The sequence below is a fragment of the Pedobacter ghigonis genome (genome assembly GCF_903166585.1).
Classification (GTDB): Bacteria; Bacteroidota; Bacteroidia; order Sphingobacteriales; family Sphingobacteriaceae; genus Pedobacter; species Pedobacter ghigonis.
Genome location: NZ_CAESCM010000007.1, coordinates 230685 through 288355, shown reverse-complemented (window position 1 = coordinate 288355; position 57671 = coordinate 230685). Strand labels below are relative to the sequence as shown.

The window sequence follows — 57671 nt, the reverse complement described above, 5'->3', positions numbered from 1 at the left end:
GTAGAAACCCTAAGCCGCATCAGGTGTAAAATGGCCGCTATATCCTGTTTTAATTTGTTATTGATACTTCCCGGAGTGTAAGCGTCTTTTAGTCAGTTATGCTCAATTTTAGTATTATTTTAAAGTAAAAAAAATGTAAAGAAAACATGTCGAAATTTTAACGCGTTTTTTAGTTGTAACGCTATATTTCTTTATTTCGACTAATTTGTAATACACATTTTTTGAATATGGTGTCTTAAGTTGGCGATTTTTAGGCTTAAAAATGATTTTTGTGTATTTTTTTTGAAAATTATTGTATTAGTAATCAGTGTGTTATATTTTATTTTCGATTAAAAAACGTCATTTATACGATTTAACATTTCTTGCTTACATTTTTTTAAAAATTTATATATATTTGTTCTTACCCTTTCGAGGGTATGTTTTTCATAGGTAGATGTAGGGTCAGAACATTGTTCTGGCCCTTTTTTGTTTTTATAACTTCAGAAAGCCTACTTTTGTTTTTATGGTTAAAAAGAAAGTGATTGTGGCAGTTACAGGTGCCAGCGGTTCAGTTTATGCAAAAGTACTGCTTAGCCAGTTATCGAAACTAAAAGATCAGATCGAAGCAGTAGGGGTGGTGATGAGTGATAACGCCAAAGAAGTGTGGCAATTCGAACTGGGGAACCAGGACTACAATCATTTTACCGAATTTAAATTTTACAGTAAAAACGATTTTAATGCACCCTTTGCTTCAGGTTCGGCAAAGTACGATACCATGATTATTGTGCCCTGCTCAATGGGGACACTGGGGCGCATTGCACATGGTATTTCTAATGATTTAATTACCAGAGCTGCCGATGTAATCCTGAAAGAACGCAGGAAACTGATTGCAGTAGTACGCGATACACCTTTTAGTTTAATCCACATCAACAACATGAAAACCGTTACCGAGGCAGGTGGTATTATTTGCCCCGCAAACCCATCGTTCTACAGTTTACCCAAAACAATTGAAGAAGTTGCCGGTACAGTAATTAGCCGGGTTTTGGATTTGGCTGGCTTCGAGCAGGAAAGCTACCGTTGGCAGGAAAAGTAGTTTCTGTTTAGCAATTGGCCTTTTGCAGCAGGCAATGGCCTGCCAGTGAAAATCGCTGGATGTATTGTTATCTCACTGTAATTTGTATGCTAAAGCCATTCTAAAAGCCTAATTCCGAACAAATTTCTTATCTTTGCACCCTCAATGAAAAAGGTCGCATTTTATACATTAGGTTGTAAACTCAATTTCTCTGAAACCTCTACCATCGGTCGTTTATTTACCGATGCAGGTTATGCTGTTGTAGAATTTCAGGATCAGGCCGATGTTTATGTGATCAATACCTGCTCTGTTACCGACCATGCGGACAAAAAATGCCGTAAAGTGGTTAAAGAGGCTTTAAAATATTCTCCAAATGCTTTTGTAACCATTGTAGGTTGCTACGCGCAGTTAAAACCACAAGAAATTGCCGAAATAGAAGGCGTTGATATGGTTTTGGGGGCAGCCGAAAAATTCAGGATTGTTGAGTATATCAGCGATTTAACCAAACAGCCTAAAGCGGTGGTGCACCAGCAGAATATCGAAAAGGTAAACCACAATTTTATTGCTTCTTATTCGATTGGAGATAGGACCCGTACTTTTTTAAAAGTGCAGGACGGTTGCGATTATCCTTGTACTTATTGCACCATTCCTTTGGCCCGTGGAGCAAGCCGTAGCGATACCATTGAAAATGTGGTTAACCGCGCCAAAATGATTGCCGAAAGCGGTGTGAAAGAAATTGTGCTAACAGGGGTAAACCTTGGCGATTTTGGAATCCGCAATGGGGAACGCGAAGATAAATTCTTTGATCTGGTAAAGGCCCTTGATGAAGTTGAAGGCATTGAAAGGATTCGGATTTCATCCATTGAACCCAATTTGTTAAGCAACGAAATTATTGAGTTTGTGGCTACATCGAAAAGATTTGTGCCGCATTTTCATATTCCTTTGCAATCGGGTTCTGATAAAATCCTCGGCTTAATGCGCCGGCGTTACCGCAGGGATTTATATGTGGAACGTGTAGCTAAAATTAAAGAAGTAATGCCACATTGCTGTATAGGTGTTGATGTGATTGTGGGCTTCCCTGGCGAAACCAAAGAAGATTTCTTAGATACTTACCAGTTTTTAAACGGATTGGATATTTCTTATCTACACGTATTTACCTATTCGGAGCGAGAACTAACTGCTGCTGCCGAAATGAAAGGTGTGGTGGCAGGTAGCGAGCGAAACGAACGTAGTAAAATGCTTCATATCCTGTCTGATAAAAAGCGGAGGGCTTTCTACGAATCGCAGATTGGCAGCGATGCCGAGGTACTTTTCGAAGCCGATCAAAAATCGGGCTACATGCATGGTTTTACCAAAAACTATGTAAAAGTACGTGCCAAATACGATCCTGTAATGGTTAATGAGCTAAAAGCAGTTAAACTTGTAGCCATTACTGCCGACGGGGAAGTGGAAGTAGCCGAACTGGAAACCACCTACGCGCATCATTAAGAAAGTCAGAAGTCGCGCGTTCTATCTCCGATGCTTGGTTTCATATGCATTTCATACCTTTCAGAGTTTGTAGTTTAGTTTCTTCATTCACCATGATCGTCATTTCGAGTGGAAGCGCAGTGTAGCCGAGAAATCTTTTAGTTTTCCGCTTTAGTCTTTAAGCTTTGATCTTCAGATCTCCGACTTCCGGAATTTCGGTCTTTTAACCACCTCAGACACCTAAGCACATCTAAGCTTTCCACTTTAGTTTTTCTACTTTCACCTTTAGCCTTTTGGCTTTGGTCTTTACTCTTTCTTTCCTATCTTCGCAACAAATAATTTGTATGTTTCCTACCGTTTCACATTTCTTAGAGTATTTATTCGGAATTAACCTGCCGCTTCCCTTTAACACTTTTGGTGTTTTTGTAGCACTAGCATTTGTAGCTGGCTATTGGGCATTTACAAAAGAGCTTAAACGCAAAGAAGCATTAGGCATTCTTCAGCCGATTAAAAAAACGATTGTTATAGGCAAACCTGCCACAACTACAGAGCTGATTATGAATGGTCTTTTTGGCTTTGTGATTGGCTATAAGCTGGTTTATGCATTTTTAAACTATAAGCTTTTTGTAAACGATGCACAGTCGGTTTTAATGTCGGCTAAAGGAAATATTATTGGCGGATTATTTTTTGCCGGTTTATTTGCTTATTGGGATTATACCGAGAAAAACAAGCACAAGTTAGATAAACCCAAAGAAACCCAGGTTACCGTTCACCCATACCAAATAATGAGCAACCTGATAGTTTGGGCAGCCATTTGGGGCTTTTTAGGCGCTAAATTCTTTGATAATTTAGAATATTGGGATGATTTTGTGCAACATCCTATCGAAAGGCTTTTATCATTTAGTGGTTTAACCTTTTACGGAGGCTTAATTTGTGGCGGTGCTGCAGTATTAATCATTGCCAGAAAAAACGGCATTAAACCTTTGCATATGCTCGATGTGGGCGGGCCGGGAATGATGCTGGCTTATGCTGTAGGTCGTATTGGCTGCCACATGGCTGGCGATGGCGACTGGGGGATTGTTAATGCTAATCCAAAACCATTTTCATGGCTGCCAGATTGGTTATGGTCTTACAAATACCCCAATAATGTGGTAGGAGAGGGCATTCCGATTCCGGGTTGTAGCGGTAAATTTTGCAACGAACTGGCCCAGGGCGTATATCCAACGCCAATTTACGAAGTGATTATCTGTTTAATACTTTTTGCTTTTCTATGGAGCATCAGAGATAAAATAAAAGCACCGGGTTTAATGTTTGGGATCTACATGATTTTAAACGGTCTTGAACGCTTCTGTGTTGAATTAATCCGTGTAAACTCAAAATACCATGTGTTCGGTTTATCTTTTACCCAGGCAGAAATGATTTCAACTTTTCTGGTTGTAGGTGGTATAGCTTTAAGCGCTTATGCCTTAAGAAACAAGAATAAACTGGCTTAAATTACTTTCTTTTAAATTCATTTTATACCCAACAACCCATTGCGGTTTTTGTTCAACAGTTATGAATTACGAATTAATATGCAATAAGGTGATTGCTATTGTAAGGCTTACCGGAAATTTTATCCGTAAAGAAGCCATGCAGTTCGATGCACAAAAAATTGAATACAAAGGTTTGAACGATATGGTTTCTTATGTAGATAAAACTGCAGAACAGAAACTGGTTCAGAACCTCGAAAAACTGATTCCTGATGCCGGTTTTATCACCGAAGAAAAAACGATTAGCAGGGTAGGTAAAACCTATACCTGGATTATCGATCCGTTGGATGGAACCACTAATTTTATTCACGGCATTCCAGCTTATGGGATTAGTGTAGCGTTGTACGAAGATGGTTTACCTGTTGTTGGAGTCGTTTACGAACTGAACAGAGCCGAAATGTTCTATTCTTTTAAAGGTGGTAATGCATTTTTAAATAAGAAAGAAATTAAAGTGTCTGTTAATCCCGATTTGAAATCGAGTTTGCTAGCCACAGGCTTCCCTTATTACCAGTTCGATAACCAGGATAAATATTTAAAGTTATTGGCCGAAATGATGCAGAAAAGCCATGGTGTTCGCCGAATTGGTGCCGCTGCAATCGATTTGGTGTATACCGCTTGTGGGCGCTTTGATGCCTTTTTCGAATACAACCTGCAACAATGGGATTTTGCAGCTGGCTGTTTCATTGTGCAACAGGCAGGTGGCGAAGTTTTCGACTTCTCGGGTGGTAACAATTACTTCGAAAAAAGGGAAATTCTGGCAACCAATGGCAAATTAACAGCAGAAATGCTGGAGGCCATTAAAAGACATTTTTAGTAATTTACTCGCCATCGTCACCCTGAATTTATTTCAGGGTCTCATACGAATTAAAGAGATGCTAAAATAAATCTTATAGCTACCAGATCAGCAAAACCTGAAATTTTAAATCTGCGACTGAATCTGCGCTATCTGCGGGAAATAATTGATTTCTTTAAAACAGCTTAAAAACAAAAGAGGGTTTACTAATTAGCAAACCCTCTTTCTTTATGTATAATGAAAAATGCGCAATTATAAAGCTTCCGAAACTACCTCGGTTACTTCCGGTACCATTCTTTGTAACAAATTCTGAATACCCGATTTAAGCGTAATGGTAGACGACGGACAACCGCTGCAAGAGCCACGTAATTCTACGGTAACCACACCCTCATCAAATGATTTGTAAGTAATGGCACCGCCATCCTGCTCAACCGCCGGACGAACGTAGTCATGTAAAATTTGCTGGATTTTAATTTCAGTTTCTGTACCCTCAAAAGTTGGTACTTCATCTGCAGTTGCTTCTTTAATTTTTAATTCAGATTCAACAGCTCCTTTAACAAACTCCTTTAAAATGGCTTCAATGTCAGCCCACTCAGCGTCGTCTGTTTTGGTAATGGTAACAAAGTTACTGGCGAAGAAAACACCAGAAACAAAACTAAATTTAAATAACTCCTTGGCAAATGGCGAGTGTTCTGCACTTTCTTTAGTCGCAAAATCTTCGCTACCATTTATCAACAGCTTATTTACCATGAATTTCATGGTAGCCGGGTTTGGAGTTTGTTCTGTATATACGTTAATGGTCATGTCCTAATCAATTTGAATAAACAAAATTAACAATTCATGTTTAATAAAACGTGGCGCGGCTGTCTGCTTAGCGTCAATTTAATTTGATTAGAAAATACCAGTATAATTAAACGGCGTAATCGTTCTTAACTGTGCTTTTACTGCTTGTGTTACCGCCAAGCCCTCAATAAATTCGGCAATGCTTGCTGCATTAATTTTTGAGTTTGTACGCGTTAGTTCTTTTAGAGCCTCGTAAGGGTTAGGGAAATTTTCCCTGCGCAATACCGTTTGTATAGCTTCTGCAACAACTGCCCAGTTTTCGTCTAAATCGGCGTGTAAAGCTGCTTCGTTAAGTAAAATTTTGTTAAGGCCCCTTAATGTAGCATTGATGGCTATTAAAGTATGTCCAAAAGGAACACCCACATTTCTTAAAACGGTCGAGTCGGTCAAATCCCTTTGTAAACGCGAAATAGGTAGTTTAGCTGCAAAAAACTCGAATAAAGCATTTGCGATACCAGCATTACCTTCGGCATTTTCAAAATCGATTGGGTTAACCTTATGTGGCATGGCCGATGAACCGATTTCTCCTGCTTTTATTTTTTGTTTGAAATAGTTTTTAGAGATATAGGTCCAGATATCGCGGTCTAAATCGATGATGATGTTGTTAATGCGTTTTAAAGCATCGCACTGTGCTGCAAACTGATCGTAGTGTTCAATTTGTGTGGTGTGCTGCGCGCGACTTAAGCCTAAAGTTTCGTTTACAAACTGGTTCGAGAAATCAACCCAGTTCACATCAGGGTAAGCAATGTGGTGTGCGTTAAAGTTTCCGGTAGCGCCACCAAATTTGGCACTGTTCGGGATAGCTTTTAAATTTTCTACCTGAATGCTCAAACGCTCGGCAAATACCAAAAACTCTTTACCCAGTTTGGTTGGAGAGGCCGGCTGACCATGCGTGTGTGCCAACATCGGAACTTCTTTCCATTCGGTAGCCAGCGCGTTTATTTTGGCAATCAGTTCGGCAATTGCAGGGTAATAACTTTCGTTCAAAGCCAGCTTAATTGAATAAGGAATGGCTGTGTTGTTAATGTCTTGTGAGGTTAAGCCAAAATGGATAAACTCTTTATAATTTTGAAGCGATAAGCCATCAAATTTACTTTTGATGAAATACTCAACCGCTTTAACGTCGTGATTGGTAACTTTTTCAGTTTCTTTAATTTCTAAAGCATCAGCTTCTGAGAAATTTTCGTGTATTTTACGCAATTCGGCATAAAGATTTTTATCAAAGTTCTGCAAGCCAGGCAGGTTGATGTCGCAAAGGGCGATAAAATATTCGATTTCTACAAAAACACGGTATTTAATCAGCGCTTCTTCTGAAAAGTAAGCAGCTAAATTTTCGGTAGTTTTTCTGTAACGACCATCAACAGGTGAAATAGCTTGTAGTGATGTTAAATTCATTATGCGGATTATATTTTTGCCGCAAATTTACTACAATTGATGGATTTTAAGAGATTTAAAAGCTAAAGAATTCAGATTAAAAACAAAAAAGGCTTCAGTTTTACCTGAAGCCTTTTTATTAGGTTAACCGAAGCTACTATTTTTTAGTAGTATCTGTTGCTAAAGTATCTTTTACTGTTGAATCTTTCACAGTAGTATCTTTTACAGTGGTATCAACTACTGTAGAGTCTACTTTAGAAGAATCTACTGCGCCATCCTTCTTTTCTGATTTACAGGCAACAACTGATAGAGATAAAGCAAGCGCTAGAAAGCCTAATTTGAATGCATTTTTCATGTTTTTTAATTTGTAGTGGTTTTTTTAAATTAATTACTTACTAATTTATACAAAAAACTTAAAAAAAGTAACCCGCTATAAATAAAAAAAAAGCTTTGATTGTGAAATCAAAGCTTTTTTCGGTGTTATTTTAGAAATATACTAGTGTTTTACTTCTGTTGTGGTGGTTGTGGTTTTAACAGCAGTGTCTTTTACTGTAGAATCTTTCACTGTAGTGTCTTTTGCTGTAGTATCAGTTATAATTGTTGATGAATCTGTAACGGTAGTATCGCCTGTACCTTCTGCTTTTTTTCCTGATCCGCCACAAGCTGCAATGGTAAGTGATAAAGCAAGGGCTAAAAAGCCAAATTTGAATGCATTTTTCATGTTGATTTTGTTTTAGGGTTAAAATATACTTTTAATGCCCCGAATTGGAAAAGGTAACCCGTAAGATAAAAAAAAGCCCTTGAAAGTTAATTCAAGGGCTTTTGTATGCTTAAAGTTAAGACTAGTGTTTAACTTCAGTTGTAGTTGTAGTCGTTTTTACAGCAGTATCTTTAACTGTAGAATCTTTAACTGTAGTATCTTTTGCAGTAGTATCAGTAACGATAGTTGAAGAATCAGTTAAAGTAGTATCAGCGCCTTCAGCTTTTTTTTCTGAGTTACAAGCAACAACTGATAAAGATAAAGCTAAAGCTAAAAAGCCTAATTTGAATGCATTTTTCATTTTTGAAGTTTTTTTAAGTAATTAATTAATTCGTACTTAATACGCGAAATCGGAAAAGGTAACCCGGTAAACTGAAAAAAAATTAAATAAAATAAAAAATGGCCTTAAAAATTAATTTAAGGCCATTTTTTGTATGTTAAAGTTAAGACTAGTGTTTAACTTCAGTTGTAGTAGTTGTAGTTTTTACAGCTGTATCTTTAACTGTAGAATCTTTAACTGTAGTATCTTTTGCAGTAGTATCAGTAACGATAGTTGAAGAATCAGTTACAGTAGTATCAGCGCCTTCAGCTTTTTTTTCTGAGTTACAAGCAACAACTGATAAAGATAAAGCTAAAGCTAAAAAGCCTAATTTGAATGCATTTTTCATTTTTGAAGTTTTTTTTAAGTAATTAATTAATTTACACTCTTAATACGGGTAAATGAAAAAGGTAACCCGGTAAATTGAAAAAAAAATAAATAAAAATAAAAAAGGCCTTGAAAATTAATTCAAGGCCTTTTTTTATGGTAAAGTTAAGACTAGTGTTTAACTTCAGTTGTAGTAGTAGTAGTTTTTACAGCTGTATCTTTAACTGTAGAATCTTTAACTGTAGTATCTTTTGCAGTAGTATCAGTAACGATAGTAGAAGAATCAGTTAAAGTAGTATCAGCACCTTCAGCTTTTTTTTCTGAGTTACAAGCAACAACTGATAAAGATAAAGCTAAAGCTAAAAAGCCTAATTTGAATGCATTTTTCATTTTTTGAATTTTTTAAGTAATTAATTTCCTGTTAATGCCGCAAAGGTAAAAAGGTAACCCGATAATTTGAAAAAAAGTTAAAATATTTTTTTTCGCAGGCTTTGGGTTACCCCGGGTATCAAGATTGTATTAAGCAGCATAGTAGCTATAAATATTTTTTTGTCTAATATTGGGTTACTATTTATAGAAAAATGTATTAACTAGTGAATAACAGTTTAAAGAGTTCAGTTCCAACAGATAGAGAGGTTATTTTAGGTATTCTAAATAACTCAGCAGATACGCTTAACAAGTTATACAAGGGCTATTATGCAATGGTTTTGCAGTTTATCCTCAATAATAACGGGGATGAAGATGATGCAAAAGATGTATATCAGGAGGCCATCATTATTTTGTATAACAAAGTTAAGGAAGGCAATTTTGAATTGAGCAGTAAGCTTAAAACATATATTTATTCGGTGTGCAGGCGCATTTGGTTAAAGAAACTTAACCTGAACAGCAAAAAAGCCGGCAACATTACTGATTATGAAGATGTGTTTGCTGTAGAGGAGGATGTAGAACAACATGAAGAGAAAGATCTTCAGTTTGTAAAGATGCAATCGGCGCTCGAACACCTTGGCGAACCTTGTAAAACCATTATTCAGGATTTTTATATCCACAATTTATCCATGCAGGATATTTGCGAAAAGTTTGGCTATACCAATACGGATAATGCCAAAACACAGAAATATAAGTGCCTGCAACGGTTAAAGAAATTATTTTTTCAACACTAGTAATTGAAATGAGAAACGATTTGGAGTTAGATGCAATTATTGAAGATTATCTTTTAGGTAAACTTAATCCGCAGGAAACTGAGGCCTTTGAACAGTTACGTCGCAATGATGCCACTGTAGATCATAAGGTGGTTTCGCATAAATTCTTTTTAGAATCTATGGAAGCTTTTGCCGAACAGGTACGTTTAAAAGAGCAGTTAAATCATATCCATGCCGAAATTGATGTAGAAAGCCTTGCTGATGCATTAAGGCCGCATCCATCTAAGATTGTTCAGCTTTGGAGAAAAAATAAATCTGTTGTGGCGGTTGCAGCTTCTTTTATTGTATTGTCGCTGGTATCGATTTACTCCATTCAGCACAATAACAAGCAGGAAGCAATCTACGAGAAAATGAGTAGAGAGATATCGCGTGTAAAACAGTCACAAAATAACTTGGTTCTTGATGTTAAAGCAAGTACAATGCACAATTCGCCTAAAAAACCTAATCCGGGTAATTTTGGCGGTACCGGTTTTGCGGTTTCTACAAACGGATATATTCTAACCAATCTTCATGTGGTAAATGGAGCAGATTCTTTATATGTGCAGAACAGTAAGGGCGAATCTTTTAAAGTAAAATCTGTTTACACTGATCCTCAGAATGATATCGCTATCCTTAAAATAAGTGATAAACATTTTAATGGTTTATCTACTATTCCTTATACCATTAAAAAGAGTTTAAGCAGCATTGGCGAAAACGTATATACTTTAGGTTATCCTAAAGATGATATTGTATTGGGCGAAGGCTCTGTAAGTTCGAGAAGTGGGTTTGTTGGCGATACGACTCAATATCAGGTGTCTATACTGGTTAATCCGGGCAATAGTGGCGGTCCGCTTTTAGATAACAACGGAAATTTGGTTGGTATCATCAGTGGTAAACAAGACCAGACAGAAGGAGCTGCATTTGCGATTAAATCAAAATATATTCTGGAAGCCATGAGGGCAATTCCACAAGATTCGTTGGGTGTAAACAGATTAAGTGCTAACAAGAAAAGTTTGTTGTCGGGTTTGAAACGGACTAAACAGATCGAGAAGCTTGAGGATTATGTTTTCATGATCAAAGTATACTAAGCTGAATAACCCCCCAAATAAATTAATATGCTTAAACCCTGCTGATTCATTTCTGCAGGGTTTTTTGTTTGATTTGTAATTTATACGTCTGAAAATAATATTATGTCTATGTATTTACTATAGTATTGTTTAGATTTGTTTTAATCAACTTTTAAATATTATTGTTATGAGTATAAGACTAGGCGATACCGCGCCAAACTTTCAGGCCAATACCTCAATTGGCGAAATAGATTTTTATGATTTTTTAGGTGATAGCTGGGGTGTATTGTTTTCACACCCTGCCGATTACACACCGGTTTGCACTACCGAGCTGGGCAGAACGGCAGCTTTAAAGGGCGAGTTCGAAAAAAGAAATGTTAAAGTACTGGCTCTAAGTGTCGATTCGGCAGAATCTCATAAAGGCTGGATCAGCGATATTAACGAGACTCAAAACACATCTGTCGAATTTCCGATTATTGCCGATCCTGACAGAACTGTAGCTAATTTATACGATATGATCCACCCGAATGCCTCAGAAACTTTAACGGTAAGATCTTTGTTTGTGATCAGTCCCGATAAAAAAGTAAAATTAACGATTACTTACCCGGCATCTACAGGTCGTAATTTTAACGAAGTATTACGCGTAATCGATTCATTGCAGCTTACCGCTAATTACAGCGTAGCTACACCTGCTGATTGGAAAGATGGTGAAGACGTAATTGTAGTGAACAGTATTAAAACGGAAGATATTCCGGCTAAATTTCCGAAAGGACACCAGGTAATAAAGCCATATTTACGTACTACGCCACAGCCTAATAAGTAATTTAAGAACGATTTTCTCGCTTACGCAACTTTCTTGTTGAATAGCCGATTTGGGATTGCATTACATCTGCAAATTATTATATTTGGTAGTTTTGTTTCAATATTAACGCTTTATCTGATTGTTTTATTGATGATAATGATCAATTGGTTAAATTAAATGCGAATCAAAGCATAAGGGTTTATTTATTTTATACAATTTTTTATTTTTTTTATGGCAACCGGAAAAGTTAAATGGTTTAACACGCAAAAAGGCTTTGGATTTATTGTTCAAGAAGACAATAAAGACTTATTTGTACATTTTAAAGATGTTTTAGGTGGAATCGAAAGCTTGAAAGAGAACGATGCAGTAGAATTTGAAGTAGCTGAAGGCAGAAAAGGTTTACAGGCAGTAAACGTTAAGAAAGTTTAAGCGATACAATATTTATATCTTCATCCCTGCAAAGAGCCTTTCCGTAAAGAAAGGCTTTTTGTATTTTACAAACGAGTTCAGCATGATGCTGGAAACCCGGTTAGTAATACTGTATAATGGAAGCTTTTAGGATCACATTATCTCCGCTTGCTACCTTGGTGAATATTAAAAACTGATCCTTATCGGGTTTAATTTTGTGTTTCTTTACCAGGTCTTCGGGTTTTGCAGGATAATTTCTAACGATCACATTTCCTGTTAAGTTTCCAGCTTTTTTAAGCGCAGCAGTAGTAAGGATTTCTGTTATCTGAAATATCCGCCCGGGAAAAGCTTTATTGATGTCAGGAGAAGTGTATAGCTGCGTTTGGGGATGTAATTTTAGCAGACCATAAGTTGAGCCAATTAAATTGAAAGCACCCGATTTTAATAAAGCAGCATCGGGTTCATAAAGGTAACCAGAAGATTGGAGCTCGTTAGAGAAGCCAACTGGCGACTGAATTGACGATTTTTTAAACGAAAATTGCTTTTCAGCTTCATTCAAAGTTACCGCAATAATCTGCGTATCCTGATTACATACACGATCTATTACCCACAAAAGCTCCTTGCATTCGTTTTTTACACTTACAATATGGATTTCACTTACCTGTTTCAGCTCCGATAGGCCCGCAGAAATATCAAGCAAGGGGGCCGTTTTGATAATAATGCGTTGTGCTTTTTCCAATAAAGTATCGATTATACTTACCACATCGGGTGTACAATCTTTAAGCATAAAAACCTTGCCTTTTTCAGCCCTTCGCGCCGGGTCTACATAAATGGTGTCGATTTTTTTTTCGCTTGCATTTAGGTAGTTAATGCCATCGGTTGCCTCAAAAGTAATATGATGTGCATTTAATGCCTTGGCGTTGTAGCATGCAATTGCCGAAAGTTCGCTGTTGATTTCGCAATGGGTTACATTAGTCACTTGTTTGGAGAAATAATAACTATCCACTCCAAAGCCCCCGGTTATATCGATTAAACTTTCGCCCTTAGCTAATTTTGATTTGTATTGGGCCGTAATTTCTGAAGAGGTTTGCTCGATAGAAAGAACAGGGGGGTAGTAGATATCGGCCGTTTTGAACCAGGTAGGCAGTTTCTTTTCCGATTTCTTTTTTGCGGTAATCTGGGTAGCGAGTTCACCCGATGTAATTCCCTCAAATGGACTTTTAGACAGGGCAATCTGATTCACATCTGCAGTTAGGTTTGCATTGATGTATTGTTGGACGGCTGCTGCTAAAAGGTTATTGTTCATTGTGGAGGGGGCTGGGGTATCAAGTATTAAGTAGCAAGTATGTAGTGAAGAGTATTAAGTAATAAGTATCAGGTAGTAAGTATAGATGAACAATCTTGAGACTTTATAACTGATACTTGTACTTGCTACTAATTCCCTACTTATTCTTCATCACCATTTGACAGGTATGGCGGCTTTTTACTTCCAATAAAATATCTTTATCAACGGTTACCCGGTCGATGGTATGCTGATTGTAATAACGGATGGTTACCAGTTCCAGGCCTTTGTTGTATTTTACGGTAAACTCTTCTGACAGATCTTTAATCAGTCTTTCTATTTGAGTAGGATGATCATCAACACTTACCGAAAAACTGATTGCCGAGTTGAGCATCGTATTGATTTTGATCTTGTGGTTATGGAAAAGCTCGAAAATATTGCTCAGGTTTTCTTCGATAATAAAAGAATAGTCTTTAGGGAAGATCGAAATCAGCGCCTGGTTAATCTTAAATATGAAAGATGGTATGGGCAAAGGGTTGTTTTCTTTTGTAATAGCTGTTCCTTCGCCTTCTGGTGTAAGAAATGATCTCACAAACAGTGGAATCCCCTTGTTTTGCAAAGGTTTTATGGTTTTAGGGTGGATTACAGTAGCGCCATAATAGGTCAGCTCTATGGCATCGTGATAGGAAAGTTGTGCAATTTTCTCAGTCTCATCAAACCATTTTGGGTCTGCATTTAACACCCCCGGAACATCTTTCCAAATGGTTAAAGCAGCGGCATTTAGGCAGGAAGCAAATATGGCTGCAGAATAATCAGAGCCTTCGCGACCTAAGGTGGTAGTATAATTTTCGCTGGTTCCTCCGATAAAGCCTTGTGTAACGATAATATTTTCGTCTAGCAATGGAACCAGGTCTTTTTGTATAATCTGGTTGGTTTTTGCCCAGTCTACCTTTCCTTCCCGGTAGGTATTGTCGGTTTGGATATAGTTTCTGGCATCTGCCCAGAGTGCTTTATTGCCGGTTTCATTAAGCCAGGCTGCTACAATTTTGGTCGAAACTACCTCGCCAATCGATACAATCTGATCGTAAATGTAATCGTGGTCATTGTCGGGTTCATCTTCAATCAGCCAGTCAATTTCCACAAAAGTATTGGCTACATCATCGTAAACCGAATTGGGTTTGCCCTGAAACAGCTCTTCGATAATGTTAAAGTGAAAATGCTTTACCTCATCAAAAATTGCGTGAGCACTTTCGCTATGCGATAGGTAGGCCTGCGTAAGTGCCTCCAGTTTATCGGTCATTTTGCCCATTGCCGAAACCACAACAAGCAGGTTGCCTTTCTTGTAATCGCGTACAATATTGGCCAGATTTTTTACTCCCTCAGCATTTTTTACCGAAGCACCTCCAAATTTAAAAATATCCATACTAAAATGCCTTGATTTGTTCTTTAGCTAAAGCCGCGTTTAGCCAGCCGCTCTCTAATTGTGCCTGGTATTTGTTGTAGAAATTAATCGCAGGTTCGTTCCAGTCTAAAACCTGCCAAACCATGCCACTGTAATTGCCGTTTTTAGCTTCTTCAATTACTTTTTCGAATAATATTTTACCCAGTCCCTTGCCCCGGAAAGCTTCGGTTACGATAAAATCTTCTAAGTATAACCGGCATCCTTTCCAGGTAGAGTAGCGCGTATAATATAAGGCAAAGCCCACAATAACATCATCCACCTCCGCAACGAAAGCTTTCCAAACGGGATTTTTACCAAAACCAGCATCTACAAAATGCTCCAGGGTTACGGTAACCTCTTCGGGAGCGCGTTCGTAAACGGCCAGTTCGTTAATTAACGCCAATAACCGCGGGCAATCTTCAGCTACTGCGAATCTGATATTTAAATTCATACTAATTAGCTGAAATGTTTGATTTAAAATGTTTAATAACCCTTTTTCCGAAAATACTGCTGCCTATGCGCACCATTGTACTTCCTTCTTCAATGGCTATTTTATAATCAGCACTCATGCCGGTCGAGATTTCTTTAAAAGCATCATCTTTACGGAAGAAACTCACTTTAATGCCATCAAAAAACACTTTAAGCTCATGAAATTCAATTGCAATCTGTTTTTCGTTTTTGGTATTGGTAGCAATGCCCATTAAACCAACGATGCGGATATTTTTTAATTCAGGATAGGTTTCATCACGTAAAAGCTCTACTACCTCATCAAAACCCAGTCCGAATTTGGTATCTTCATCAGCAATGTAAACCTGTAACAGGCAGTCGATTACGCGATTATGTTTGGCAGCCTGTTTGTTGATTTCCTGAAGTAGTTTTATGCTGTCTACACCATGGATCAGCTGAACAAAAGGTGCAATATATTTTACTTTATTGGTTTGTAAATGGCCAATAAGGTGCCATTCAATATCCGCCGGGAGTTGTGCCTGCTTATCAACCATTTCCTGTACATGGTTTTCGCCAAAAACACGCTGTCCGGCATTGTACGCTTCTAAAATCGACTCAACAGGGTGTGTTTTTGAAACTGCAATCAGTTTCACACCATCCGATTCGACTTCGTTTTTATATTGTTTAAGATTATCAGCTATGCTCATTTATAACTATTTTTGGTAAAATTAATAACCTTGCCGCAATTTGGGCAAAAAATAATACTTTAATTCAGCATGAAGAGACTAATATGGGTTTTAATGACCTCGGTATTATGGTTTGGTTGTAAGCCAGGCGTGCCCGACGATATTATAAAGCCTGATAAGATGGAAAAAATTTTGTACGATATGCATATTGTAGATGGTTACCTGTCTACCATTTACATTCCCGATTCGGCCCGGAAAGTGGCAGCGGGTTATTATAAGGGAATTTATAAAAAATTTGAAACCGATTCGGCGCAATACAATAAAAGCCTGAAGTGGTACAATGTTAACCCCAAGGAGCTGGATGCGATGTACAAAAACATCCAGAAAATGCTGGCTGCGCAGAAGAAAGGAACTGCTTTGGCCGATAAATTAATTAAAGAGAAAATATTTAAAACCGATTCGATAGCCATCAAAAAGAAATTTAAGGCCGATTCGCTTGCCATCCGGAAAAAGATGAAACCCGATTCATTATCGAAGGTTAAAGCGGTAGCCGAAATTGCTAAAAAGAAAAAAGAGGCCGATTCGCTGATTAAAATTAAAAAGGCCGGGACTTTAGAAGTAGCTCCGGCAGTACTATAAAATATGTTATATCCCGAAAATTGTTTAGAACGTTTAGGTTTTGTAGAGATAAGGCAGCTGATAAGCAAACATTGTTTAAGCCCAATGGGGCAGGCAATGGTGCAGAAGATGCAGGTGATGAACCGTTTTGATCAAATCGATAAATTTTTACGCCAAACCAACGAGTTTAAAAGCATTCTGCAAAACCAGGAGCCTTTGCAGATCAATACTTTTTTTGATATTAAATCGCTGGTCGAAAAAATCAGGGTAGAAGGAACCTATCTCTTAGAAGATGAATGGTTTCAGGTGTACACCTCACTACAAACGGTTTTTTCGGTACTCCGTTTTTTTGAAGAAAGGGCAGAAGTTTACCCAACCCTCGAAGCTTTATTTGAGCATTTACCTATTGAAAAAAATATCCTCCGTAAAATAGAAACGGTAATCGATCCGAAGGGAAAGATTAAACCCAACGCTTCGAAAGAGCTGCAGGAGATTACCACGGCAATTTCGAGAACGGAACAAGATGTGCGCAAGCGCATGGATTCGATTTATAAGCAGGCTATTGCCAATAACTGGGTAGCCGACGGCAGTTTAACTGTGCGCGATGGCCGGATGTGTATTCCGGTTTTGGCAGAAAATAAGCGTAAGCTGAAAGGTTTTGTACACGATGAATCGGCAACGGGGCAAACGGTGTATATCGAACCGGAGGAGGTATTTACCTTAAATAACAAACTGCGCGATTTGGAATTCGATAAGCGCAGGGAAATTATTAAGATCCTGATTGCCTTAACCGACGATTTGCGACCTTATTCGCCTTTGTTGCTTTCGTATCATGGCTTTTTAACCAAACTGGATTTTGTACGCGCCAAGGCCTTGTTTGCCATGGATATAGAAGCCGAAATGCCAGGCCTGCTAAAAGAACCGAAAACAAAACTGATTAATGCAAGGCACCCTTTGCTATCGATCTCTTTTGCAGCAGAAAAGAAAACCGTTACCCCTTTAAATATTCATATCGATGCAGAAACACGGGTGGTATTGGTTTCAGGACCAAATGCCGGTGGTAAATCGGTTTGTATGAAAACAGTTGGTTTACTGCAGATTATGTTGCAAACAGGCTTGTTAATTCCGGTGGATGCGAATAGCGAAGTAGGTATTTTTGAAAATATTTTCGCAGATATTGGCGATGACCAATCGATTGAAAGCGATTTGAGTACCTACAGTGCCCACTTAAAAAAGATGCGCTATTTTGTAGAGCACGCTTCGCCGAAAACGATGGTGCTGATTGATGAGTTTGGTACAGGTACCGATCCGCAGTTTGGCGGGCCCATGGCCGAAGCGGTTTTAGAGGTGTTGAACAACAAGAAAGTAAGGGGCGTTATTACCACGCACTACTCCAATCTAAAACTCTTTGCCGGCAATACGCCCGGACTGGAAAATGCCTCTATGCTTTTCGATAATGCTAAAATGAAACCGCTTTACGTTTTGGAGATGGGCAAACCGGGTAGCTCTTATGCTTTCGAAATTGCACAGAATATAGGCTTACCCAAAGAAGTGATCGAGTTGGCAAAGGAGAAAACAGGTTCCAACCAGAACCGTGTAGATACAATGCTTGTTGATCTGGAACGCGAGAAGAAAAATGTTTACGACGCTAAAGTAAGTTTGGCTAACCAGCAGAATAAAGCCAAAAATCTGGTTGCTGAAAACGAGAAACTGAAATCGTTTTTAGAAGAAAACCGGAAGGTACTCATTAAAGAAGCGAAGCAGGAAGCACAAAATATTATCAAAAATGCTAACCGACTGGTAGAAAATACCATCGCTGAAATTAAAGAAAAACAAGCTGATAAAGTGGTTACCAAAGAACTCCGTGAAAACCTGCAACGCGAACTGGTTAAAAATACGGTGCCTAAAGAAAGGCCAAAACCAGTACAGGTGGTTGTTGGTGGCGAAGTTGAAGTTGGCGACTGGGTAAAGTTTAACGATAGCGAAACTACCGGACAAGTGCTGGAAATTAACCGGAACGAACTGATACTGGCCATTGGCGATTTACGTTCGACTGTTAAGAAAAACCGTGTTCAAAAAATCAGCAATAAGGAAGCTAAAAAGGCAATTCAAAGCAGCGGAAATTCTTTTGCAGGCCGGATGAATGAGGCCGTTTCGGGATTTAGGGCTGAGCTTGATTTACGGGGTAAACGCACTGAAGATGCATTGTTTGAAGTGGAAAAATACTTGGATAAAGCGATTATGCTCGGTTTCCCTTCAATTAAGCTGATCCACGGTAAAGGTGATGGTATTTTGAGAAAGATGATCAGGGAATATCTCCGTAAATACAGTCAGGTGAATAGGATGGAAGATGAACATGCTGATAGAGGCGGAGATGGTATTACTTATGTTTATTTGAACTAGGAGAGGATGGGTGATGGAAAATGGAAGAGGGAGGATGGAAGAGGGATCTATTGTGGTGTTGGACGTTACCTTCGACACTATACCTGAGTCTGTTTAATAGCAAAATTTTAATCCTTTTACGATTGAATTGTAAAGCCATTTATGCACTCGTAAGAAACGAGCGCAAGCATAAATAAAATAAAACTTTATCGCCGTAACGTTGTTATTTTTAAAACGTTACGGCGATGAAAAAAATCCTGATCTGCCTTGTTGTGGTACTGCTGACCACAACTTGCAAAAAGAATGGTGACAACAATAATAACAACAATAATAATGAAGATCCTGGCGATCTGCCGGATGTTGAATTAAAGACAAAAGTTGTTGTTTCAGGTTTAGAGCTTCCCTGGGAAATGGTGTATGGGCCGGATAATTTCATCTGGTTTACCGAAAAATCTGGTAAAATCAGTCGGTTAAATCTTTCCTCAGGGCAAATCACACCATTATTGACTATTTCAGGAGTTCGTACAGCTGGCGAAGGTGGCTTGCTTGGTATGACCTTACATCCCGATTTTGCAAGTAATCCATATGTATATGTGGTTTATTGCTATGGAACTAATTCCAAGGCTAAAGTTGTTCGGTATACTTATGCGGGAAACAATTTAGCCAGTCCACTGGTTTTGCTCGATCAGATTCCTGCATCATCTATTCATAACGGATCGAGGTTGCTGATCAGTGGTGGAAAGCTGTTTATTAGCACAGGCGATGCCTCTGATACATCGACTCCGCAAAACATAAACTCTGTATCTGGTAAAATTTTGCGGATTAATTTAGATGGATCAATTCCTGCCGATAACCCTTATCCCAATAACCCCGTATGGTCGTTCGGGCATCGCAATGCACAGGGATTGGTTCAGGTAGGGAACAAAATATTTTCTTCTGAGCACGGACCTGATTCGGATGATGAAATTAATATAATTGAAAAAGGGCGGAATTATGGCTGGCCAAACATAAAGGGTTTTTGTAATGAAACCGGCGAGCAATCTTTCTGCTCAACCAATAATGTAGCGGAGCCGCTAATCAATTGGACACCAACTATTGCACCAAGTGGCCTGGCTTATTATAATTCGGATTACATTCCGCAGTTTAAAAATTCTTTGTTGTTGGCCGTGTTAAAAGGAACGAAGCTGATGCAGCTTAAACTGGATGTGGGCCAGACAAAAATAACAGACACTAAAGATTTTTATGTAAATACTTACGGACGGATCAGAGCCGTAACCCAATCACCGGAAGGGAAAATTTATATTTGCACCAGTAACGGAAGCGACGATAAGATTATTGAAATTGCGAAATAAGTTTATTTCTTTTTTTTATTCGCGGGGCATTTTTTACAGCGTTTGCCTTTTTTAAATTTTTCGCAGCATTTTTTGTGCTCGGCAGTACAACTGAATATAAAGCCCATCCCTTTTTGAAATTCAGGATCGGTGGGCAGTATGAATATATTATCTTCTCTCTCGTAAATCATTGCAGCACAAAGGTAATAGTTATTTAGATTAATTCCAATCAATAATTTTACTTCAACGAATTAAAAATTATATTACTGCTATTTTGAAGGCAATTTGTAATTTAGCCACACTAACCAATAATTCGTAAAATGATAAATAAAGTGGTATCTGGGGCCGAAGAAGCCATCCGTGATATATCAGATGGAGCAACCATTATGCTTGGTGGTTTCGGGCTTTGTGGCATTCCTGAAAATTGTATAAATGCTTTGGTAAAGAAGCAGGTGAAGCAACTGACTTGTATTTCTAACAATGCCGGGGTTGATGATTTTGGTATTGGTTTGATGCTGAAACAACGCCAGGTTAAAAAAATGATTTCATCTTATGTAGGCGAAAATGCTGAATTTGAAAGACAGTTGCTGAGTGGCGAACTGGAGGTTGATCTTATTCCGCAGGGTACATTAGCTACACGCTGTTTAGCGGCCGGATATGGCATGCCTGCAATTTTTACGCCAGCGGGCGTGGGTACCGAGGTAGCCGAAGGTAAGGAAATCCGCAATTTTAACGGCAAAGATTACCTGATGGAATATGCTTTCGATGCCGATTTTGCCATTGTGAAAGCCTGGAAAGGCGATACTGCCGGAAATTTGATATTCCGTTCTACCAGCCGAAACTTTAACCCTGTAATGGCCATGGCAGGTAAAATCACCATTGCCGAAGTAGAAGAACTGGTAGAGGCAGGCGAGCTTGATCCCGATTATATCCATACGCCGGGCATTTATGTTCACCGCATTTTTCAGGGGAAAGATTATGAAAAAAGGATTGAACAAAGAACGGTTAGGAAGTCCGAAGTCTGAATTTGGTAGTCGAATAGGAGATTAGAACATTCACTTATTCAATCAATCAATCAAACAATCATTCATAATTCTACCATTCAAAATTCATTTATTTACAATTTTATGTTTTCAAAAGAAGAGATAGCACAGCGTATTGCTAAAGAAATAAAAGATGGTTACTATGTTAACCTTGGGATTGGTATTCCCACACTGGTGGCCAATTATATCCCAAAAGGAATAAACGTGGTATTGCAATCCGAAAATGGTTTGCTGGGCATGGGGCCTTTCCCGTTTGAAGGGGAAGAAGATGCCGATTTAATCAATGCAGGTAAACAAACCATTACCACTTTGCCAGGTTCATCTATTTTCGACTCGGCCATGAGCTTTGGGATGATTCGCGCGCAAAAGGTAGACCTGACCATTCTAGGGGCCATGGAGGTATCGGAAAACGGTGATATTGCCAACTGGAAAATACCTGGCAAAATGGTGAAAGGCATGGGAGGAGCCATGGATCTGGTAGCTTCGGCAAAAAATATCATTGTGGCCATGCAGCACATTAACAAAGCTGGCGAAAGTAAATTATTACCGAAATGCACGCTGCCTTTAACAGGCGTAAAATGTATTAAAAAGATTGTAACAGAGCTGGCGGTATTGGATGTTTTGCCCGAAGGCGGTTTTAAACTTTTGGAGCGGGCACCGGGCGTAAGCATTGAATTTATACAACAAAGTACCGCCGGTAGATTGGTTGTAGAAGGAGAAATTCCTGAAATGAGGTTAGATTAAGGAGAAATATACCATTGTTGTTTAGTAAATACTTCGACTCTGCTCGGTATAGCTAAATTTTTACTTAAAAAGGGAAGTCAAGTTTAAACGCCATTTGCGCTATAAAACCTGACTTCTCCTGTATTATTTATCCTCAAAAACAGTATTTCTCAAATCGTTCGAAATGGCCTCGGTTATGGCAATAATTTCGTCGGGTTCGTTGGTATTGTTCATCACTACCTTATGGCATTGGCTGCGGTAGGGCAGCAGGTACTCTTTATAGGCAGGAACCACATGGTTATGCCATTTGTAAAGTACATCGTCTTCCGGGTAGCCCCGTTCTAATCCGTCGCGTTTTATGCGGCGGTCTAAAGCGATGTCTTCGTCGGCATCTACAAAAATAGTATGGTCTAACAGTGCTGCAATTTCTTTAAAGTGAAGAATAAACAGCCCCTCAACAATAATAATCGGTGCTGATTTAATTTCCAGGATTTTTACAACAGCCAATGGGTTATTAAAGTTGTATTCCTTTTTATATACCACTTCGCCATTAATAAGCTGTTTAATATCTCTTAAAAACTGTTCACTATCAATGGTTGAAGGAAGATCGAAGTTGTACAGCTTATTCTCTTCCTGGGTCATTTCGCCAGCCGGGATGTAATAATCATCCTGCGATACCAGCGTTACTTCATCCTGTTTAAAATGATGAAGGAAACAATTTAAAAAAAATGTTTTGCCAGATCCGCTACCACCGGCAATACCAATTATAAATGGTTTTTTGTTTAAACTCATTGAGCGCTATAGGTTAAATTGCAGAAAAAACGTTTGTCTAAAGCGCCTAATGAATCGGCTACAGCTTTAGTCATTACAATGATAACATCTTTTGTGGATTCGTTCTCTGTAAATTTACCAACAACTTTGGCAAAGGTGGTACGGTTAGTCATGGGGTTTGTAATTTTAATAACCCTTCCAACAGGCGCGGTTCGGTGTAAAACCAGCATTTTTGTGCCATCAAGATCCTGGTCAGCAATCCAGACTGCTGTACCTTTTTCTTCAATCTGGCTTAAACCGTAAACGCTTGGGTCGCGACGCAGTTTTGGGTCTTTAACCATCGTGCTATCCGGATTGTTTTCCTGATCTTCTTTAGAAACATCGTTTACCGATTTGGGTTGTGGCGGTTTTGGAATTACCAGTTTCTTGTCAACTTTCAGGGTATTGTCTTCCCGTTTGTTTGCTGTTCTGATCTGATACGCTGTAAGGTTATATTTTTTGGCAATCGAAAAGATATTTTCTCCGGTAGCAACCGTATGGATAAAACTTTCTTCTTTAGGAGCCTGTACTTCTTTTTCTTTGGTTCTGGTGTTTTCGGCTTGTTTTTCTTTAGGTACCTGAACATCAGCAACAATGCCTCCTGGTACTTTTAAAACCTGCCCAATGGTGATTGCGTTATCTGGCAAATCGTTCAGTTTTCTGATCTGATAAGCCGTTATGCCATATTGCTTTGCAATGGTGAAAATGGTTTCGTTTCTTAATACAGTATGTGTTCCGGCAGCATCTGCTGATTTACTTTCCTGAACTGGTTTTTCTTCCGCTGCAGCAACTACTTTATTGTCGTCGATGTTTTTAGTCGCAGGTATTTTAAGTTTCTGTCCAATACGGAGGTTGTTTCCCGATAGATTATTGGCTTTTTTAACCTCTTCTACAGTGGTGCCATATTTTTCGGCAATTTTACCTAAAAACTCTTTGGGCTTCACTTCGTGCTCAATCATTGTTCCGCTATCGGCTGGCTGATTGTTTACTGTTGAATTTTGCGAATTGTTTTTTACCGGTTGTGCAGGCTCCTCAGCGACTGCCTGCGAAGCGTTTTTTGCAGGGATTTTAAGTACCTGGCCAATGCTTAAATTGTTTCCCTTCAGGTTATTTAAAGCTTTGATTTCGTTAATGGTAGTGCCGTATTTTTCAGCTAGCATGTTCAGGTTTTCTTTAGCCTTAATGGTATGTTCAATTACATTGCCTGCGGGCACATCTTGTGTGGAGGCTGTAGGAGTAGAGGTACCAGTGAAAGGAATATTAGTAGGCACCTTAATAATTACCCCTACCTGGAGGTATTTATTGTCGTTAAAAGCCATGATATCTTTAGGTGCAACATTATATCTGCGCCCGATAGAGTAATATGTGTCTTTGGCTACGGTTTGGTGAACGATCAGTTTTTTTCCTTTATTGTTTTCTACACCGATAGAATCTCTTGCTGTACTGGCTTTGGCCTTCGCCACATTTAAAGCCAATAACACTACAGCAGATAAATATATTTTATGCATTTATTTTTATGTAAATTTCTAAGTCAAAGGGAACAATTATACGAAAATATTGTCAACCATCTTAAGTTCGTGTACTCGTTTTTAAGTAAAAATAAGATGACTTTTGTACTGTATTCTGTATATCCTATTCATTAACAAATGTTTGTGAAACAGTTAATTTTATGTTGTCGAATATAAAACGTACTTATAAATCAGGTATTGTTCAAAAGCAGTTAATGTCCAAAACTTTTATCCGCTCAGGTTGTTAATTAAGCAGTAAATACACTGTAAAAACAAAACAAAAATGGACGCAAAAGAAATAAGCTTAAATGAAAAAGAAGTAAAGCCTGTGGTAGATCTTTTGAACGATTACCTGGCCAATTACCATATTCACTACCAGAAATTAAGGGGATGCCACTGGAACATCAAAGGGCAGAATTTTTTTACCCTTCACATTAAGTTCGAAGAATTGTATACCAATGCCCAGCTTACTATTGATGAAATAGCCGAGCGGGTACTAACCTTAGGGAAACCACCGCACAGCCGCTTTGCCGATTACATTAAAGAATCGCAGATAAAAGAAGTAAATACCATTGGTATGAAAGATTTAGATATGGTTGAGGCTATTTTAGATGATATGGCCAAGCTGATTGAAATTGAACGTGAGGTAATGGAAGCTTCGGATAAGGCCGGCGACGATGGAACGAACGATATGGTGAACAAATTTATGCAGTTTAAAGAGAAAAATACGTGGATGTTAAGATCTTTCGCTGGTAAAAGGTAAGGTTGTTGGTTCATTAGTCATTAGTTCATTGCTGCATAGCCTAAACTAACTGACAACTGCAAATTGCTAACTGCGAGCTGATTAGTTAATTGCTGCGAAGCCTAAGCCAACTGAGAAGTGCAAATTGCCAACTGCGAGCTGATTAGTTCATTGCTGCGAAGCCTAAACCAACTGACAACTGCAAACTGCCTACTGCGAGCTGATTAGTTCATTCAAGCTCAACTACTTTAAGCCTGTAGATAAATAGAAATATGTAAAATCTGTTTATCTACGGGCTTTCTTGTTTTATAGAAGCTTAAATATTTATCTTTGGCCATGGCATATAAAAGTTTAGCAGCGTGTGTTTCCGATCTTGAAAAGCATGGTCATTTAATCAGAATTAAAGCAGAAGTAGATCCTTATTTAGAAATGGCAGCCATCCATTTGCGGGTTTATGAAAATCAGGGACCGGCTATTCTCTTCGAAAAAGTAAAAGGAAGTCCTTTTCCGGCAGTTTCTAATTTATTCGGGACGCTCGAACGGTCTAAATTTATTTTTAGAGATACTTTACCCAAGGTACAGCAATTGGTTTCGTTACGTAACGACCCCATTAAAGCTTTAAAAAATCCTTTTAAGTATGCAGGTTCTGCCATGTCGGCATTATCGGCACTACCACTTAAAACGCCGTCTGCTAAAAGTAAATTCTTAAAAACAAGTATTAGCAAACTACCGCAAATTGTAAACTGGCCAATGGACGGGGGGCCTTTCGTTACCATGCCCCAGGTGTATACCGAAGATGTTGACAAGCCGGGTGTACTAAATGCCAATTTGGGTATGTACCGGATCCAGCTGGCCGGTAACGATTATATACAGGATCAGGAAATTGGTTTGCACTACCAGATTCACAGGGGGATTGGTGTGCACCAATCAAAAGCCAATGCTCTGGGGCAACCCTTAAAAGTAAGTATTTTTGTCGGCGGTCCGCCATCGCACCCGCTTGCTGCTGTAATGCCATTACCCGAGGGATTATCGGAAATGACTTTTGCAGGCGCACTGGGCGACAGGCGCTTCCGTTATTTTTATGATGATGAAGGTTTCTGTATCTCTGCCGATGCCGATTTTGTGATTACGGGTACAGTTTATCCGAATGAAAATAAGCCGGAGGGACCATTTGGTGATCATTTGGGCTATTACAGTTTAACGCATCCATTTCCCTTGATGAAAGTGCATAACGTGTACCATAAAAAAGATGCCATCTGGTCGTTTACCGTTGTTGGTCGGCCACCGCAGGAAGATACCAGTTTCGGTGCCCTGATACACGAGATTACAGGTTCGGCTATTCCCCAGGAAATACATGGTTTGAAGGAAGTACATGCTGTAGATGCTGCAGGTGTGCACCCGCTATTGTTTGCCATTGGCAGCGAACGTTATACCCCTTATTTAAAAGAACGCCGTCCGCAGGAAATTTTAACCATTGCGAACCATATTCTGGGTAAAAACCAGCTGAGTTTAGCCAAATACGTGTTTATAGCTGCTAAAGAAGACGATGAACAGCTTAATACACATCACATCGAAGGCTTTTTAAGCCATATTTTAGCCCGCATAGATTTCACCCGCGATATTCATTTTTATACCAATACCACCATCGATACGCTCGATTATAGTGGAGATGGTTTAAATAGCGGTTCGAAAGTGGTTATTGCTGCTGCCGGAAACGTAAAACGCGAGCTTTGGGGCAGCATTCCAGAGGGATTGCAACTGGCTAATGGATTTTCGCAGCCTCACATAGCGATGCCGGGCGTATTGGTACTGCAAGCCGGGGCTTATTTAAACGCCGAGAAAACTGCTGCCGAAATTGCCCAACTCAATATGGCTTTAATTGATCAGGATTTGGCAGGTTTGCCTTTAATTGTACTGGCAGATGATGCTTCATTTACTGCGGCAAACATCGATAACCTGGTTTGGGTGACCTTTACAAGGAGTAATCCGGCAGTTGATATTTACGGTATTAACGATTTTACCGAAAACAAGCACTGGGGTTGTAAAGGTTCGCTGATTATCGATGCACGCAAAAAGCCTCACCACGCACCTGAGTTGATTAAGGATGCGGCGGTAGAGGCTAAGATTGATGAAATGAGTAGAGAAGGAAGAGAGTTATTTGGAGTGGTTTAAGGTATGAGAACGTGATGACTTTGTGTTACTTCTATTTTTACATCGTGTTCTTCATTTCCAGAAATAGATTTGTGTTTTTGAGCATCAGCTAATGCTTCTAGCTCTGATTTTCTTCTTCGGCCTACATAGGTTTCGCATGTTGTACAATCTGCGCGGAAGCTAAAGGTAAAATGATCGTGATAATTTTTCTGTGGCATAATAGTTATGTTTAAAAGTTAAAAAATGATACAGGAATAGACAGGCGTAAACCCAGTTCGTTTCTTTGTAGGGTTGATAGCTTGGATGCCGTAGTATTTGACAGATCACTTAATCTGAAATATAGTTCAGCATTAAGCCTGGCCTTATTTTCTTTGTCTTTTAGGTCATAAAATGAATAAAGTAAACCGACGCCGGCGTTATAAAGCGGTTTGCTATCCTGTATAAAATTTGCTTCAGGATAAATATGTATTGCTGCCTCATTTCTAAAGAAGAATTTATAAAAATCAGCATAAAATTTAGCCGCCAATAGTTTTGTTGTATAATCACCTTTATAAGCATTGAATTTTTTTATTGTGGACCTTTGATTAACCGAACTTCCATAAAAATTTGTTTCATTTATCTCAACTTTGGTTAAATCAGAAAAATTATCGTCGATGCTCCCTTTGAAACCAAATAGAAGATAATATGTTGGTTTACTATATTGGTTCCATTTATACGAATTGTACTCAACTGTCATGTTCCATACAACATTATTCTGTTTTATAATCTGACTGTCCAATGAAGCGAAACGAGGGAGGAATTGGTTAAAATTGTTGTTCTGAAGACCACCACCGATACTTATCCATTGAAATGAGATACCGGTATATTTAAAATCTAAAAGTGCTTTTGCTTTTGTTTTCAGCTCCGCATTTTTAATTTTTTGGTCTGCCTCTTTTGATGAAGGAAATATTTGTTGTTTTAGTTGAAGGGAATCCTGTTGCAATGTTTTTAATGCCAACTGATATTCGAAATCAGCTTTTTGTTCGGTATTTAAACCAACAGCTGATAGTTTTGAATCTATTGTCTTTATTTCAGCGGCCAGTAAGGCAATTTTGCGCCGTAATAGAATAGAATCGTGGGCGTTAATTGTTTTGCTGATTATCGTCTCTGCTTTAGCATCACTTATTTTCTTTTTCAACTTTTTCATTTCATCTGTATGAAATGAAATTGAAGATGAACTTAATCGAAAATTGTATTTGAAATTAATACCTACATTACTATTAATCTTTGTTTGATTAAAAATAGCGAAGAAACCATCGGTTATGCCACCGCTTGCATTAATGGAGAACATGTCGCCATTTTTGAAATTTTTTGTCGCATTAAATGCTACTTTTCCATCTTTTATATCTGCAGAAGCATAATTTCCGATAGTTGTTCTTCCACTGCTATTAACAACAGCATTAAACTCTTTTTTTATAATAGCATTGAAGGTAACAGGATCAAGTTGGAACTCGTGATAAAATGAGTCGATGTTTTTTGAATACCTATTCGGTTCATTCTTGTTTATTATTTGACAGTTAGCTATAGAGTAGCTGAGTAAAATAAATGAAAATAAGAATATCGTTTTCATAGTAAAGTTTTTAAGAGTGAGAATTTTAATGATTGTTTTTTACTGCAGCATTTCTACTATAAAATCTGTAGAAGAGTATATTTTAACACCCTTTAAACCTGAAGGGAAGTTGGCCAATAAATATGGCTTGGAACGAATAGGAGTAATTACTTCTATAGCAATGCCCGTAGGTTTATCGGCTACAAAATCAAATTCATATATACCATCTGGAGGAGGCACTATATAGACATACGGACTTAATTTCCCCTTTGACCAGCCTCCTGTGCTAACTGTGCCATAAGCATTGATTATTAGGATAGATGGGTCATCTTTGAGTATTTCTAAAGTGCTAGAAATTACTGATAATACTTTTTCTGTCATGTTTTTGGTTTTTAGGTTTTGAATAATTTCCAACCTATTGTTTCTAGGTAGGATTTAATAAAATGACCTGGCTTTATTTCGCTGATCTTTCTTACCCAAAACTACCTCCGAAAACCTACCTAAATCAAGCGCGAAAGCACGCGAATTTATACGCGTGAAAAGCGCAACGCTCTACCGTAAAATCGCGGTATTTTAAAATAAATAGATAATGTGCTTAGTGATGAAAACCCTCTTTAAATAAGTTAGGGTTAGGTTTTTAGGTGGGTAGTGATCTGTTTTTGAGATGGATAGCTTATTTGTAGGTTTTTAATTCCAAATCAGTATCATGTATATTTAGGTAGAAGTTATTTATAAACCCTCAAACTAAATTAAAGCTATGGACTATCTAAAACTAACCACCATTGAAAGACCAGGAAAGAAATTAATTTTATTGATCTGTGCAATTGCATCACTGTTTACATCGTGTAGCCACCAAGATCAAAAAGCAGAGAGTCGGATTGCTACTGGCTCTTTAATTGCTCTGCCAAATACGTATATTACAACAAGTGAGAGCAGTAGAAGACAAGATTGGTTTAACAATCATAAGCTGCCAATAATAAGTAGTTTAACTAGTGATGAAGCAGGCGTGCCAACGAATAAAAAACTGGATTTTAAAAGCTTAAAAGTGGCAGTTGACTTTTTTGAAAAACTTATTATAAACCAGGCGGGTAAGGATACTATTACAGGTGTACGGGTTTATTTTGCATCCATGCCACTAGGTTCAGCTAAATCTGGTAGACTTACATTGATATTTGGCGCTACTGCAGGTAAAGATACTGCCGATGTACAAAATTATTACGGGTTTAAAAATGGTGAGCTAGATAGCAATAAGCTTGATACCGCAACTGTAAGGCCTTGGGTGCATAACTATCAGTTGAATATAAGACCCAAACTGTTAACAACTATGGATGTGAAAGATCCTTGTAAAGAAACCAAACATGTATGGTTTTCGCTAGCTCAAATAAAATCGATTATTATCGAAATGAAATATCAGATGGGCAGGCATCCTGAAATTGTTAAGGGCTTTGGTGTTCGTTTTACATCTTACACCGATCAGGATTATTCATTCCTCAGTTTAAAACCAGTTCCACATCATAAAAGAATTACCATAGGATTTACATTTATTGATTGGGAGGGCGAGGATATAGGAATTAAGCAGATTGATGCAACAGAATTTTTAGAACGGTTAAAAATTACGAAAATGCAAAAAGGCCTTGGTGGCGATACTTTTGATACCGGAGATCCGACCCCACCTCCATCAACCGGCAATAAAGCAGAACTTGATGTTTCAGATGAATAGTAAATTCTTATTTTAGATACATATTTAAATTTATGTATCTCAAGTATTTATATCTCATCTCAATTGGTATTTGCTCAATCGCGGGTCTTTACCGAATATTAAAATTAACAAAGCAACTAAAAACAGTTGCTTTGTTATGTACTTATACGTTTCTATTCGAATTTAGTGTGTTCTTTTTTAAGCAAGAGTTTGGTTACGAAGGAAATACATTGCCCCAATATAATTTTTTTATTTTGGTAGAATTCATGTTTTATGCCTATTTCTTTAAACAGATCATCAAAAATGCTTACTTACTTAAAACAATAAACTTATTCTTATTTATGTTTCCGGTTCTCTGGTATATCTTTAGTTTTTACTGTTTTAATATACTCCAGTGGAGCAGTTATGCTTTTGTGTTTGGCGGAACATTTATTATCTTTTTTGCGCTTATTTATTGCTACGAAAAATTAACATCAAACGAAACTACATCACTTTTTAATGAGGGTGAGTTCTGGGTCGGTATAGGCTTAATTCTTTGTTACACCTGTGTTGTACCCTACATGGGAATGTTTCACTATTTGACTATAAACTATGAGCAGTTAGCCGTTAAGCTGAAAAAGCTAAATTTAATAACCAATATTATTATGTATTTACTGTTTGCTTATGCCTTTTTATGCAGTACGATCAAGACCTGGAAGTCCTCTTTGTAATTATCCCCAGTATAATTATTTTTTTTGCACTCAGTAGTGCCATCGTTTTTTTTATGCTTTATTTTCAGAAAAAGAAGTTTCAATATGTGAGAGAAAAGAACGAACTGGAAAAGCAATTTGCCGAGCAACTGCTTCAATCGCGACTCGAAATGCAGGAGCAGACTTTCGATAGCATTAGTCAGGAGATACACGATAATGTAGGGCAGTTACTCAGTTTGGCTAAACTTCAGCTCAGTATTGTAGAACAAAAGGAACTGAACGATAAAGGATTGATTGCAGATATTAAGGGGAACATTGGTAACGCATTAACCGATTTGCGCGACATTGCCAAAAGTTTAAGCACCAGCCGCATTCAGCAACTTACCTTACTCCAGGCGGTAGAGCAGGAATTGCAGCGAATTGGCCGCTCCGGAACTATTATCTGCAATGTAGAAGTAACCGGCAACGAACAGCCTGTAGCAGAGCAAAAGAAAATAATCATCTTCCGCATTGTGCAGGAGAGCTTACAAAATATATTGAAACACGCGGCTGCTAAAAAGATATCGGTTGGTTTTGAGTTTTTAAATGAACAGCTCTGCATAAGCATTACCGACGATGGAGTTGGGTTTAGTACCGATCAAAGCGCGAAAACGGAAACCGGACTTGGACTCCAAAACATCATAAAGCGGGCCGTACTCATTAACGGAGCAGCAACTATTAACAGTGCATTAAACCAAGGAACTACAATCATCCTAACCATCCCATATGTCTGAAAATATTAAAAATATCGCTTTAGTTGATGACCATATCTTGTTCAGGAAGGGGCTTGCGGCGCTCATCAGCTATTTTCCGGCTTATAAAATATCATTTGAGGCCGCCAACGGAAAAGATTTCATCAGGCAACTTGAAATATACGGTGTACCCGATATTGTTCTGCTCGATATTAACATGCCCGAAATGGATGGTTACAGTACAGCCGCCTGGTTGCGTATTAATTACCCCGCAGTAAATGTACTTGCATTGAGTACCATGGATGCCGAAACCGCCATTATCAAAATGATTACGAACGGTGCAAAAGGATATGTACTAAAAGATGCTGAGCCCGAAGAGTTGAAACGTGCTTTTGATGAGGTGATTAGTAAAGGATATTTTTATAACGACCTGGTTACGCGGAAAGTAATGCAGTCGTTAAATTCATTATCCGCTAATTCGGAAATATCGAGTTTTGTAAAATTAACTGAGCGCGAAATGGAATTTCTGAAGTATACCTGTACCGAAAAAACATATAATGAAATTGCCGCCGAAATGTTTGTAAGCCCACGCACCATTGATGGCTACCGGAATGCCTTGTGTGAGAAGCTGCAGCTAAAAAGCCGTACTGGATTAGCACTTTATGCTGTAAAGAATGGCATTGTTAAAATTTAGAGCGATTTTAATTTTTTGAATAATTAAAATAAAAAACTGATTTTTAAGCATATATACGATATGCTTTCAACATCCCGGCTAATTACTTTTTTATTGGTGCTGCTTTGCGTAATGGCAAGGGCGCAAGAACATAAACTCGATAGCGTGGCTACAAACCTGAATAATTATGGTTTAAGTACTGCCCATTCGAACCTCTTTGTACATTTTGATAAGAATGTGTACACCAATAACGATCAGGTTTGGTTTACCGCTTACCTGTTAAAAGCGGTAACTGATATGAAAGCCTACCACACGCTTTATTTATCGCTGGTGAATAACAGAGACAGCAGTGTGGTATATCAGGGAAAGTTTTTAATGGATAAAGGATTTTGCTATGGCGCGTTAAATCTTCCCGATTCGTTGCCCGGTGGGGCATACCGTTTTGTGGCCAATACCAACATCACCTTAAACGGCAAGCCCGATGCGGAATTTATTCAGCCCCTTACCATTAAATCGACCACATTAAGCCCTTTGGTTGATCAGGTATCTATTTTTAAACCTTACGATGAACGTACAGGCAATGGTACCGTTTTATTGAAAATTTTAACAAGCGAAAACCGCTTTGTAGAAGATGCCCAAATCAGATACCATATCGGGCGCGATAAACAGGTTTTAAAGTCGGCGGTAGCCAAAAGCAGTGTTATTGGCGAATTGATGATTGATTATCCGGCCGATAAAATTACAGCGGCAAATAACCTGTTAAACATCAGCATTAAAAAGGGAAGCCATACCCGTTATGTTAAATTTGAGCTTCCTGTGAAGAATAATCCAAAATATCAGATAAATTTCTATCCGGAAGGCGGCTACCTGGTTATTGATTTAATGACTAAAGTGGGGTTTGAAATAAAAGATGGAACCGGAGCAGGCATAAAAGGGAGAGGGGTATTGTATGAGGATGATACCGCAATTGATACCATTGCAACCAGTTCGATGGGTATTGGTGCTTTTTACCTGATGCCAAAATTATTTAAGCGCTATAGTGTGAAATTATTGGCTGATGGTCAGCAGGTACATGCTTACCATTTACCACCTGCGCTAAATAAAGGTGTGGCTTTGGGTACGGCATCGGCCATTGGTAATGATGAATTTAAAATCAAGCTCGAAGCCAATGTTAATACCAATGTGCACGTGCTGGTTCATAATTTTTCGGATATTTTTTTACAGACCACCTTAGCTTTAAAAACTGGAAAAATGCAAAGCATCAGGTTTAATTTAGATTCGGTACCGGTTGGTTTGCATACCATAACCGTTTTGGATAGCAACTATAAACCGCTGGCCGAAAGGATTTTCTTTGCGCATTACGATCGGATCAATCAGGTTGCAGTTGAACCTGATAAAAGCGAGTATGAAACGCGTGGACAGGTAAATTTAAAACTGAAAATAACCGACAAGGAGCATAAACCTGTAACCGGGCTGGTTTCGGTTGCCTGTGTGCAGGCAAACCGGCTGTTGCTTGCTAACAACAGCACCATAGTTGATGCTTATTACTTAAACAATAACCTGAGCGATTTCCCGAACAATAGTTTTGGCCTGAAATATGCCGATAAGAACTATTTAAACGATGTACTCCTGGTGAAGGGCTGGCGAAAGTATAAATGGCCCGAAACTGAATTGGCGAAGCCTGAAACTACTCAGGTAATTTCAAGTTTGGAGTATAGCGGAAACATAAGCCGGAAAAAGAAGCCCTTAGCAGTCCCTATGAGTTTGAGTACTATTGCCGGTACAAATATAAACTTTTTAAGTACCGATAGCAGCGGTAAGTTTAGTATCCCTTTCGCAAATCTGCTTACCGGTGAAGCCAAACCCAATGTGTGGTTAAGTATGGTTACCGAAAAACACGAAAACTACGAGCTAAAGATCAACGAGCCACAAAAAGAGATTAAAACTTACCTGAGGCAGCAGGATTTTGTACAAACAGTAAGTAAAACTGCTGTAGCTGACGAAAATACCCAAAGCATTACCTCTGCTGCTGGCATTAAACTAAAAGATGTAGAAATTAATAAAACCAAAGATAACAGTACCAGTTTTAGCATGAAAGGGCATAACAGGTGCGGCGATTATGTTTGCAGATACAATATTTTAAACTGCCCAAACCATTTTAGTGATTTTGACAACCATGAGCCTGTTAAAGGCCAAACCTATAGAGTAGGCGGAACAGGTGGTTCGGTTGTTTATCAGGGCTGTACAGACGATGCATCTAAATCGAATCTGGTGATCTTAAAAGGAATTAACCTGCCTAAAGAGTTTTACGTTTCGGATGTGTTGAACAAAAACGAACCCATTAACTTTGCTACGGTTTATTGGAACTACCAGGTGCTGGTAAACGGCGAAACACCTTTGAATTTCAATACTGGTGATCTTACCGGCAAATTTAAAATCATTGTACAAGGGGTAACTGATAATGGTGTGGTTTATGGTGAGCAGGAAATAACAGTAAAAAGACAATAGGCAAGTGCATAGCCCAAGCCAGCACGCTTCGTGCAATCAATTGGGTGCCCACCGACCGAAACGGATAATTAAAATCTGGCAGGTGCAGACACCAGCCAATAAATGAAAGCCTAAACCAGTTTATTTTATTACGCTATCGGTTGGTGTCTCACCGACAGAAACAGAATCTGGCAGGCGCATACACCAACCAGTAGCTGAAAAATTTGTTTTATCCACAAGTAAAATCCAATTTATTAACGTATTTACGACGATTGTAACATTTGCGTTAATTTCTGGTCAATACGTGTTAAAATCATCGTTCTATCTGGCTTTTTATAAGCCTAATTTTGGTCATACTACTAACTAAACAGAATACAATGACCAAATTAAAGATTACTTTGTTCACTTTGACCATGCTCTGTTTCATGCAGATTTATGGTCAAACATCGCTCATCAGCGGTAAAATTACCGATGCCTTGGGGCAGCCAATCCCAGGTATATCGGTAAAAGTTAAAGGAACCACCGTTGGGACTTCTTCGGATGCGAAAGGGATATTTTCTATTAAAAGTGCAAACCCGGCCACACTGATTTTTAGCGGAATTGGCTATGTAACCAAAGAATTTGCCTACAGCGGGCAAAGCAACATAACCATCACCTTAAGCGAAGACCAGCAAAACCTGAACGAGATTGTGGTAACCGCCTTAGGTGTGAAACGCGATAAGCGAAATTTAACCTATAGTTCGCAAGAGGTAAAAGGCGATCAGATTACCCAATCAAAAGAACCTAACCTGGTAAATGCATTGGCCGGTAAAGTTTCGGGTGTACAGATTACCAGTTCGTCGGGTACGCCGGGCAGTTCATCTCGTATCGTCATCAGGGGTGCTAACTCCCTTTATGGTAACAACGAAGCTTTGATGGTAATTGACGGTATTCCGGTTAACAATGATGAAACCGGCAACCTCAACTCAGGTCCCGGCACTAACCGAATTGCCGATCTTGATCCAAATATTATTGAAAGCATTAACGTATTAAAAGGCGGTGCAGCAACAGCCTTATATGGATCTGACGGAGCAAAGGGCGTAATTATTATTACCACTAAAGCCGGAAGTCTGAATAAAAAGCCTTCAATTAGTTTTTCTTCTTCTTTTTCGATGGAGAAACCGCTGTTGCCGGAAATCCAGAATAAATATTCACTGGGCTCTAATGGCGTGTACTTTGATGGTGTGAACCAAAAAACGAGTACTTCGTGGGGGGCTAGAATGGACACCTTAAAAATTAATGGCCAGCCAGCACAGGTGTACGATCAGTCTGATTTATTCTTCAAAACCGGAAAAACTTATACCAACACAGTTGCCATAAACGGGGGCGGGGCTTATAACTCTTATTTCTTGTCTTATACCAATTTTGCACAGGATGGAACGGTACCCACTACTTCTTTCGATAGGAATACCGTTTTTGGAAAGTTCACTACACAAATTATTAAAGACCTGAATGTTACTTTCTCCTTAAATTATGCCAATACCAAAAACCACAGGCTACCTGAAGGTTATGCTTTGGAAAGTCCGGTGTGGACCATTTTTTCCGCTCCCGTTTCTTACGATCTGCAGCCATCGGTAAATCCGGATGGTAGTCAGCGTTTATACCGTTTCTCGCGTAATAATCCTTATTGGGTGTTAGATAATATCAGCAATACATCTGTTGTTAACCGTTTTCTGCCCACGTTTACAGCCGATTATAAGCCTTTAAGCTGGTTAACCATTACCGAGCGTTTTGGTGCTGATGTTTATGTAGAGCAAGGTAAATACACCGAGTCTTTATTGTCGGTTTCTAATCCTAACGGAAGAATTGTAAATAACAATACTAATTTCAGACAGTACAATAATGATTTGATACTGAATGCCAATAAAAGTTTTGGCGATTTTAATGTCGAAGCCTTACTGGGTAACAACCTCATTTCAACTTATTCGCAAAATGGTTATGCGAATGGATTAGGAATTACGATTCCTGGATTTAATAATATCGGTTCTGCATCGACGGTTAAGTTTACAGAAACCAGTTACCTAACCCGGAAAGTTGGCTTTTATCTGCAATCGAACATCGATTATAAAAAGTTCATTATCCTCTCTTTAACCGGCAGGTACGATGGTACTTCTGTATTGGCTAAAGACAACAGGTTTTACCCTTATGGCTCGGCTGCAACCAGTTTTATTTTCTCTAATTTCTTCTCGAAAGGCCTTGCTGATGTGATGAACTTTGGTAAGTTAAGACTTTCTTACAGTACGGTAGGGAATGCAAGTATCGGTCCGTATAGTTTGCTTACGCCTTACGAATCGCAAACAGTTAGAAATACAACCTTTCCTTATCAGGGACAATCGGGTTTCTTAATCAGCCAGGTGCTTAGCGATCCGAACCTGAAGAATGAGCGTATTAACGAGTTTGAAGTTGGATTAGAAACCGGTTTCTTTAAAAATCGCTTGGGCATTGAGTTTACCTATTTCGATAAGCGAACTAAAAATGGCATCATTCCATCTGTGGCTTTAGCTCCATCTACAGGTTTTAATGCAACCAGTGTAAATTCTGCAGCTATGCGCAACCGTGGTATTGAGGTTTTATTAAATGCTAAACCAATTTCGACGCAGGATTTTAGCTGGGATTTAACCATAAACTATAGCAGAATCAGAAACAAAGTACTCTCTATTTATAAAGACCTGAAACAGGTTGGCAATGGCTTTACCTTTATTTTTGTTGACCAGCCTTATGGTGTAATTTATGGTACCCGATATGCCAGAAATGCAGCCGGACAGTTGCTTACTGATGATGGCGGGCTTCCTTTTGCTGCCGATGAGCAAGGTATTATCGGTGATATTAATCCAGATTGGATGGGTGGTATTGTCAATAATTTCAAGTATAAGCAGTTTACGCTTAGCTTCTCTTTTGATATAAAAAAGGGTGGCGATATCCAAAATAACGTAGATGGTTATGGCTATTTCTATGGTACACCTAAAGTTACCGAAGATCGCGGACTGCGTGTAGTTGAGGGCATAAATGCTACAACAGGCCTGCCGAATACAGTTTCGGTTTCAGGGCAAGCTTATTATCAACGAGCAAACAGCGTGCTCGAATCGGTAATTCAGGATGGAACCTATGTTAAATTGCGAAATGTAAGCCTTGGCTATAATGTTAAACCTGCCTGGTTGCAAAAAACACCTTTCAAAACTATTGGGTTTCAGGTAACGGGCCGCAACCTTTGGATTTATGCACCACACTTTACCGGTGGAGATCCGGAAGTAAGTTCGTTTGGCTCTTCAAATGGTTCGCAAGGGATTTATTCGTTCTCAACGCCAACATCAAGATCTGTTGATTTTAGTTTGAAACTGACTTTATAGCCCCTAACAATTAGAAAGAAATAACATGAAAAAGATATATTTTATTTTAGGCTTTGCCCTTATGGTGGCATTAGCCGGATGCAAAAAATACCTGGATGTAAATGATGATCCAAACAGACCGATTGATGTTAAAGAATCGCTGATGTTACCACCTATACAAATGCTGATATCACAAAATATCAATGCAGCAGGCGATGGGAATTTGAGTGTGGTGCTGCAACAATATCTTCAGGTAATGGCGCTTAATCAGGTGGCACCAAATTTTGGTACTTATCTTATGTATAATGTTGATATGGATGGCGACTGGAATAATGTGTATGTAAGAACATTAAACAACCTGAATTTACTAAAGATTAAAGCTGCCGCTAATGGCAATTCTAATTATGGAGCCATCGCTAAAATTCTTTCGGCTTATACTTTGGGTTATGCAACAGATGCCTGGGGCGATCTGCCTTACAGTCAGGCTTTTTTAGGGGTAGGGCAGCCAACTCCGGTGTATGATAGTCAGCAGCAGATTTATGTTCAGATTCAAGCCCTACTGGATGATGGAATAGCCGATATTGCAAAAAATGGTGGCCTTAAGCCCGGCAGCGACGATTACATCTATGGCGGCGATATGGCCAAGTGGAGAAAATTGGCTTATACTTTAAAAGCGCGTTATTACATGCACTTAAGTAAAGCACCCGGGAATACAGCTTCGGCGCAGGCACAACTGGCTTTAACAGCACTCACAAACGGGATGCAAAGCAATGATGATGATGCTAAAATTGCTTTTAGCGGTGCGGCAGGGGCAGAAAACCCATGGCAACAAAATTTTTTACCAGGTACTACCTTTGTGCTTGCCAATACCTTTGTTGATGCTTTTACTGCCAGAAACGACCCTAGATTAAGCAAAATGGTTAAACCCGCCAAACAAACCGGTTTATATACAGGCCGGCAGATTGGTTTAGATGAAATTGGTAGTCTGGAGGCTTACTCTATTCCTGCCGATTTTTATGCAGGGGCCAATGCCAATAATTATCTGGTAAATTATACCGAGGCCTTATTCATTAAAGCCGAAGCCACGCTGGTTGTATCTGGTTTTACGGCTGCACAACCTTTTTATCAGGAGGGTATCAAACAACATATGACCAAAGTAGGGGTGAGCACAGCAGATATGAATACCTATGTTGCTTCGCGCGGAACACTTAGCAGTACAAATGCACTCCGTTTAATTATGGAAGAAAAGTCAGTTGCGAACTTTCTTAATGCCGAAAATTATACCGATTGGCGCCGCACCGGGTTCCCGGCTTTAACGAAAGTGAAGAACGCACTTTCAGAAATTCCTAGAAGGGTACTTTATCCGAATACCGAAATTACAGCAAACCCACAGCCACAACAAAAGGCTAAAATTACCGACAGGTTGTGGTGGGATGTGAATTAAATAAGGTTAGTCAATAGTGAAGGGTACCCAGGATTGGGTATCCTTTTTTGTTGCAAAAAAAGCGCCAGTTCTCTGATTGAAAACTGGCGCTTTTTAATTGCTTGGTAAACTGTTTATTATTAAAACCTTACACCAAAAGTTAAGAATACATTGTTTCTGTTACTTTTAACATCAGCTACTGGTTCTGAGTAATCATTCAACTCGTAAGGACTTGAGCTAAAATTAGTTTTATAGTTTTGATAAGCTAAATCGAAATAATAATTATCTACTCTATAGCCAATTCCACCTGTGTAGTATTGGCCTTGATAGAATTTGTTATCGCCACCTTTAATGCCACTTCCGTTTACACCGTAACCACCTCTTAAGCTTACTTCATTAGTTACCTTTACTTCAGCACCAAAACGGTAGTTAACAGTTTCTTTATACGAATTTTTAATAAAATCGTTAGAACTGTTAATGGTTGAAATATCTGAATTATTATCAGCAGAAAAACGCATTGATGAATAATCTACATAATCAACATCAGCAGATATTAAAGCAGTACCGGCTATAACGTAACTTAAACCAGCAGAAGCTTTAAGTGGAGTACGTAAGTTGTAACTGAAAGTGTAATATTTAGTTGCATTGTTTGAATTTGATGGTGAATTTGTTGCGTTTCCAGCCAGGCTTGCCTGTAAAGTTTCAGCTGTATTATCTTCCAGGTTCATCCATGTAGGAGTCTGGAAATTCAAACCAATCCTTAACTCATTTACGGGTCTGAAAATCATTCCCAGTTTTAGGTTAAAGCCGCCCCCTTTAGTCTCCTGGTTTCTGAAATGTGTAAGTGAATAATTTTCATTACCAGTATATTGAGGTGGGGTCAAGCTATCATCATAAGTATTAACAATACCTGATTCAGTAAAAGTAGCATCGCTGGTGTATTTAACATTTACGAAACTAGCTGTGGCTCCAATGTAAACTTTATTGCCAAAATTAAGTGCTCCAGCAACATTAAATTCTGAGGTAGAACCTAAACGTGCTTCATCCCAGTTTTGCTTGAAAGTAGCATTGTTATAAGGCTCTGCCGAATATTGATTTGGGAAAGTTGGCGTATTTTTATTAATTAAATAGCTGTTGTAAGCATCACCGGCTATACTGTTATCAGTGCCATAATTGTTAGCCTGATCAACATAAGCATCCCTGATTGAGCTGTTTGTGTTGGTGCCGTTGTAGCCGATATTATTTAAAAAGTCATTGTTTCTGGTGTAACTTAATCCAAAAACGCTACTTACCAAGCCTTTACTTACATCACTGCCTTTCATTCTGGCTGCAGGGCTGTAAAAAACAACCCCCAGGTTATTCAGATTAATCTGGTTCTTGTCTGTCTTGATGTTGTTGCCTAAAAAAGAGCTTTGATTAGAAACGCTATTAAATTCTGGTGTAATGCTAAATTCTGATTTGGTAAACAAGCCTAAGCCCGCAGGGTTGGCATTGATAGAACCAATATCTCCACCTACACCAATTTGTGCGCCTCCCATGCCTTTAAACCTGGCAGAAGAACCGTAATTGGTTTGAGAGAACCGATAAGCATCTGGTGCGTAACTTTGGGCATAAGCCGATCCCATAGCAGCTACTGTAGCTACTAGCGAAGCTAAAATATATTTTTTCATCTTGTGTGTTTAAATTGATTAACCTCTTCCTGCTCTTGATGGACGTGAACCGCCGCCACCACCGCCACCGCCGGTTGAACCACCGCCGCCACCGCCACTTGATGGTGGAGGAGAATAAGTAGGTCTGCTTTCGGTTCTTGCAGGAGGGGTATAGCTCTCATTCCTTGTAGGTCTGCTGCTTTGAGGTTGAGGTGAATAGTTCTCGTTTCTGGTCGGTCTGCCACTTTGTGTGCCCTGGTTTTGGGTATATCCTCCGTTTGCCTGGTTTCTAACCGGTCTTCCAGCATTATTGTTAGGTGCGTAAGAAACACCACCATTTTGATTAGCTATACCTGATCTGCCAGGTCTGCCGCCGTTTCCGGCGCTGCTGCCATATCTTGGTACACCACGGTCATCACTTCCTGGTCTTGGTCTGTAATTTCTATTGGTATACACACCGCCACCATAATAGCCGCCACCCCAGCCACCGCCGTAGTATCCGCCGCCACCCCAACCATAACGGTCGTAGTAAGAGTATGGTCCCCATGAGTTCCAGCCCCATGGGTTATTCCAGCCGTAGCCATAGTTACCATAGTAGAATGGGTTGTTCCAGATGCTTCCGTAGCCCCAGCCACCGCCGTAGTATCCGCTACCCCAGCCTAAACCATAACCGTTGCTCCAACCTAAGCCAATGCCTAAGTAGTTTGAAGCACCATAGCTGTTGCCATAGTAGTAGTTATCGAAATAGGGGTCGTAATAGCCCTGAAAGCTGTAACCATTATGAAAACGGTTTATCCTTGATGAGTAATCCATGTCGTAATAAGGATTACTTGTGCCATAATATTCGTCGTATTCCTGGTTGTCGTACTGTCCCTGGTTACGCGCCTGTTGCTGGGGTTGTACCTGAACAATTTCTACCTCTCTGGCCTTAGCCACAGTATTATAAACATCATCATTCGACTTGTTCTGAGCCAATTTTGATGTAGAGCATGATGCGACCAGCCCTGCGGCAGCAATCATTACAATGGGTAATAATTTAATTGGTTTCATTGTGTTTATATTTAGTTGTGTGTGTGCATGGGATGTAATGAATATATTCAAATATAACTATTTAATTAGTCGCATAAAACAACAATTAAATAAATGATAATATTTTGTTAAACTTTTGTAGGCATAAATTTATAAATTTGCCATCTAATTTTACAGTTTTTAACATACAAATTACGTTCCAAATACATAAGATGAGCAAAGAAATTACAAGCCGAGAAGCCGATTATTCCCAATGGTATAATGATATTGTATTAAAAGCAGACCTGGCCGAGCATTCGGCAGTGCGCGGATGTATGGTTATAAAGCCTAATGGCTATGCTATATGGGAAAAAATGCAGGCAGTACTGGATAAAATGTTTAAGGATACTGGTCATCAGAATGCTTATTTTCCATTATTCATTCCAAAGTCATTTTTCTCGAAGGAAGCTTCTCATGTTGAGGGATTTGCGACAGAATGTGCTGTTGTAACACACTACCGTTTAAAAAACGACGGCAATGGAAATATCGTTGTAGATGAAACGGCTAAGCTGGAAGAAGAACTGATTGTACGCCCAACTTCAGAAACCATTATCTGGAATACCTATAAAGGTTGGATTCAGTCGTACCGCGATTTGCCTATTTTGATTAACCAATGGGCCAATGTGGTAAGGTGGGAAATGCGTACACGTTTGTTCTTACGTACTGCAGAGTTTTTATGGCAGGAAGGACATACCGCACACGCTACAGCTGAAGAAGCGATTGAAGAAACAGAACGCATGTTGCACATTTATGCCGATTTTGCTGAGAACTGGCTAGCGGTTCCGGTAATCAGAGGCCGTAAATCGCCAAACGAGCGTTTTGCAGGTGCTTTAGATACTTATTGCATTGAGGCTTTAATGCAGGATGGTAAAGCATTGCAGGCTGGTACTTCACACTTTTTGGGACAGAATTTTGCCAAAGCATTCGACGTTAAGTTTACCGGTAAAGATGGTAAGTTAGATCACGTTTGGGCAACCTCATGGGGTGTATCAACCCGTTTAATGGGTGCTTTAATTATGGCGCATAGCGATGATTCAGGTTTAATTATTCCACCAAAACTGGCACCAATCCAGGTTGTAATTGTTCCGATTTATAAGAACGATGAAGATTTGGCTAAAATTTCGACATACGTTAACGAGTTAAGTATGCGTTTAAAAGGTATGGGTATTTCGGTAAAATACGACGACCGTGATACACAGCGTCCGGGCTTTAAATTTGCCGATTACGAATTAAAAGGTGTGCCTGTGCGTATAGCTATTGGTGGCCGCGATTTGGAAAATAAAACGGTAGAAATTGCCCGTAGGGATACTAAGGTAAAACAAACTGTTCCGCAGGAAGGTCTGGATATCTATATCGCCAAATTACTGGAAGATATACAACAAAGTATGTTTAACAAAGCTTTGACTTACCGCGATGAACACATTACTGAGGCCAATTCTTACGAAGAGTTTCAGCAGTTGTTAGATACCAAAGCAGGTTTTATTTCGGCTCACTGGGATGGAACACCAGAAACGGAACAAAAGATTAAAGAGGAAACAAAGGCAACCATCCGTTGTATTCCTTTAGATAATAAACTGGAAGATGGCGTTTGTATTTATTCAGGCAAGCCATCTATACAAAGAGTATTATTTGCAAGAGCATATTAGCATAACCCTGAGCCGTGGGTTTGGAGTCGTGAGTCGCCCAGCCAATGGCCAGAATTAGTCGTGACTTTGTTTTTGCAACTTTTAAATTAATCGTTAGTTGGGATTCTCATCGTCTCCGCTAACGATTTTAAATTTTAATGTAAAATAGTATCGCGGAAACAGATGTTTTCAAATCTTATTTCGATACTTGTTAATCATCCTAGTTATTAGAAAAAATGAAATTCGCAACCAAAGCTATACACGCGGGTCAGGAGCCTGATCCAACTACAGGTGCAGTAATGACACCGATTTATCAAACATCAACCTACTGGCAAAAATCGCCCGGCGATAATAAGGGCTACGAATACTCGAGAGGTACAAATCCTACGCGTAAGGCTTTAGAAGATTGTTTGGCCGCTTTAGAAAATGCAAAGTACGGCCTGGCTTTTTCGAGTGGGATGGGGGCTACCGATGCCGTATTGCGTTTATTGCAGCCTGGTGATGAGGTGATTACTGGAAACGATTTGTATGGCGGATCTTACCGTATTTTTACTAAAATTTACGCCAAGTATGGCATTAAGTTCCATTTTCTGGATCTTTCCAAGCCTGAAAATATATTGCCTTACGTTAACGATAAAACTAAACTGGTTTGGATAGAAACACCTACCAACCCAACCATGCAGATTATCGATATTGAAGGGGTAGCTAAAATTACCAAAGAGAAAAATTTAATTCTTACGGTTGATAACACCTTTGCTTCGCCATATTTACAAAACCCGATTGATTTGGGTGCTGATATTGTAATGCACTCGGTAACGAAATACATTGGTGGTCACTCTGATGTGGTGATGGGTGCTTTGGTAACCAATAATGAAGCTTTGTATAAAGACCTTTGGTTTGTGTACAATGCTTGTGGCGCAACGCCTGGGCCACAAGATGCCTTTTTGGTTTTAAGGGGAATTAAAACGCTTCATTTAAGGATGAAAGCACATTGCGAAAACGGTGAGCGTGTAGCACGTTATTTAAAAACGCACCCGAAGGTGGATAAAATCTACTGGCCTGGTTTTGAAGATCATCCTAACCATGATGTAGCTAAAAAGCAAATGCGTGGCTTTGGTGGTATGATTTCGATTACCTTAAAAGGTGCCGATTTACAGGAAACATTCCGGATTTCTTCAAATTTTAAAGTATTTACGCTTGCCGAATCGCTTGGTGGCGTAGAATCGCTGATTAACCACCCGGCTACCATGACGCATGGTTCGATACCGAAAGAAGAACGCGAGAAAGTAGGCGTAACTGATAACCTGTTACGTTTAAGCGTTGGGGTAGAAGATATCGACGATCTTTTGGAAGATCTTGAACGCGCCTTGGCTTAAAAAATAAAATTCTGTCATTGCGAATATCGTCATCTCGACTGAAGCGCAGCAAAATGGAGAGATCTTTTCAGGCAGGTTTCTCGACTTCGCTGCGCTCCGCTCGAAATGACGGTTTTGAAGAGGACTTATCTAAGTGCATTCAACTTGTATAATAGCCTGCGCTTTGAATGACGGTATAAAGAAAGTATATCTTTCCATTTATCCTTGACCGCCACGCTCACCTCTACTAATTTTATACCATGCAGTTTCTCGAACTAAAGAATTTTCTCGATCATAAAGTAGAACAATACAACCGGCCCGATTTCATTGCGAACGATCCGGTTTGTATTCCACATTTGTTTGAAAAAAAACAGGATATCGAAATTGCAGGTTTCTTTGCTGCGGTGCTGGCCTGGGGGCAGCGTAAAACCATTATCAATAAATGCCGGGAGCTACTTAACCGCATGGATAATGCGCCTTATGATTTTGTACTGAACCACAGCGATGAAGAATTAAAGCGTTTACTCAACTTTAAGCACCGCACCTTTAACGATACCGACCTGCTTTATTTTATCTCCTTTTTCAAGATGCATTACAGCAATTTTGATAGTCTGGAGCAAGCTTTTATTCCAAAGCAGGATGTTTTTCTCGATGCCTACCTGGAAGTATCATCTGCAACAGGCGGGGTATTTAATACATCGGAGGTTTGTTTATCCGGTCAGCTGCAGGTTTCTATCGAGCAATGTCTCAATTATTTCAGGCAGTATTTCTTTTCGCTGGATGATTTCCCGCACCGGACTAAAAAGCATATTTCTTCGCCAAAGCAAAAATCGACCTGCAAACGTTTAAATATGTTTTTGAGGTGGATGGTAAGGGTTGATAATAAGGGCGTTGATTTTGGCATCTGGAATACGCTAAAGCCAAAAGATCTGATTTGCCCCTGCGATGTGCATGTAGACAGGGTAGGGCGCTTGCTTGGATTAATTAACCGGAAGCAAACAGATTGGTTAACTGCAGTAGAATTGACCACTCATTTGAAGGAATTTGATCCCTTCGATCCGGTAAAATATGACTTTGCCTTATTTGGCCTTGGCGTTGAAAAGGTATTGTAAGATTGCCTGAAAATTGAGAAAAGTCAAAAAAAAACTTCGTTTTTAAATTCTATCTTCCTATTATTACATAGTAGTTCTACTATTTAGAGTAGCATATTGTCTATCCCAACAATAATTTCTATGATCGCTGTTAACTTATCTGACGAAGACAGGTGGAAGAAATACAACAATTTTTCGCCCTTAATCTCCATTTTTAAAAAGTTTCATCCACTAAACGATGAGATAGAAAAACGCATTAATCAGCATACTTTTCCAATTAGCTATAAGAAAAATAAATTTCTTGTTTCGCCGGTTGACCGTAATAAATTCCTTTTTTTAATTGTAAAAGGAGTGGTGAGGGGCTTTATTAAAGATGGAAGCACTGAAATTACTACCTGGATTGCGAAAGAGAATGAAGTGGTTGGAACCATACGTAATTTATGGATAGATGGCGATTCGGAAGAGTATTTGCAGGCATTGGAAGATGTAGATTTAATTGCCATTCCGCATGTATTATCAGAATACCTTTACGAAAATTTTACTGAGGCGAATATTGTGGGAAGAAAAATGATGGAACAATATTACCGTTCTGCCGAAGAACGCGCCTACCTCTGCAGAATCTCTTCTGCTGAAAAAAGATATAAACGATTTCTGGTTTCGTTTCCTGATTTAATAAACAGGGTTTCTTTGAAGCATATTGCATCATTTCTGGCCATCAGGCTGGAAACACTGAGCCGTATACGGGCTAAGATCTAATTAAATTTCTACTGCTTTCCAGGTATCACAATAAACGGGAGAAAAGACTGTAACGGAATTTTTGTTCCGTTTTTTTATGTCTAAGTTTTACGTTTTTGCTCTAAAACTGTATTATAAATAATACTTGTTAGAACTTAGTTGTTGATTATTGTCAAAAAAACATCTTTTTAAACACTCTTATGACTAGATGTACAAAATCATATTATCTTTTTTCTTTTACTTTGTAGTATTCAAAAGACAGTTTTTGGCTCTTAATGTTGAGAATTTAGGTTTTCAGTTTCCAAAACAAGGTTTTAAAATAAAGTCTATCCCTTCAAGTATGTTTTGTTCTCAGCGCTAACAACCTGGCTAACATCCACGCAGCGGATTATTTAAGAACCTACCTTTTCTAACAGATGTTGTGCTCATCGGATGAGAAATTATTAAGTAATAATTACCCTATTATTTCCAGGTGGAAAATGAATAAATTGATACAGCTCCTCTTCTCAGGTTATCCTAAAGAAAATTATTTTAAACTAATGATTTTGTCATTGTTTTTAATGTTTTCGACCGCTTCAGTTAATGCACAAACTTATAAAACACATTATATTGCCCCGGCACCATGGCAGTATTGGAGTAGTGCAAACGAAATCATCGTATCTACAAACGTTGCTGGTACTTCGGCAACCGTGAAGAAAAGTGATGGTACTTTAATAACAACATTAACGCCTACACCAGGAACCCCGGCGGTTTACCGGTTTTCGGGCGATCCGGTTGGATTGGCAAAAAATAGTCTTAATACCATTTTAAACGGCGCAGGAATTATTGTAACCGGTAATAACCCGATTGCAGTAAATGTTCGAAATATTGCTTCTGATGATATTCCGTCAGGATCATATAGCTCAACCAACGATCAGTATATTAAAGGAAATGCATCGCTGTTCAGCTTTGGCGACGCGGCTATTGGCAATACTTTCAGGGTAGGTTACTACCGTGACGGAGACTTGAATGGCGTGAGTGCTTCGGTTTCAACCATCAGACCGGTTTACAGCGTTTTAGCTATCGAGAATAATACTACGGTTAAAGTAAATGGTACAGCCGTTACGACTTTAAACGCAGGTCAGAGTTATATTTTGCAGGCTGCCATGGGTAGTTTGGTAGAAACATCTGGTCCGGCGGTAATGAATACGGGTATTAACGTAGATGCACCAGAGGCCTGTGGTGATGGTGCATACAACCCAGTTCCTCCGGTTAGCTCGCTGGGTAATGAGTACGTTGTAATCAGGGGAAAGGGAAATAAAACGGCAGAACAAACAACCGTAATTGCTACCGAAGCCAATACAAACGTAACCGTAATGAATTTTGATCACAACGGTGTGCTTCAATCTACCAATAGTTATAACCTGATTGCAGAAGGTAGTTTCATTACTTTTCCAAATGGTATTGAAACAGGTACAGGAACCGGTAACGTTCAGGTAGGCGACCCATTTTCGGGCTCGCGGATTGTGGCTACAAAAAATGTGGTAGCCTATTCCGGAACAGCGAATCAATGCGAGGTGGATATTGCTACCCTTGCACCTTTAAATTCGTGCGGAGGTTCATTAAAAGCGGAAACTGCTAAATTCAGAGCCAATAACCTGACTGATTTACCTTACTTCGCTTACTTGGTTACTAAGAGCCCGACCGATAAAATTTACCTGACTACTACCGGTGGTTCTCCGGCCTTTACGAATACAGATATTGAAACCATTCCGGGGGTGGGTACGCGCAGGCAGTTGGGAAGCACAGGGGCGTATGCAGTTGATTTTGATAACGCAAATATTGGTAATCCAAACTCGTTTTTCATCACCAGTAACAGCAGGCTTACTGTAGCCATGGTACAATCGGGTGGTGGTTTTTCGATGTCGAACTTTCTTTCGCCATTTCCGGAGAAAGCTGGTAAACCAACTTATTTACAGTCGGACTGTGCTTCGGCATTATTAAGCGCCGATCCGAACAGTACTGCCCCTTACCAATGGTATTTTAACGGGGTGGCTATTGCAGGTGCAACTTCATCAACTTATCGTGCTGCGGTATCGGGTTCGTATACCATTACTTCAATGCTGGATTGCGGCGTTAGTTCGCAGTCACTACCGGTAACCATTGCTTTGTGTAATATTGATCTGGTACTTAATAAAACCGTCGACAATGCTTCGCCTGCAAAAGGTGCAACGGTTAATTTTACTGTTACTGTAAAAAACTCGGATGTAGCTTCAGGAGCGGTATCGGGAACAGGTAATGCAATTGGGGTTTCGGCAACGGATATCCTTCCTTCGGGATATACTTATGTTTCGAATACAACTACTGCCGGAACAAGCTACGATCCGACAACCGGTTTATGGTCGATTGGTAGTATGGCTTCGGGCCAAACCGTTACCTTAACCATAAAGGCCATTGTAAAAAATTCAGGCAACTATACCAATACCGCTACGGTAACTGGGCCGCAAAGCGATCCGGTAACCTCCAACAATACAGCTTCGGCGAGTGTAACTCCAGTTGATATTGTTTTAACATCGGGCGCAGGAACAGATGCACAATCGATTTGTGTTGGAGGAACCACCACGGCCATTACTTATCTAATTACCGGAACGCCGGTTGTATTGGTTTCAGGTTTAGGTTCTTCGGGTTTAACTTACGGAACCACCACCTCAGGCGGAAATACCATTCTGACCATTAACAGTGGTACGGTATCGAATGCAGGAACTTACAATTATACAGTAACAGCAACTTACACTTTACCATCTACAACGATTACTACTGCAAACGGATCGATAACGGTTCGCCCGGCTGTATCAACACCGGTGTTTGCTGCGGGTGCTACTTCTAGCCGTTGTCAGGGCGCTGCCGTGCAAAGTTATACGGCAACGGCAAGTAATACTACTGGCATTACATATAGCATTAGCCCGGCTACTTCAGGTGTTATTAATGCTTCGACCGGTAGTGTAACCTGGTCGGCCAATTATAATGGTACAGCAACCATTACAGCTGTAGCAGCCAGTCCGTGCGGAAATAAAACCGCAACACATACTGTTACAATTAACTCAACCGGAACCATTAGCGGAGCTGCCACAGTATGTTCAGGATCGAATGGAGCCTTAAATTTAACAGGTGCACCAGCTACCGTGGTACGTTGGGAATCATCAACCGATAATATCAACTGGACTGCGATTGCCAATACCAGTACAACCTTAAATTATACCAATATTCCGGTTACCACTACTTACCGTGCCATAGTTTCGGGTAATGGCTGTACAAATGCCATTTCGGGAACTGCAACGGTAACGGTAACTCCAAGGCCGGTAATTGCAAATCAAACTTATTATATCTGCAAAACGGGTAGCTTTAATTTTAGCCCGGTTGATGTACCTAATGGAACAACCTATACCTGGTCGGCTCCGGTAATGTCTTCTGCGAATATTACAGGTGGAACTGCGGGCACAAGTCAGCTGGCTGTAAATCAAACCCTGACTAATTCAGGAACGGCTCTTGAAACCGCCACTTATACAGTAACCCCAACCTATTCGGGTTGTTCGGGTAATGCATTTACCATTACAGTTTATGTGGTGCCAACGCTTACTGCCAGTGCATCAGGAACTACTGCCTGCTCGGGTTCGGCATTTAGCGTAACTCCTGCCAGTAACGTTAGTGGTACAACGTACAGCTGGACAGCTGCTCTGGTTAGCGGAACAGCTACCGGCTTTTCAAATCAAACAACTCCTGTTTCAGCACCAGTTTCGCAGGTTTTATCTAATACCTCGGGTGCCGATGCAACAGTTCGGTATACCGTTACACCAAACTATAATGGTTGCACGGGCGCTACCTTTACTTTTGATGTATTGGTTAGAACAGCAACGCCAGCACCAACTGCCAGCAACCAAACTTTCTGTGAGATTGCCAACGCAACTGTTGCCAATTTAGTTGCAACCGGAGCCAATATAAAATGGTACACCCAGGCAATTGGTGGAACTGCTTTGGCTTCAACTACAGCTTTAACGAATGGAACTTATTATGCAAGTCAAACAGTAAACAGCTGTGAGAGTGCAAGCCGTGCACAAATTACAGTAACGATTACTGCAACACCAGCACCAACAGCCAGTAACCAGACTTTCTGCCAGATTGCCAATGCTACAGTAGCTAACCTCGTTGCAACCGGCACATCAGTTAAATGGTATACACAAGCTACCGGTGGAACCGCTTTGGCTTCGACCACTGCTTTAACGAATGGAACTTATTATGCTAGTCAAACTGCAAACAGCTGCGAGAGTGCAAGCCGTGCGCAGATTACCGTAACCATTACTGCAACACCAGCACCAACAGCGAGCAACCAGACTTTCTGCGAAATTTCGAATGCAACTGTTGCTAATTTAACTGCAACCGGAACATCGGTTAAATGGTATACACAAGCTACCGGCGGAACCGCTTTGGCTTCGACCACAGCTTTAACAAACGGAACTTATTACGCAAGCCAGACTGCGAATAGCTGCGAGAGTGCAAGCCGTGCACAGATTACAGTAACCATTACTGCAACACCAGCACCAACAGCGAGCAACCAGACCTTCTGCGAAATCGCCAATGCTACAGTTGCCAATTTAACTGCAAGCGGAACATCAGTTAAATGGTATACCCAGGCTACAGGTGGAACTGCTTTGGCTTCGACCACAGCTTTAACGAATGGAACTTATTATGCTAGTCAAACTGCAAACAGCTGCGAGAGTGCAAGCCGTGCACAGATTACAGTAACCATTACAGCAACGCCAGCACCAACCGCCAGCAACCAGACTTTCTGCGAAATTGCGAATGCAACTGTTGCTAATTTAATTGCAACCGGAACATCAGTTAAATGGTATACACAAGCAACTGGTGGAACTGCTTTGGCTTCGACTACAGCTTTAACAAACGGAACTTATTATGCAAGCCAGACTGCGAATAGCTGCGAGAGTGCAAGCCGTGCGCAGATTACTGTAACGATTACTGCAACACCGGCACCAACCGCCAGCAACCAGACCTTTTGCGAAATCGCCAATGCTACTGTTGCTAATTTAGCTGCAACCGGAACATTAGTTAAATGGTATACACAAGCTACCGGCGGAACTGCTTTGGCTTCGACCACTGCTTTAACAAACGGAACTTATTATGCTAGTCAGACTACAAACAGCTGCGAGAGTGCAAGCCGTGCACAGATTACAGTAACGATTACTGCAACGCCAGCACCAACAGCCAGCAACCAAACTTTCTGCGAAATCGCGAATGCAACTGTTGCTAATTTAATTGCAACCGGAACATCGGTTAAATGGTATACACAAGCTACCGGCGGAACCGCTTTGGCTTCGACGACTGCTTTAACAAACGGAACTTATTATGCCAGTCAGACTGCAAACAGCTGCGAGAGTGCAAGCCGTGCACAGATTACAGTAACCATTACTGCAACGCCAGCACCAACAGCGAGCAACCAAACTTTCTGTGAGATCGCCAATGCAACAGTAGCTAATTTAACAGCAAGCGGTACATCAGTTAAATGGTATACCCAGGCAACCGGTGGAACTGCTTTGGCTTCGACCACAGCTTTAACGAATGGAACTTATTATGCCAGTCAGACTGCAAACAGCTGCGAGAGTGCAAGCCGTACGCAGATTACCGTAACGATTTACCAAACCCCAAAAGGCTTTAATGATACCAAAACAGTTGATTGTACAGGTATTTTCACTTATAACCTTCAAACTGCAAATGTTGATAATACCGCAAATGGTGGAAATGCTGTGCCGGCATCGTTTACCTGGACTGTTGGTTCAAACAGCAACGTAACCGGAGCTGCAAATGGCTCAGGAAATACCATTAACCAAACTTTAATTAATACCAGTAATGCAGCACAAACCATAACTTATACTGTAACGCCGAAAGCAACGGTAGCTGGTGCCTGTGTTGGAAACTCATTTACTGTTACCGTAAATGTTCCGGTTTGTTCATCGATTTCGATCGTAAAGGTAGCCGATGTAACTACAGTTAATCAGGCTGGAAATACCATTAACTATACGGTAACAGTGGCCAATACCGGAAATGCAAATCAAACCAATGTGGTTGTTAGCGATCCGTTATTAGGTGGGACTTTAAGTAATCCGGTAAAAACAGGAAATGCGGATAATATTTTAGAAAAAGGGGAGACCTGGACTTATAGTGGATCTTATACTGTAGCTCAGGCTGATTTAAATAACAATGGTAAACCGCTTAATAATTCTGGAAAAATTACCAATACAGCGAGTGTTCAGACTACGGAGTTGCCAACAGCGAAAACAGCAACTGCAGATGTTAACATTACGCTTTCACCTGCCGTTACTTTAGTTAAAACCGGTACGCTTAACCTGAATGGCAATACCATTGCTTATGTGTTTACGGTTAAAAATACAGGTAACGTTACGCTTAATAATCTGGCGATAACCGATAGTAAAGTAACCGGGCCGATTACATTAGCCACAACAACTTTAGCTCCGGGAGCCAGTACAACTGCCAACGCAAGCTACACCATCACAGCAGCAGAAAAAGTAGCGGGTTCGGTAAGTAATATGGCAACAGTTACTGGGAAAAATCCTTTGAACGGAAATGTAACTGATGTTTCCGGTACAACCGCAACTAACGATACACCAACAGTAACTGCTACAGGTGTTTATGCTGCCAATGATGAAGGTACATTAAACGCAGTAAGTGGTGGTGTTGCAGTTGCAGATGTTTTGCTTAACGATAAACTGAATGGAAATCAGGCTACCTTAACAAATGTAACCATAACCCAGATCTCGAGCAGTCATCCAAATATTTCAATCAATCCGGCTACCGGCGAGGTGAAAGTGCTTCCAAACACACCAGTGGGAGATTATACTTTGGTTTATCAGATTGAGGACAAAGCAAACCCTGGAAATGTAAAACAGGCAACAGTTATAGTTCATTTGGTAAACGGAGCAATAGTAGCGGTAAACGATAACGGAACGGCGAATTCTGTAACAGGTGGTACAGCTGTTGCTAATGTTTTAGGAAATGACACTTATAATAATGGTGCTCAGGCGAATCTTGCTAATGTAACCATCACCAACGGTACAAATGATAGCAATGGAAAAGTAACGCTCGATCCTGCAACAGGAGCGGTAAGCGTAGCAGCGAATACTTCGGCTGGTGTTTATACCTTGACGTATACCATCACCGATAAACTGGATGCAAGCAAAACTTCTACTGCAACAGTAAAAGTAACAGTGGCTTCGGGTGCGATATTAGCCAAAGATGATTCAGGTACAGCAAATTCAGTAACCGGCGGAACAGCAGTAGCGAATGTTTTGGCGAATGACAATTACAATGGCACTACAACTGCTCCAACTTTAGCTGATGTAACCATTACCAATGGTACTAACGATAGCAACGGAAAAGTAACGCTGGATCCTGCAACAGGCGCAGTGAGCATTGCAGCGAATACTCCGGCCGGCGTTTATACCTTAACTTATACCATCACCGATAAACTAGATGCAAGCAAAACTTCTACTGCAACCGTAAAAGTAACGGTAGCTTCGGGTGCAATCTTAGCGAAAGATGATGCTGGTTCTGCAAACTCGGTAACCGGTGGAACAGCGGTAGCTAATGTTTTGGCGAATGACAATTACAATGGCACCACAACTGCGCCAACTTTGGCAGATGTAACCATCACCAATGGCACTAACGATAGCAACGGAAAAGTAACACTCGATCCTGCAACAGGAGCGGTAAGCGTTGCAGCGAATACTCCGGCTGGTGTTTATACCTTGACGTATACCATCACCGATAAACTGGATGCAAGCAAAACTTCAACCGCTACAGTAAAAGTAACAGTGGCTTCAGGTGCGATATTAGCCAAAGACGATGCAGGTTCGGCAAACTCAGTAACTGGTGGAACGGCTGTAACGAACGTTTTGGCGAATGACAATTACAATGGTACCACAACTGCTCCAACTTTGGCTGATGTAATCATTACCAACGGTACAAATGATAGCAACGGAAAATTAACGCTTGATCCTGCAACAGGTGCAGTGAGTGTTGCATCGAACACCCCAGCTGGCGTTTATACCTTAACTTATACCATCACCGATAAACTGGATGCAAGCAAAACTTCTACTGCAACAGTAAAAGTAACTGTGGCTTCGGGTGCGATATTGGCCAAAGATGATTCAGGTACAGCTAACTCTGTAACTGGTGGAACCGCAGTGGCGAATGTACTTTCGAACGATAGCTACAATGGCACCACAACTGCCCCAACTCTGGCAGATGTAACCATTACCAATGGTACAAATGATAGCAACGGAAAAGTAACACTTAATCCTGCAACAGGAGCGGTAAGCGTTGCAGCGAATACTCCGGCTGGTGTTTATACCTTGACGTATACCATCACCGATAAACTGGATGCAAGCAAAACTTCTACTGCAACAGTAAAAGTAACGGTAGCTTCTGGTGCGATATTGGCCAAAGATGATGCTGGTTCGGCAAATTCAGTAACCGGCGGAACAGCAGTAGCGAATGTACTTTCAAACGATACGTACAACGGTACTGCAACTGCTCCAACTTTAGCAGATGTAACGATCACCAACGGTACAAATGATAGCAACGGAAAAGTAACACTTGATCCTGCAACAGGAGCGGTAAGCGTTGCAGCAAACACTCCGGCTGGCGTTTATACCTTAACTTATACCATTACCGATAAACTGGATGCGACCAAAACTTCTACTGCTACGGTTAAAGTAACGGTAGCTTCTGGTGCGATATTGGCCAAAGACGATGCCGGTTCGGCAAACTCAGTAACCGGTGGAACAGCTGTAGCGAATGTATTGGCGAATGACAATTACAATGGCACCACAACTGCGCCAACTTTGGCAGATGTAACCATCACCAACGGCACTAACAATAGCAATGGAAAAGTAACACTCGATCCTGCAACAGGAGCGGTAAGCGTAGCAGCGAATACTCCGGCTGGTGTTTATACCTTAACGTATACCATCACCGATAAACTGGATGCAAGCAAAACTTCTACTGCAACAGTAAAAGTAACGGTAGCTTCTGGTGCGATATTGGCCAAAGATGATGCTGGTTCGGCAAATTCAGTAACCGGCGGAACAGCCGTAGTGAATGTATTGGCGAATGACAATTACAACGGTACCACAACTGCTCCAACTTTGGCAGATGTAACCATCACCAACGGTACAAATGATAGCAATGGAAAAGTAACACTTGATCCTGCAACAGGCGCGGTGAGCGTAGCAGCGAACACCCCAGCTGGTGTTTATACCTTAACATATACCATCACCGATAAACTGGATGCAAGCAAAACTTCTACTGCAACAGTAAAAGTAACGGTAGCTTCTGGTGCGATATTGGCCAAAGATGATGCTGGTTCGGCAAATTCAGTAACCGGCGGAACAGCCGTAGTGAATGTATTGGCGAATGACAATTACAACGGTACCACAACTGCTCCAACTTTGGCAGATGTAACCATCACCAACGGTACAAATGATAGCAATGGAAAAGTAACACTTGATCCTGCAACAGGCGCGGTGAGCGTAGCAGCGAACACCCCAGCTGGTGTTTATACCTTAACATATACCATCACCGATAAACTGGATGCAAGCAAAACCTCTACTGCAACAGTAAAAGTAACGGTAGCTTCTGGTGCGATATTGGCTAAAGATGATGCTGGTTCGGCAAATTCAGTAACCGGCGGAACAGCTGTTGCAAACGTATTGGCGAATGACAATTACAACGGTACCACAACTGCACCAACCTTGGCTGATGTAACCATTACCAATGGTACCAACGATAGCAACGGAAAAGTAACGCTTGATCCTGCAACAGGAGTGGTAAGCGTTGCAACAAATACTCCGGCTGGCGTTTATACCTTAACTTATACCATCACCGATAAACTGGATGCCACGAAAACTTCAACCGCTACTGTTAAAGTAACGGTAGCTTCGGGTGCGATATTGGCTAAAGACGATGCTGGTTCTGCAAATTCAGTAACCGGTGGAACAGCGGTAGCGAATGTCTTGGCAAACGATACTTATAACGGTACTGCAACTGCGCCAACTTTGGCAGATGTAACCATTACCAATGGTACTAACGATAGCAATGGCAAAGTAACACTTGATCCTGCAACAGGTGCAGTGAGCGTAGCAGCAAACACTCCGGCTGGCGTTTATACCTTAACCTATACCATCACCGATAAACTGGATGCAACTAAAACTTCGACAGCAACAGTAAAAGTAACGGTAGCTTCTGGTGCGATATTGGCCAAAGATGATGCTGGTTCGGCAAATTCAGTAACCGGCGGAACAGCAGTAGTGAATGTATTGGCGAATGACAATTACAACGGTAC

General features: G+C 40.0%; 45 protein-coding genes (2 of these 45 cut by a window edge). 27 read left to right on the top strand and 18 right to left on the bottom strand.

What is annotated here, in order from left to right; genetic code table 11:
* From HWV58_RS12590 to HWV58_RS12570, 5 genes are all read left to right on the top strand, one after another.
* A protein-coding gene (locus tag HWV58_RS12590) for a Crp/Fnr family transcriptional regulator (protein ID WP_175634429.1) crosses the window boundary here: on the top strand, window positions 1–81 show its end. Its footprint begins 582 nt before the window's first position; 81 of the gene's 663 nt are visible here — the last part of the coding sequence; its start codon lies off the left edge, out of view; its stop codon occupies window positions 79–81.
* Window positions 82–502: 421 nt separating this feature from the next.
* On the top strand, window positions 503–1072 hold the full coding sequence (locus tag HWV58_RS12585) for a UbiX family flavin prenyltransferase (protein ID WP_175634428.1): 570 nt from the start codon (window positions 503–505) through the stop codon (window positions 1070–1072).
* A gap of 144 nt (window positions 1073–1216) precedes the next feature.
* The gene (mtaB, locus tag HWV58_RS12580; protein WP_175634427.1) at window positions 1217–2539 is read left to right on the top strand and encodes a tRNA (N(6)-L-threonylcarbamoyladenosine(37)-C(2))-methylthiotransferase MtaB; all 1323 of its coding nucleotides are present in this window, start codon (window positions 1217–1219) and stop codon (window positions 2537–2539) included.
* Window positions 2540–2862: 323 nt separating this feature from the next.
* Window positions 2863–4011 (top strand): prolipoprotein diacylglyceryl transferase, encoded by a 1149-nt coding sequence (locus tag HWV58_RS12575; RefSeq protein WP_175634426.1) that lies wholly within the window; start codon window positions 2863–2865, stop codon window positions 4009–4011.
* 61 nt (window positions 4012–4072) lie between these two features.
* Window positions 4073–4861 (top strand): inositol monophosphatase family protein, encoded by a 789-nt coding sequence (locus HWV58_RS12570; protein WP_175634425.1) that lies wholly within the window; start codon window positions 4073–4075, stop codon window positions 4859–4861.
* Between the two features lie 231 nt (window positions 4862–5092).
* Here the strand turns inward: HWV58_RS12570 and HWV58_RS12565 are convergent, their stop codons facing one another.
* From HWV58_RS12565 to HWV58_RS12535, 7 genes are all read right to left on the bottom strand, one after another.
* Window positions 5093–5644, bottom strand: coding sequence for a NifU family protein (locus HWV58_RS12565; RefSeq protein WP_175634424.1), 552 nt, complete (start codon window positions 5642–5644; stop codon window positions 5093–5095).
* Between the two features lie 87 nt (window positions 5645–5731).
* Window positions 5732–7078: an adenylosuccinate lyase gene (purB, locus tag HWV58_RS12560; protein WP_175634423.1), complete on the bottom strand. Its 1347-nt coding sequence runs from the start codon at window positions 7076–7078 to the stop codon at window positions 5732–5734.
* A 136-nt stretch (window positions 7079–7214) separates the two neighbouring features.
* Window positions 7215–7412 (bottom strand): hypothetical protein, encoded by a 198-nt coding sequence (locus HWV58_RS12555; RefSeq protein ID WP_175634422.1) that lies wholly within the window; start codon window positions 7410–7412, stop codon window positions 7215–7217.
* Between the two features lie 141 nt (window positions 7413–7553).
* Window positions 7554–7778 (bottom strand): hypothetical protein, encoded by a 225-nt coding sequence (locus tag HWV58_RS12550; protein WP_175634421.1) that lies wholly within the window; start codon window positions 7776–7778, stop codon window positions 7554–7556.
* Between the two features lie 121 nt (window positions 7779–7899).
* Complete coding sequence (locus HWV58_RS12545) at window positions 7900–8118, bottom strand: hypothetical protein (protein ID WP_039482470.1); 219 nt, start codon at window positions 8116–8118, stop codon at window positions 7900–7902.
* Window positions 8119–8266: 148 nt separating this feature from the next.
* The gene (locus HWV58_RS12540) at window positions 8267–8485 is read right to left on the bottom strand and encodes a hypothetical protein (RefSeq protein WP_090770975.1); all 219 of its coding nucleotides are present in this window, start codon (window positions 8483–8485) and stop codon (window positions 8267–8269) included.
* Between the two features lie 149 nt (window positions 8486–8634).
* The gene (locus tag HWV58_RS12535) at window positions 8635–8853 is read right to left on the bottom strand and encodes a hypothetical protein (RefSeq protein ID WP_039482470.1); all 219 of its coding nucleotides are present in this window, start codon (window positions 8851–8853) and stop codon (window positions 8635–8637) included.
* A gap of 203 nt (window positions 8854–9056) precedes the next feature.
* Here HWV58_RS12535 and HWV58_RS12530 point away from each other — a divergent pair, with 203 nt between their 5' ends.
* From HWV58_RS12530 to HWV58_RS12515, 4 genes are all read left to right on the top strand, one after another.
* Window positions 9057–9623 carry an RNA polymerase sigma factor gene (locus HWV58_RS12530; protein ID WP_090770976.1) on the top strand — a complete coding sequence of 189 codons (567 nt, stop codon included), beginning with the start codon at window positions 9057–9059 and terminating at the stop codon, window positions 9621–9623.
* A gap of 8 nt (window positions 9624–9631) precedes the next feature.
* Entirely contained in the window at window positions 9632–10729 is a 1098-nt protein-coding gene (locus HWV58_RS12525; RefSeq protein ID WP_175634420.1) for a S1 family peptidase, read from the top strand.
* A gap of 166 nt (window positions 10730–10895) precedes the next feature.
* Window positions 10896–11531, top strand: coding sequence for a peroxiredoxin (locus HWV58_RS12520; RefSeq protein ID WP_124559248.1), 636 nt, complete (start codon window positions 10896–10898; stop codon window positions 11529–11531).
* A 210-nt stretch (window positions 11532–11741) separates the two neighbouring features.
* A complete protein-coding gene (locus tag HWV58_RS12515; RefSeq protein WP_115401531.1) occupies window positions 11742–11939 on the top strand; it encodes a cold-shock protein in 198 nt (65 codons plus the stop codon).
* Between the two features lie 100 nt (window positions 11940–12039).
* Here HWV58_RS12515 and HWV58_RS12510 read toward each other — a convergent pair whose 3' ends face one another.
* The 4 genes from HWV58_RS12510 to HWV58_RS12495 form a co-directional block, all read right to left on the bottom strand.
* On the bottom strand, window positions 12040–13224 hold the full coding sequence (locus HWV58_RS12510) for a THUMP-like domain-containing protein (protein ID WP_175634419.1): 1185 nt from the start codon (window positions 13222–13224) through the stop codon (window positions 12040–12042).
* A gap of 136 nt (window positions 13225–13360) precedes the next feature.
* Window positions 13361–14623, bottom strand: a complete 1263-nt coding sequence (locus tag HWV58_RS12505) for an aspartate kinase (RefSeq protein ID WP_175634418.1) — start codon at window positions 14621–14623, stop codon at window positions 13361–13363.
* 1 nt (window position 14624) lies between these two features.
* Window positions 14625–15092: a GNAT family N-acetyltransferase gene (locus HWV58_RS12500; RefSeq protein ID WP_175634417.1), complete on the bottom strand. Its 468-nt coding sequence runs from the start codon at window positions 15090–15092 to the stop codon at window positions 14625–14627.
* Window position 15093: 1 nt separating this feature from the next.
* Window positions 15094–15795, bottom strand: a complete 702-nt coding sequence (locus HWV58_RS12495; RefSeq protein WP_175634416.1) for a YggS family pyridoxal phosphate-dependent enzyme — start codon at window positions 15793–15795, stop codon at window positions 15094–15096.
* Window positions 15796–15864: 69 nt separating this feature from the next.
* On the opposite strand from HWV58_RS12495, the gene HWV58_RS12490 reads away from it, so the two are divergent.
* The 5 genes from HWV58_RS12490 to HWV58_RS12470 all read left to right on the top strand — a co-directional run bounded on the left by HWV58_RS12490 (window position 15865) and on the right by HWV58_RS12470 (window position 21892).
* Window positions 15865–16413, top strand: coding sequence for a DUF4296 domain-containing protein (locus HWV58_RS12490; protein WP_175634415.1), 549 nt, complete (start codon window positions 15865–15867; stop codon window positions 16411–16413).
* Between the two features lie 3 nt (window positions 16414–16416).
* Window positions 16417–18795: an endonuclease MutS2 gene (locus HWV58_RS12485; RefSeq protein ID WP_175634414.1), complete on the top strand. Its 2379-nt coding sequence runs from the start codon at window positions 16417–16419 to the stop codon at window positions 18793–18795.
* Window positions 18796–19019: 224 nt separating this feature from the next.
* Entirely contained in the window at window positions 19020–20126 is a 1107-nt protein-coding gene (locus tag HWV58_RS12480) for a PQQ-dependent sugar dehydrogenase (protein ID WP_175634413.1), read from the top strand.
* 299 nt (window positions 20127–20425) lie between these two features.
* Window positions 20426–21130 (top strand): CoA transferase subunit A, encoded by a 705-nt coding sequence (locus HWV58_RS12475; protein ID WP_175634412.1) that lies wholly within the window; start codon window positions 20426–20428, stop codon window positions 21128–21130.
* Between the two features lie 102 nt (window positions 21131–21232).
* Window positions 21233–21892, top strand: coding sequence for a CoA transferase subunit B (locus HWV58_RS12470; protein ID WP_175634411.1), 660 nt, complete (start codon window positions 21233–21235; stop codon window positions 21890–21892).
* A 123-nt stretch (window positions 21893–22015) separates the two neighbouring features.
* On the opposite strand, the gene HWV58_RS12465 is transcribed toward HWV58_RS12470, so the two are convergent.
* Window positions 22016–22663, bottom strand: a complete 648-nt coding sequence (locus tag HWV58_RS12465; protein WP_175634410.1) for a uridine kinase family protein — start codon at window positions 22661–22663, stop codon at window positions 22016–22018.
* Complete coding sequence (locus HWV58_RS12460; RefSeq protein ID WP_175634409.1) at window positions 22660–24189, bottom strand: LysM peptidoglycan-binding domain-containing protein; 1530 nt, start codon at window positions 24187–24189, stop codon at window positions 22660–22662. Before HWV58_RS12460 ends, HWV58_RS12465 begins: the two co-directional genes overlap by 4 nt.
* A gap of 283 nt (window positions 24190–24472) precedes the next feature.
* Between HWV58_RS12460 and HWV58_RS12455 the strand changes: the two genes are divergently transcribed.
* Both HWV58_RS12455 and HWV58_RS12450 read left to right on the top strand, forming a co-directional pair.
* Window positions 24473–24952, top strand: a complete 480-nt coding sequence (locus HWV58_RS12455; protein WP_175634408.1) for a Dps family protein — start codon at window positions 24473–24475, stop codon at window positions 24950–24952.
* 315 nt (window positions 24953–25267) lie between these two features.
* Complete coding sequence (locus HWV58_RS12450; protein ID WP_175634407.1) at window positions 25268–27103, top strand: UbiD family decarboxylase; 1836 nt, start codon at window positions 25268–25270, stop codon at window positions 27101–27103.
* On the opposite strand, the gene HWV58_RS12445 is transcribed toward HWV58_RS12450, so the two are convergent.
* Genes HWV58_RS12445 through HWV58_RS12435 form a run of 3 tightly spaced genes read right to left on the bottom strand, consistent with a single transcriptional unit; the run spans window position 27100 to window position 29051 of the window.
* Window positions 27100–27300, bottom strand: coding sequence for a hypothetical protein (locus HWV58_RS12445; RefSeq protein ID WP_175634406.1), 201 nt, complete (start codon window positions 27298–27300; stop codon window positions 27100–27102). The two genes, HWV58_RS12450 and HWV58_RS12445, sit on opposite strands and share 4 nt — an antisense overlap.
* An 11-nt stretch (window positions 27301–27311) precedes the next feature.
* Complete coding sequence (locus tag HWV58_RS12440; RefSeq protein WP_175634405.1) at window positions 27312–28691, bottom strand: hypothetical protein; 1380 nt, start codon at window positions 28689–28691, stop codon at window positions 27312–27314.
* 39 nt (window positions 28692–28730) lie between these two features.
* Entirely contained in the window at window positions 28731–29051 is a 321-nt protein-coding gene (locus HWV58_RS12435) for a hypothetical protein (RefSeq protein WP_175634404.1), read from the bottom strand.
* A 376-nt stretch (window positions 29052–29427) separates the two neighbouring features.
* On the opposite strand from HWV58_RS12435, the gene HWV58_RS12430 reads away from it, so the two are divergent.
* From HWV58_RS12430 to HWV58_RS12405, 6 genes are all read left to right on the top strand, one after another.
* Window positions 29428–30390 (top strand): hypothetical protein, encoded by a 963-nt coding sequence (locus HWV58_RS12430; RefSeq protein WP_175634403.1) that lies wholly within the window; start codon window positions 29428–29430, stop codon window positions 30388–30390.
* A gap of 652 nt (window positions 30391–31042) precedes the next feature.
* Window positions 31043–31831, top strand: a complete 789-nt coding sequence (locus HWV58_RS12425) for a sensor histidine kinase (protein WP_175634402.1) — start codon at window positions 31043–31045, stop codon at window positions 31829–31831.
* Entirely contained in the window at window positions 31824–32483 is a 660-nt protein-coding gene (locus tag HWV58_RS12420) for a response regulator (RefSeq protein WP_175634401.1), read from the top strand. The genes HWV58_RS12425 and HWV58_RS12420 overlap by 8 nt, the downstream gene beginning before the upstream one ends.
* Window positions 32484–32543: 60 nt before the next feature.
* On the top strand, window positions 32544–34970 hold the full coding sequence (locus HWV58_RS12415; RefSeq protein ID WP_175634400.1) for a hypothetical protein: 2427 nt from the start codon (window positions 32544–32546) through the stop codon (window positions 34968–34970).
* 356 nt (window positions 34971–35326) lie between these two features.
* Window positions 35327–38335: a SusC/RagA family TonB-linked outer membrane protein gene (locus HWV58_RS12410; RefSeq protein ID WP_175634399.1), complete on the top strand. Its 3009-nt coding sequence runs from the start codon at window positions 35327–35329 to the stop codon at window positions 38333–38335.
* A 25-nt stretch (window positions 38336–38360) separates the two neighbouring features.
* Window positions 38361–39758 (top strand): SusD/RagB family nutrient-binding outer membrane lipoprotein, encoded by a 1398-nt coding sequence (locus HWV58_RS12405; RefSeq protein WP_175634398.1) that lies wholly within the window; start codon window positions 38361–38363, stop codon window positions 39756–39758.
* A gap of 119 nt (window positions 39759–39877) precedes the next feature.
* Here the strand turns inward: HWV58_RS12405 and HWV58_RS12400 are convergent, their stop codons facing one another.
* Complete coding sequence (locus HWV58_RS12400) at window positions 39878–41407, bottom strand: OmpP1/FadL family transporter (protein ID WP_175634397.1); 1530 nt, start codon at window positions 41405–41407, stop codon at window positions 39878–39880.
* Window positions 41408–41425: 18 nt separating this feature from the next.
* Window positions 41426–42436 carry a hypothetical protein gene (locus tag HWV58_RS12395; RefSeq protein ID WP_175634396.1) on the bottom strand — a complete coding sequence of 337 codons (1011 nt, stop codon included), beginning with the start codon at window positions 42434–42436 and terminating at the stop codon, window positions 41426–41428.
* Between the two features lie 191 nt (window positions 42437–42627).
* Here HWV58_RS12395 and proS point away from each other — a divergent pair, with 191 nt between their 5' ends.
* From proS to HWV58_RS12370, 5 genes are all read left to right on the top strand, one after another.
* A complete protein-coding gene (gene proS / locus HWV58_RS12390) occupies window positions 42628–44100 on the top strand; it encodes a proline--tRNA ligase (protein WP_175634395.1) in 1473 nt (490 codons plus the stop codon).
* A gap of 215 nt (window positions 44101–44315) precedes the next feature.
* Entirely contained in the window at window positions 44316–45455 is a 1140-nt protein-coding gene (locus HWV58_RS12385) for a cystathionine gamma-synthase (protein WP_175634394.1), read from the top strand.
* Between the two features lie 239 nt (window positions 45456–45694).
* On the top strand, window positions 45695–46546 hold the full coding sequence (locus HWV58_RS12380) for a TIGR02757 family protein (RefSeq protein WP_175634393.1): 852 nt from the start codon (window positions 45695–45697) through the stop codon (window positions 46544–46546).
* A 120-nt stretch (window positions 46547–46666) separates the two neighbouring features.
* Complete coding sequence (locus HWV58_RS12375) at window positions 46667–47281, top strand: Crp/Fnr family transcriptional regulator (RefSeq protein WP_175634392.1); 615 nt, start codon at window positions 46667–46669, stop codon at window positions 47279–47281.
* A 458-nt stretch (window positions 47282–47739) separates the two neighbouring features.
* Window positions 47740–57671 carry the 5' portion of a DUF7507 domain-containing protein gene (locus tag HWV58_RS12370; protein ID WP_175634391.1) on the top strand. The gene runs 9484 nt beyond the window's last position, so 9932 of the gene's 19416 nt are visible here — the first part of the coding sequence; the start codon lies at window positions 47740–47742; the stop codon falls past the right edge of the window.

Coding starts and splice junctions, on each gene's coding strand:
- HWV58_RS12465 (WP_175634410.1), bottom strand. CDS start 22,663: ATGAGTTTAAACAAAAAACCATTTATAATTGGTATTGCCGGTGGTAGC.
- HWV58_RS12405 (WP_175634398.1), top strand. CDS start 38,361: ATGAAAAAGATATATTTTATTTTAGGCTTTGCCCTTATGGTGGCATTA.
- HWV58_RS12420 (WP_175634401.1), top strand. CDS start 31,824: ATGTCTGAAAATATTAAAAATATCGCTTTAGTTGATGACCATATCTTG.
- HWV58_RS12425 (WP_175634402.1), top strand. CDS start 31,043: ATGCAGTACGATCAAGACCTGGAAGTCCTCTTTGTAATTATCCCCAGT.
- purB (WP_175634423.1), bottom strand. CDS start 7,078: ATGAATTTAACATCACTACAAGCTATTTCACCTGTTGATGGTCGTTAC.
- HWV58_RS12500 (WP_175634417.1), bottom strand. CDS start 15,092: ATGAATTTAAATATCAGATTCGCAGTAGCTGAAGATTGCCCGCGGTTA.
- HWV58_RS12400 (WP_175634397.1), bottom strand. CDS start 41,407: ATGAAAAAATATATTTTAGCTTCGCTAGTAGCTACAGTAGCTGCTATG.
- HWV58_RS12520 (WP_124559248.1), top strand. CDS start 10,896: ATGAGTATAAGACTAGGCGATACCGCGCCAAACTTTCAGGCCAATACC.
- proS (WP_175634395.1), top strand. CDS start 42,628: ATGAGCAAAGAAATTACAAGCCGAGAAGCCGATTATTCCCAATGGTAT.
- HWV58_RS12415 (WP_175634400.1), top strand. CDS start 32,544: ATGCTTTCAACATCCCGGCTAATTACTTTTTTATTGGTGCTGCTTTGC.
- HWV58_RS12495 (WP_175634416.1), bottom strand. CDS start 15,795: ATGAGCATAGCTGATAATCTTAAACAATATAAAAACGAAGTCGAATCG.
- HWV58_RS12445 (WP_175634406.1), bottom strand. CDS start 27,300: ATGCCACAGAAAAATTATCACGATCATTTTACCTTTAGCTTCCGCGCA.
- HWV58_RS12505 (WP_175634418.1), bottom strand. CDS start 14,623: ATGGATATTTTTAAATTTGGAGGTGCTTCGGTAAAAAATGCTGAGGGA.
- HWV58_RS12375 (WP_175634392.1), top strand. CDS start 46,667: ATGATCGCTGTTAACTTATCTGACGAAGACAGGTGGAAGAAATACAAC.
- HWV58_RS12450 (WP_175634407.1), top strand. CDS start 25,268: ATGGCATATAAAAGTTTAGCAGCGTGTGTTTCCGATCTTGAAAAGCAT.
- HWV58_RS12550 (WP_175634421.1), bottom strand. CDS start 7,778: ATGAAAAATGCATTCAAATTTGGCTTTTTAGCCCTTGCTTTATCACTT.
- HWV58_RS12545 (WP_039482470.1), bottom strand. CDS start 8,118: ATGAAAAATGCATTCAAATTAGGCTTTTTAGCTTTAGCTTTATCTTTA.
- HWV58_RS12585 (WP_175634428.1), top strand. CDS start 503: ATGGTTAAAAAGAAAGTGATTGTGGCAGTTACAGGTGCCAGCGGTTCA.
- HWV58_RS12385 (WP_175634394.1), top strand. CDS start 44,316: ATGAAATTCGCAACCAAAGCTATACACGCGGGTCAGGAGCCTGATCCA.
- HWV58_RS12575 (WP_175634426.1), top strand. CDS start 2,863: ATGTTTCCTACCGTTTCACATTTCTTAGAGTATTTATTCGGAATTAAC.
- HWV58_RS12525 (WP_175634420.1), top strand. CDS start 9,632: ATGAGAAACGATTTGGAGTTAGATGCAATTATTGAAGATTATCTTTTA.
- HWV58_RS12460 (WP_175634409.1), bottom strand. CDS start 24,189: ATGCATAAAATATATTTATCTGCTGTAGTGTTATTGGCTTTAAATGTG.
- HWV58_RS12455 (WP_175634408.1), top strand. CDS start 24,473: ATGGACGCAAAAGAAATAAGCTTAAATGAAAAAGAAGTAAAGCCTGTG.
- HWV58_RS12490 (WP_175634415.1), top strand. CDS start 15,865: ATGAAGAGACTAATATGGGTTTTAATGACCTCGGTATTATGGTTTGGT.
- HWV58_RS12380 (WP_175634393.1), top strand. CDS start 45,695: ATGCAGTTTCTCGAACTAAAGAATTTTCTCGATCATAAAGTAGAACAA.
- HWV58_RS12540 (WP_090770975.1), bottom strand. CDS start 8,485: ATGAAAAATGCATTCAAATTAGGCTTTTTAGCTTTAGCTTTATCTTTA.
- mtaB (WP_175634427.1), top strand. CDS start 1,217: ATGAAAAAGGTCGCATTTTATACATTAGGTTGTAAACTCAATTTCTCT.
- HWV58_RS12480 (WP_175634413.1), top strand. CDS start 19,020: ATGAAAAAAATCCTGATCTGCCTTGTTGTGGTACTGCTGACCACAACT.
- HWV58_RS12470 (WP_175634411.1), top strand. CDS start 21,233: ATGTTTTCAAAAGAAGAGATAGCACAGCGTATTGCTAAAGAAATAAAA.
- HWV58_RS12515 (WP_115401531.1), top strand. CDS start 11,742: ATGGCAACCGGAAAAGTTAAATGGTTTAACACGCAAAAAGGCTTTGGA.
- HWV58_RS12565 (WP_175634424.1), bottom strand. CDS start 5,644: ATGACCATTAACGTATATACAGAACAAACTCCAAACCCGGCTACCATG.
- HWV58_RS12435 (WP_175634404.1), bottom strand. CDS start 29,051: ATGACAGAAAAAGTATTATCAGTAATTTCTAGCACTTTAGAAATACTC.
- HWV58_RS12485 (WP_175634414.1), top strand. CDS start 16,417: ATGTTATATCCCGAAAATTGTTTAGAACGTTTAGGTTTTGTAGAGATA.
- HWV58_RS12510 (WP_175634419.1), bottom strand. CDS start 13,224: ATGAACAATAACCTTTTAGCAGCAGCCGTCCAACAATACATCAATGCA.
- HWV58_RS12570 (WP_175634425.1), top strand. CDS start 4,073: ATGAATTACGAATTAATATGCAATAAGGTGATTGCTATTGTAAGGCTT.
- HWV58_RS12430 (WP_175634403.1), top strand. CDS start 29,428: ATGGACTATCTAAAACTAACCACCATTGAAAGACCAGGAAAGAAATTA.
- HWV58_RS12555 (WP_175634422.1), bottom strand. CDS start 7,412: ATGAAAAATGCATTCAAATTAGGCTTTCTAGCGCTTGCTTTATCTCTA.
- HWV58_RS12475 (WP_175634412.1), top strand. CDS start 20,426: ATGATAAATAAAGTGGTATCTGGGGCCGAAGAAGCCATCCGTGATATA.
- HWV58_RS12440 (WP_175634405.1), bottom strand. CDS start 28,691: ATGAAAACGATATTCTTATTTTCATTTATTTTACTCAGCTACTCTATA.
- HWV58_RS12410 (WP_175634399.1), top strand. CDS start 35,327: ATGACCAAATTAAAGATTACTTTGTTCACTTTGACCATGCTCTGTTTC.
- HWV58_RS12535 (WP_039482470.1), bottom strand. CDS start 8,853: ATGAAAAATGCATTCAAATTAGGCTTTTTAGCTTTAGCTTTATCTTTA.
- HWV58_RS12395 (WP_175634396.1), bottom strand. CDS start 42,436: ATGAAACCAATTAAATTATTACCCATTGTAATGATTGCTGCCGCAGGG.